Annotated in this window: 50 protein-coding genes and 1 pseudogene (1 of these 51 running past the window's edge); 22 read left to right on the plus strand and 29 right to left on the minus strand. The window is 39.6% G+C overall.

The features are described 5' to 3' along the window. Positions 1-37 precede the first annotated feature (37 nt). Entirely contained in the window at positions 38-1,987 is a 1,950-nt protein-coding gene (recD, locus tag HSP_RS0109175; protein WP_007526380.1) for an exodeoxyribonuclease V subunit alpha, read from the minus strand. 119 nt (positions 1,988-2,106) lie between these two features. On the opposite strand from recD, the gene alr reads away from it, so the two are divergent. Further along, a complete protein-coding gene (gene alr / locus HSP_RS0109180; RefSeq protein WP_007526386.1) occupies positions 2,107-3,231 on the plus strand; it encodes an alanine racemase in 1,125 nt (374 codons plus the stop codon). 42 nt (positions 3,232-3,273) lie between these two features. Here alr and HSP_RS0109185 read toward each other — a convergent pair whose 3' ends face one another. The 5 genes from HSP_RS0109185 to HSP_RS0109205 all read right to left on the minus strand — a co-directional run bounded on the left by HSP_RS0109185 (position 3,274) and on the right by HSP_RS0109205 (position 8,549). Continuing rightward, positions 3,274-4,455, minus strand: coding sequence for an aspartate aminotransferase family protein (locus tag HSP_RS0109185; protein ID WP_007526298.1), 1,182 nt, complete (start codon positions 4,453-4,455; stop codon positions 3,274-3,276). Between the two features lie 24 nt (positions 4,456-4,479). After that, positions 4,480-5,334 carry an acetylglutamate kinase gene (argB, locus tag HSP_RS0109190; protein ID WP_007526287.1) on the minus strand — a complete coding sequence of 285 codons (855 nt, stop codon included), beginning with the start codon at positions 5,332-5,334 and terminating at the stop codon, positions 4,480-4,482. 12 nt (positions 5,335-5,346) lie between these two features. Beyond that, on the minus strand, positions 5,347-6,288 hold the full coding sequence (argC, locus tag HSP_RS0109195) for an N-acetyl-gamma-glutamyl-phosphate reductase (RefSeq protein ID WP_007526346.1): 942 nt from the start codon (positions 6,286-6,288) through the stop codon (positions 5,347-5,349). Positions 6,289-6,443: 155 nt separating this feature from the next. Then, complete coding sequence (gene deoD / locus HSP_RS0109200) at positions 6,444-7,166, minus strand: purine-nucleoside phosphorylase (protein ID WP_007526416.1); 723 nt, start codon at positions 7,164-7,166, stop codon at positions 6,444-6,446. 120 nt (positions 7,167-7,286) lie between these two features. Continuing rightward, positions 7,287-8,549, minus strand: coding sequence for a NupC/NupG family nucleoside CNT transporter (locus HSP_RS0109205; protein WP_007526343.1), 1,263 nt, complete (start codon positions 8,547-8,549; stop codon positions 7,287-7,289). 219 nt (positions 8,550-8,768) lie between these two features. Here HSP_RS0109205 and yczE point away from each other — a divergent pair, with 219 nt between their 5' ends. Then, complete coding sequence (yczE, locus tag HSP_RS0109210; protein ID WP_007526289.1) at positions 8,769-9,425, plus strand: membrane protein YczE; 657 nt, start codon at positions 8,769-8,771, stop codon at positions 9,423-9,425. Positions 9,426-9,462: 37 nt separating this feature from the next. Here the strand turns inward: yczE and priA are convergent, their stop codons facing one another. The 5 genes from priA to HSP_RS0109235 form a co-directional block, all read right to left on the minus strand. Next, entirely contained in the window at positions 9,463-11,676 is a 2,214-nt protein-coding gene (priA, locus tag HSP_RS0109215) for a primosomal protein N' (protein WP_010129944.1), read from the minus strand. 8 nt (positions 11,677-11,684) lie between these two features. After that, positions 11,685-12,305, minus strand: a complete 621-nt coding sequence (locus HSP_RS0109220; RefSeq protein ID WP_010129945.1) for a LysE family translocator — start codon at positions 12,303-12,305, stop codon at positions 11,685-11,687. A 13-nt stretch (positions 12,306-12,318) separates the two neighbouring features. Next, the gene (gene rarD, locus HSP_RS0109225) at positions 12,319-13,179 is read right to left on the minus strand and encodes an EamA family transporter RarD (protein WP_081466979.1); all 861 of its coding nucleotides are present in this window, start codon (positions 13,177-13,179) and stop codon (positions 12,319-12,321) included. 6 nt (positions 13,180-13,185) lie between these two features. After that, a complete protein-coding gene (gene rarD / locus HSP_RS0109230) occupies positions 13,186-14,076 on the minus strand; it encodes an EamA family transporter RarD (protein ID WP_010129947.1) in 891 nt (296 codons plus the stop codon). Positions 14,077-14,210: 134 nt separating this feature from the next. Continuing rightward, positions 14,211-15,428, minus strand: coding sequence for a pyridoxal phosphate-dependent aminotransferase (locus HSP_RS0109235; RefSeq protein ID WP_007526357.1), 1,218 nt, complete (start codon positions 15,426-15,428; stop codon positions 14,211-14,213). Positions 15,429-15,577: 149 nt separating this feature from the next. On the opposite strand from HSP_RS0109235, the gene HSP_RS0109240 reads away from it, so the two are divergent. From HSP_RS0109240 to HSP_RS0109275, 8 genes are all read left to right on the plus strand, one after another. Further along, a complete protein-coding gene (locus tag HSP_RS0109240; RefSeq protein ID WP_007526360.1) occupies positions 15,578-16,858 on the plus strand; it encodes an isochorismate synthase in 1,281 nt (426 codons plus the stop codon). Positions 16,859-16,957: 99 nt separating this feature from the next. Further along, entirely contained in the window at positions 16,958-17,299 is a 342-nt protein-coding gene (locus HSP_RS0109245; protein WP_007526399.1) for a YggL family protein, read from the plus strand. 82 nt (positions 17,300-17,381) lie between these two features. Beyond that, complete coding sequence (locus HSP_RS0109250; RefSeq protein ID WP_007526362.1) at positions 17,382-17,921, plus strand: YggT family protein; 540 nt, start codon at positions 17,382-17,384, stop codon at positions 17,919-17,921. Further along, positions 17,921-18,229 carry a DUF167 family protein YggU gene (yggU, locus tag HSP_RS0109255; RefSeq protein WP_007526421.1) on the plus strand — a complete coding sequence of 103 codons (309 nt, stop codon included), beginning with the start codon at positions 17,921-17,923 and terminating at the stop codon, positions 18,227-18,229. The genes HSP_RS0109250 and yggU overlap by 1 nt, the downstream gene beginning before the upstream one ends. Before the next feature lie 47 nt (positions 18,230-18,276). Then, the gene (glmM, locus tag HSP_RS0109260) at positions 18,277-19,608 is read left to right on the plus strand and encodes a phosphoglucosamine mutase (RefSeq protein ID WP_007526317.1); all 1,332 of its coding nucleotides are present in this window, start codon (positions 18,277-18,279) and stop codon (positions 19,606-19,608) included. A 74-nt stretch (positions 19,609-19,682) separates the two neighbouring features. Beyond that, positions 19,683-20,342 (plus strand): ribose-5-phosphate isomerase RpiA, encoded by a 660-nt coding sequence (gene rpiA / locus HSP_RS0109265; RefSeq protein WP_007526411.1) that lies wholly within the window; start codon positions 19,683-19,685, stop codon positions 20,340-20,342. 165 nt (positions 20,343-20,507) lie between these two features. Next, positions 20,508-21,740, plus strand: coding sequence for a phosphoglycerate dehydrogenase (serA, locus tag HSP_RS0109270; RefSeq protein WP_007526285.1), 1,233 nt, complete (start codon positions 20,508-20,510; stop codon positions 21,738-21,740). A gap of 319 nt (positions 21,741-22,059) precedes the next feature. Beyond that, positions 22,060-23,376, plus strand: a complete 1,317-nt coding sequence (locus tag HSP_RS0109275; protein ID WP_007526325.1) for an MFS transporter — start codon at positions 22,060-22,062, stop codon at positions 23,374-23,376. A 40-nt stretch (positions 23,377-23,416) separates the two neighbouring features. On the opposite strand, the gene HSP_RS0109280 is transcribed toward HSP_RS0109275, so the two are convergent. Continuing rightward, positions 23,417-25,903 carry a class I adenylate cyclase gene (locus HSP_RS0109280; protein WP_007526302.1) on the minus strand — a complete coding sequence of 829 codons (2,487 nt, stop codon included), beginning with the start codon at positions 25,901-25,903 and terminating at the stop codon, positions 23,417-23,419. 251 nt (positions 25,904-26,154) lie between these two features. On the opposite strand from HSP_RS0109280, the gene fabB reads away from it, so the two are divergent. Beyond that, positions 26,155-27,372, plus strand: coding sequence for a beta-ketoacyl-ACP synthase I (gene fabB / locus HSP_RS0109285; RefSeq protein ID WP_007526292.1), 1,218 nt, complete (start codon positions 26,155-26,157; stop codon positions 27,370-27,372). A gap of 113 nt (positions 27,373-27,485) precedes the next feature. Here the strand turns inward: fabB and aldA are convergent, their stop codons facing one another. Both aldA and HSP_RS0109295 read right to left on the minus strand, forming a co-directional pair. After that, complete coding sequence (gene aldA, locus HSP_RS0109290) at positions 27,486-28,931, minus strand: aldehyde dehydrogenase (RefSeq protein ID WP_007526342.1); 1,446 nt, start codon at positions 28,929-28,931, stop codon at positions 27,486-27,488. Between the two features lie 88 nt (positions 28,932-29,019). Beyond that, positions 29,020-29,898: a cupin domain-containing protein gene (locus HSP_RS0109295; RefSeq protein ID WP_007526336.1), complete on the minus strand. Its 879-nt coding sequence runs from the start codon at positions 29,896-29,898 to the stop codon at positions 29,020-29,022. Positions 29,899-30,000: 102 nt separating this feature from the next. Between HSP_RS0109295 and HSP_RS0109300 the strand changes: the two genes are divergently transcribed. Next, positions 30,001-30,342, plus strand: a complete 342-nt coding sequence (locus HSP_RS0109300; RefSeq protein ID WP_007526339.1) for a carboxymuconolactone decarboxylase family protein — start codon at positions 30,001-30,003, stop codon at positions 30,340-30,342. 36 nt (positions 30,343-30,378) lie between these two features. Here the strand turns inward: HSP_RS0109300 and HSP_RS0109305 are convergent, their stop codons facing one another. Continuing rightward, positions 30,379-31,290, minus strand: a complete 912-nt coding sequence (locus HSP_RS0109305) for a LysO family transporter (protein WP_007526419.1) — start codon at positions 31,288-31,290, stop codon at positions 30,379-30,381. A 93-nt stretch (positions 31,291-31,383) separates the two neighbouring features. Here HSP_RS0109305 and dinB point away from each other — a divergent pair, with 93 nt between their 5' ends. Continuing rightward, on the plus strand, positions 31,384-32,466 hold the full coding sequence (gene dinB, locus HSP_RS0109310; RefSeq protein WP_007526409.1) for a DNA polymerase IV: 1,083 nt from the start codon (positions 31,384-31,386) through the stop codon (positions 32,464-32,466). Positions 32,467-32,550: 84 nt separating this feature from the next. Next, positions 32,551-33,420, plus strand: coding sequence for a protease HtpX (gene htpX, locus HSP_RS0109315; protein ID WP_007526321.1), 870 nt, complete (start codon positions 32,551-32,553; stop codon positions 33,418-33,420). A 63-nt stretch (positions 33,421-33,483) separates the two neighbouring features. Here the strand turns inward: htpX and HSP_RS0109320 are convergent, their stop codons facing one another. Continuing rightward, positions 33,484-33,981, minus strand: coding sequence for a YqaA family protein (locus HSP_RS0109320; protein WP_007526304.1), 498 nt, complete (start codon positions 33,979-33,981; stop codon positions 33,484-33,486). A gap of 204 nt (positions 33,982-34,185) precedes the next feature. On the opposite strand from HSP_RS0109320, the gene focA reads away from it, so the two are divergent. The 3 genes from focA (at position 34,186) to pflB (ending at position 37,886) form a co-directional block, all read left to right on the plus strand. Beyond that, a complete protein-coding gene (focA, locus tag HSP_RS0109325; protein WP_007526377.1) occupies positions 34,186-35,010 on the plus strand; it encodes a formate transporter FocA in 825 nt (274 codons plus the stop codon). Positions 35,011-35,012: 2 nt separating this feature from the next. Further along, the gene (locus HSP_RS0109330; protein WP_007526382.1) at positions 35,013-35,468 is read left to right on the plus strand and encodes a hypothetical protein; all 456 of its coding nucleotides are present in this window, start codon (positions 35,013-35,015) and stop codon (positions 35,466-35,468) included. A 93-nt stretch (positions 35,469-35,561) separates the two neighbouring features. Then, on the plus strand, positions 35,562-37,886 hold the full coding sequence (pflB, locus tag HSP_RS0109335; protein WP_007526284.1) for a formate C-acetyltransferase: 2,325 nt from the start codon (positions 35,562-35,564) through the stop codon (positions 37,884-37,886). A 67-nt stretch (positions 37,887-37,953) separates the two neighbouring features. Here pflB and HSP_RS0109340 read toward each other — a convergent pair whose 3' ends face one another. The 5 genes from HSP_RS0109340 to HSP_RS0109360 form a co-directional block, all read right to left on the minus strand. Beyond that, entirely contained in the window at positions 37,954-40,008 is a 2,055-nt protein-coding gene (locus HSP_RS0109340) for an ATP-binding protein (protein WP_010129952.1), read from the minus strand. A gap of 63 nt (positions 40,009-40,071) precedes the next feature. Beyond that, complete coding sequence (locus HSP_RS0109345) at positions 40,072-41,313, minus strand: PD-(D/E)XK nuclease family protein (protein WP_007526341.1); 1,242 nt, start codon at positions 41,311-41,313, stop codon at positions 40,072-40,074. Between the two features lie 18 nt (positions 41,314-41,331). Then, the gene (locus HSP_RS0109350; RefSeq protein ID WP_007526300.1) at positions 41,332-42,084 is read right to left on the minus strand and encodes a PP2C family protein-serine/threonine phosphatase; all 753 of its coding nucleotides are present in this window, start codon (positions 42,082-42,084) and stop codon (positions 41,332-41,334) included. Further along, positions 42,084-42,929, minus strand: a complete 846-nt coding sequence (locus tag HSP_RS0109355; protein ID WP_007526327.1) for an SIR2 family NAD-dependent protein deacylase — start codon at positions 42,927-42,929, stop codon at positions 42,084-42,086. The genes HSP_RS0109350 and HSP_RS0109355 overlap by 1 nt, the downstream gene beginning before the upstream one ends. Next, a complete protein-coding gene (locus HSP_RS0109360) occupies positions 42,926-43,126 on the minus strand; it encodes a DNA translocase FtsK (RefSeq protein ID WP_007526313.1) in 201 nt (66 codons plus the stop codon). Before HSP_RS0109360 ends, HSP_RS0109355 begins: the two co-directional genes overlap by 4 nt. 231 nt (positions 43,127-43,357) lie before the next feature. Between HSP_RS0109360 and HSP_RS11030 the strand changes: the two are divergent. After that, a pseudogene (locus HSP_RS11030) lies at positions 43,358-44,359 on the plus strand (virulence RhuM family protein/type II toxin-antitoxin system death-on-curing family toxin). 51 nt (positions 44,360-44,410) lie between these two features. Here the strand turns inward: HSP_RS11030 and HSP_RS0109370 are convergent. Genes HSP_RS0109370 through HSP_RS0109380 form a run of 3 tightly spaced genes read right to left on the minus strand, consistent with a single transcriptional unit; the run spans position 44,411 to position 47,024 of the window. Continuing rightward, a complete protein-coding gene (locus HSP_RS0109370; RefSeq protein ID WP_007526311.1) occupies positions 44,411-45,121 on the minus strand; it encodes an SIR2 family NAD-dependent protein deacylase in 711 nt (236 codons plus the stop codon). Positions 45,122-45,124: 3 nt separating this feature from the next. Continuing rightward, positions 45,125-46,015: a 5' nucleotidase, NT5C type gene (locus tag HSP_RS0109375; RefSeq protein WP_007526395.1), complete on the minus strand. Its 891-nt coding sequence runs from the start codon at positions 46,013-46,015 to the stop codon at positions 45,125-45,127. A gap of 58 nt (positions 46,016-46,073) precedes the next feature. After that, entirely contained in the window at positions 46,074-47,024 is a 951-nt protein-coding gene (locus HSP_RS0109380; RefSeq protein ID WP_007526390.1) for a helix-turn-helix transcriptional regulator, read from the minus strand. A gap of 162 nt (positions 47,025-47,186) precedes the next feature. On the opposite strand from HSP_RS0109380, the gene pflA reads away from it, so the two are divergent. The 4 genes from pflA to HSP_RS0109400 all read left to right on the plus strand — a co-directional run bounded on the left by pflA (position 47,187) and on the right by HSP_RS0109400 (position 51,987). Beyond that, the gene (gene pflA / locus HSP_RS0109385) at positions 47,187-47,927 is read left to right on the plus strand and encodes a pyruvate formate lyase 1-activating protein (protein ID WP_010129957.1); all 741 of its coding nucleotides are present in this window, start codon (positions 47,187-47,189) and stop codon (positions 47,925-47,927) included. 146 nt (positions 47,928-48,073) lie between these two features. Then, positions 48,074-50,101 (plus strand): oligopeptidase A, encoded by a 2,028-nt coding sequence (prlC, locus tag HSP_RS0109390; protein ID WP_010129958.1) that lies wholly within the window; start codon positions 48,074-48,076, stop codon positions 50,099-50,101. Positions 50,102-50,215: 114 nt separating this feature from the next. Continuing rightward, entirely contained in the window at positions 50,216-51,373 is a 1,158-nt protein-coding gene (pheA, locus tag HSP_RS0109395; protein ID WP_010129960.1) for a prephenate dehydratase, read from the plus strand. Between the two features lie 44 nt (positions 51,374-51,417). Next, the gene (locus HSP_RS0109400) at positions 51,418-51,987 is read left to right on the plus strand and encodes an anthranilate synthase component II (RefSeq protein WP_007526344.1); all 570 of its coding nucleotides are present in this window, start codon (positions 51,418-51,420) and stop codon (positions 51,985-51,987) included. Positions 51,988-52,025: 38 nt separating this feature from the next. On the opposite strand, the gene HSP_RS0109405 is transcribed toward HSP_RS0109400, so the two are convergent. From HSP_RS0109405 to proQ, 5 genes are all read right to left on the minus strand, one after another. Next, entirely contained in the window at positions 52,026-52,655 is a 630-nt protein-coding gene (locus HSP_RS0109405) for an MBL fold metallo-hydrolase (RefSeq protein WP_007526337.1), read from the minus strand. Between the two features lie 13 nt (positions 52,656-52,668). After that, positions 52,669-53,226, minus strand: coding sequence for a peptidoglycan L,D-endopeptidase MepK (gene mepK, locus HSP_RS0109410; RefSeq protein WP_007526340.1), 558 nt, complete (start codon positions 53,224-53,226; stop codon positions 52,669-52,671). Between the two features lie 140 nt (positions 53,227-53,366). Beyond that, complete coding sequence (locus HSP_RS0109415) at positions 53,367-54,920, minus strand: L,D-transpeptidase family protein (RefSeq protein WP_007526367.1); 1,554 nt, start codon at positions 54,918-54,920, stop codon at positions 53,367-53,369. A gap of 90 nt (positions 54,921-55,010) precedes the next feature. Then, positions 55,011-57,026: a carboxy terminal-processing peptidase gene (prc, locus tag HSP_RS0109420; protein ID WP_007526401.1), complete on the minus strand. Its 2,016-nt coding sequence runs from the start codon at positions 57,024-57,026 to the stop codon at positions 55,011-55,013. 139 nt (positions 57,027-57,165) lie between these two features. Continuing rightward, on the minus strand, positions 57,166-57,671 hold the 3' portion of the coding sequence (gene proQ / locus HSP_RS0109425) for an RNA chaperone ProQ (RefSeq protein ID WP_007526350.1). It continues 64 nt past the right edge of the window; the window shows 506 of its 570 coding nt (coding positions 65-570); its start codon lies beyond the right edge, outside the window — the gene reads right to left on this strand; it ends in the stop codon at positions 57,166-57,168.

Below are 57,671 nucleotides of genomic sequence, written 5' to 3' on the forward strand. Positions count from 1 at the left end.
ACTGATTGTTTACATTTAAACCGATCAGAACAATTTCTTATCCGATCATGCGGTTTAATTGTGCACCTAGTCCGCTTTGTCGTTCGATGGCACTTTTAACACCTTGAATCCAAGTTTTTTGTGCACTGAACAAGGTAAAATGCGATTTTGCTCGGGTAATCGCAGTATAGATCAATTCTTTTGTCACTACCGGTGAAAAATTCAATGGCATTATAAAGTAGACATCTTCGAATTCTGATCCTTGAGATTTATGCACTGTCATCACGTAAGCTGGTTCAAAATCAGGTACGCGGCTAAGCGACAAACTATAATGCTCGCCATTTTCTTGCAATGTATCAAAATAAACGCGCAAATTTTTCTCTTCATCATAAAGGATCAACCCAATATCCCCACTATAAACCTGATTCATTGGAGAATTTTGGGTAATTAAAATTGGTTTTCCATGATAACGATCCCGACTATGATTAAACTGAATCAATCTTGCCTGACGTAACGCTTCCGCAATCCCCTGATTCAGGCTCTCTACGCCAAATTCACTCACTCGTAATGCTGATAAAAATCTCACGCGTTGAAATGCAGCAAAGATCTCACTAATTGAAACACTTTTGGGATCTCTTTCTCGCTTGGCTGCAAGCATTAAATATGCGCGATAAGATTCAACTGCTTTTTTTATAATTAACTGACGACAGTATGCTTGCCATTGCCCTTTGTCTGGAAAGTCGGTTACTGATGGATACTCCACACAGGCTAAATCTTCAAAATCTGAATTTGCAAAAATCTCCCAAGATTTGCCCGCTTGCTGAGCATTGACTAATGCAGCCAAATGCCCAATACCTGATTGCTCGTGGAATCGATAACTTTTTCGCAAGTGACAAAGTGAATCACTAATTGCCGAAGCTTGTCCGCTTGATTGTAATTTCTCACCCGTTACTGCATTCAAATAGTCACAATGTGCTTGGCTGTATCCTTGAGTAATAAAATCACCGAGTTCCCCCATAATTGCGCCAGCTTCAACCGAAGCTAATTGATCTTTATCTCCCAATAAAATTAGTCTTGCCTGCGGTTTTAGAGCATTCATCAATTTTTCCATCAACGTTAAATCGATCATTGAAGCTTCATCAACCACTAACAGCCCTATCGGAAGTGGGTTTTGTTGATGATAAGTTGGTAAATCACTTTGCGGACGAATACCAAGTAAGCGATGAATCGTTGATGCTGATGTTTCAATCGCGATATCAGTTTCAATTTGTTGTAAACTTTGATGCAACGACTCTTTTAATCTTGCTGCCGCTTTACCCGTGGGCGCAACTAAAGCAATGTTAAATAATGGTTGTTGTTGATGCTGTTGTTTTTCTTGAAGCGCAACTAAAAGCTTCGCTACTGTTGTGGTTTTCCCAGTTCCTGGCCCGCCAGAAATTACACTAAAGCGATTTTTTAAGGCTGTTGCAACTGCCACTTTTTGCCAATTAATATCGGGGTGTTTTTCTGGAAAAAGCTTTTCTAAAACCGCCCGCTCAAACGCCCAATCACTTGAGCTGCTCTCTTGTGGCAAACTCACCGCATGCTGTAAATAGGTTGCGACGCAATTTTCAGATTGCCAATAGCGGTAAAAATAAACAAGCTCGCCTTGAAACAACATCGGCGCAACTGTTTCTGGTGAATCACTAAAGGCAATATGATCTTTTAAATATTTCGGCCATTCAAGCGGTGGAATTTGATCAATTTTTTGCAAAATTTCTGCCAAGAAATCTCGTTCACTCTTATTTGCCAATAAACCAAACGGATTTTTCAACGCCGTTTCTAAATGCATCGCTGTATGACCTTGCATCATGTGGTAAGAAAGCAACGCAGCAAGTAATATTGCTAAATTTTGCTGAGTTTGCGTGTAATGATAAGGCTGCTGTTTTCGATCAATAAATTTGGCAAATTGGAAATTTAATTCAGAGAGCCATTTTTCAGCTTTGAGATCTTCAAGTAACGCTAGCATAGGCGATAAATCAATAATGATAAAATAGCCAAATTATCCAATTTTCATTCTAGATTGTCCATTTATTCCGAGCAGGCGTATAATAACCACCACATTAATTTTCAACTTAAACAAAACTCATGAAACCTGCAATTGCAACAATCAACCAACAAGCCCTTCGTCATAATATTGAACTCATTAAATCTTTTGCGCCTCAACAAAAATTACTCGCCATGATTAAAGCCAATGCTTACGGGCAAGGTTTATTACCCGCAGCACATGCATTATGTGATTTAGTTGATGGTTTCGGTGTAGCTCGTTTGCGTGAAGCACTAGAAATTCAAGAAACTGGCTACCAAGGCAAAATTTTATTGGTTGAAGGTTTTTTTGATCGGGAAGAATTGTTAAAAACGCTCTCTCGCCGTTTTGATACCGTTATTCACTGCATGGAGCAACTTGAGTTATTAGAACAAGTAGCAAAAGAATGGAATGAAGAACAACAAAAAGGATTTTGGAAACGCAAAGCAAAAATTTATTTTCCCATTCATGTTTGGTTAAAAATCGATACGGGTATGCACCGTCTTGGCGTCCACCCTGAACAAGTCGATCAATTCTATCAACGTTTAAAAGCCTGTTCATTAGTTGAAAGCATTAGTTTCGTTAGCCATTTTAGCCGTGCAGATGAACTAGACTGCGGTTATACCGAAAAACAAATTGCTACCTTTGAAGCGGCAACTGCGCCTTACCCTGAACATCAACGCAGTATTTCTGCCTCAAGTGGTATTCTTTACTGGCCAAGCGCGCATTACGAATGGGTTCGTCCTGGCATTATTATGCATGGCATTTCGCCTCACTATACCCCAATAACGAATTTAGGCTTTAAACCTGTTATGACGCTTTCCTCTTCGCTTATTGCCGTTCGTACTCACAAAGCTGGCGAACCTGTTGGTTATGGTGGCGCTTGGGTTAGCCCGAAAGACACCAAGCTTGGTGTGGTTGCAATGGGCTATGGTGATGGTTATCCTCGTAACGCACCTGAAGGCACACCCGTTTTAGTAAATGGACGAATTGTACCGATTGTTGGTCGTGTTTCCATGGATATGCTGACGGTTGATCTCGGTGCAGACAGCCAAGATAAAGTCGGGGACGAAGTTATTTTCTGGGGGGAAGATCTCTTAATTGAAGACGTCGCTAAACATATTGGCGTGATTAGCTATGAGCTCATTACTAAGCTTACGCCAAGAGTAATTTTTGAATACAAATAGTCAATTTTAAGGTGGGGTTCTCCCACCTTATTTATTGTATAACTACATTTCCGCTAGCACACTTTTTAACACCTTTATCCCTTCAGCTATTTGCTCTTCATTAATGATTAACGGTGGAAGCAAGCGTAACTTCATTTTTGCAGTCAGGAAAAGCACACCTTTTTCGATACATTTTGCTACCACATCAGCGGCTTTAACCTTTTCATCAAATTCTACACCTAGCATCAATCCCATGCCTGAAACTGATTTAACATGCGGAAGTACTTCAAGTGCCTGACGTAATATTTCGCCCTTGTATTGGACTTGTTGCAAAAATGCCGAATCAATGCTCTCAAGTACAGCATTCGCTGCGGCACAACTTACTGGATTTGCTCCAAATGTTGAACCATGATCGCTTTTGCCTAGCGTATTCTCTACTTTTTCGCCTAATAAGAAAGCCCCAATAGGTAAACCACCACCAAGTCCTTTAGCAAGAGTCACAATATCAGGGACTAAACCAAATTGTTGATAAGCAAACAATGAACCAGTTCGCCCGATCCCTGTTTGCACTTCATCAATAATCAGCAATACATCTTTCGCTTGGCATAATGCTTGTACGCCTTTTAAAAATTCAGCACTTAATGCGCAAACACCGCCTTCACCCTGTACAATTTCTAGGATTAACGCACAAACATCCGCTTGTGCTAAACGGGATTCTAAGGCTTCCAAATCATTTGCAGGCAAATGCTCAAACCCTTGCGTGAACGGGAAAAAGTGCTGATGAAAAACAGCTTGTCCAGTCGCTGATAACGTTGAAATAGTACGTCCATGGAATGAGTTTACCAAACTTAATACTGTGGCTCGTCCATCGCCATATTTATCATGGCTATATTTACGCGCCGTCTTAATTGCCCCTTCATTTGCTTCAGCGCCTGAATTGCAAAAAAAGCTCCGTTTTAGACCGCTTGCGTTCACTAATTTCTTAGCTAACTGTGCTGAAGGTGCGGTATAAAATAAGTTAGAGGTATGCGCTAATTGACTGGCTTGTTCAATCACCGCTTTCAACCACTGCTCATTGCCCCAACCTAGGCTATTCACACCAATGCCACTGGTAAAATCTAGATAACGTTTGCCATCAAAATCCCACACTTCACAGCCTTTGCCATGTGAGAGCGCAACATCAAATCTACCGTAAGTTTGTGCAATATAATCTTGATCTAATTGTTTAATTTGTGTGTTTGTCATATTTTTCTCTTTTATAATGAAAGACTAAGGAATAAACCGCGTACCATGTGCAACGCTACCAAGCAATTCAATCAGAATAGCATGATCGACTCGACCATCAATGATGCTCGCCTCTTCTCCTCCCGCTTGTAAAAATTCGGTGCAGCAAGCAATTTTAGGAATCATTCCTCCCGCAATGACGCCCGCTTGGGTTAATGCCTCTACTTCTTTTCGCGTCACTTGTGAAATTAACGTACTTTCATCAAAACGATCGCGTAACAAGCCTGCAATATCAGTCATCGATACCAATTTTTCAGCCTTTAATGCAATCGCAATTTCGCTTGCTGCAGTATCTGCATTAATGTTGTAAGCTTGTCCCTCTTGATCCACCCCAACAGTAGAAATAACTGGAATAAAGCCAGAATCTAATGCCAATTGAATCAGCTGCGGATTTACTTTAGTAATCTCGCCAACAAAGCCATAATCAACTTCAGCTTGTAATTTTTTGCATTGCAACATTGCACCATCAATGCCACACAGTCCAATTCCTTTTCCATGCAACATAGCAACCAAGCTCTTATTCACTTTGCCTGCTAACATTTGCAAAACTACATTGATAGTATCTGCATCGGTCACTCGCAAACCATTGATAAATGTTGGTTCTTTGCCTAGTAATTTCACACCTTGCGAAATTTCTGGCCCACCACCATGGACTAAAACAATCCGAATACCTAAAGCATTGAGTTGATAAATATCTTGCATCACTGATTGCTTCAATGCTTCATTCAGCATTGCATTCCCGCCGTATTTCACAACGACGGTTTTTCCTTGCCATTTTGCTAAACAAGCGGTCGATTTTTCAAAAAGATTTGCAAGTTGATAGATTTCTTGTGTTTGCATCATTTTTCCTTGTTATAACGCCAATCCAGCAGTTTCTTCACGACCCAGCATAATATTCATACATTGAATCGCAGCGCCTGAAGCCCCTTTGCCTAAGTTATCAAAACGAGCCACTAAAAGTAGCTGAGTTGCATTACCATAAACAAAAATTTCTAGATTATCTTTGCCACTTAATGCATTGGCATTGAGCATGCCATCTTCAGGTAATTGTGCAAAAGGATGCACCTGAATCAATGGCGCACCTTGATAATAATCGGCTAACATTTTTGCAATTTGCTTACCAGATTTGACTGCTTGTAACGCAGAAAGTGGAATCGGCACAGTTACAAGCATTCCACTATAATAATCAGCCACAACAGGGGTAAAAATTGGAGGTTGTTGTGCACCAGTTAACGCTTGCATTTCTGGCAAATGTTTATGGGTAAGGCTTAGCCCATAAGCACGTGGTGCATCATATTTTTCAGCCCGAATATCTGCTTCATATTCTGCAATCATCGCTTTTCCCCCACCAGAATAGCCTGTTAAGGAGTGACAAGAAAGTGGGTAATCCGCAGCTAAAAGGCCTTTTTCGATTAACGGACGAACCAAAGCAATATACCCTGTGGCATGACAACCTGGTACTGCTAGGCGGTTAGCCGTTTTAATTTTTTCATGTTGCCCAGTTAATTCTGCAAACCCATAAACCCAATTTGGGTTCACACGATGAGCCGTAGAAGTATCACAAATTTTTGCCGTTTCAGGCGCTTGAGCCACTAATTCTTTTGCAGCCTCATCAGGTAAGCAAAGAAAAGTTAAATCTGCTTCAGCGACTTTTGCTAAACGTGCAGAGAGATCTTTACGTTCTGATTCAGGCAAACTCAGTAATTCAATATCTTCTGCTGCCCCTAAACGTTCAAAAATACGTAACCCTGTGGTGCCAACTGCGCCATCAACAAAAATTTTATATTTGCTCATTATTCCCCTCCACATCATTGAATGTATTCAGTGTAGGCTTATTTTCATAAAAATTCAACAAAAATGAATAATTATGCTTAGTTTATGCATGTATATTCTTTACCCCATAAAAAAATCCCTTAACTAAAAAGTTAAGGGATGTTATCCATTCTAAATTAGTCTTGTTTATCGCCGATTAACACAGACTCTAATGCAATCTCAATCATGTTATTGAATTTTAATTGGCGCTCTTCTGCTGTTGTCACTTCGTGAGTACGGATGTGATCTGAAATCGTACAAATTGCAAGGGCTTTTGCACCATATTCCGCAGCAACACCGTAAACACCAGCCGCTTCCATTTCTACACCAACGATGCCATATTTTTCCATATAGTCAAACATTTCCGGATCTGGTGTATAGAATAAATCAGCACTGAATAAGTTACCTACTTTTACATCAACACCTTTAGCTTTAGCTACTTCAACTGCTGCTGCTACCATGTTGAAATCTGCGATTGCTGCAAAGTCATGGTTTTTAAAACGAATACGGTTTACATTTGAATCAGTACACGCACCTAGGCCGATAACAACATCGTAAACATGGATGTCATGACGAACTGAACCACAAGTCCCAACGCGAATAATTTTTTTCACGCCATATTCGGTAATTAATTCCTTCGTATAGATAGAAGCAGATGGAATACCCATACCGTGTCCCATTACAGAAATACGACGACCTTTATAGGTACCAGTAAAACCGAACATATTACGCACGTCGGTAACTAGTTTTGCATCTTCTAAGAAAGTTTCTGCAATATATTTTGCACGAAGTGGATCGCCTGGCATGATTACTACGTCAGCAAATGCGCCTTCAGGAGCGTTAATATGTGGAGTTGGCATAATTTAATCCTCTATAAAAATGACTATACAGTCGGGTTAAAAAAATTTTTCAAATAACGCAAACGTTTTCGCTTGCCATATAGCACAACACCACGAACAAGTCGTGGTGTTGATTTTAAATTATAAGACTGCGCCGCCTAAGCCGATGAATAAACCAGCAATGGTTGCACTCATCAAGTTCGCAAGGGAACCTGCAAGTACTGCTTTAATCCCTAATCGCGCAATATCTCCGCGTCTGTTTGGTGCCATTGCACCTAAACCACCGATTAAGATTGCAATCGAGCTAAAGTTTGCAAAGCCGCATAATGCGAAAGTAATAATGGCTTTAGTTTTTTCACTTAATACCATTGGTGCTTCAGGTGTTAAGTATTTCGAAAAGTCTAAATAAGCTACGAATTCGTTAATTGCTAATTTAGTACCAATCATTTGACCCGCAACTGTTGCCTCTTCCCAAGGTACACCAATTACCCAAGCTAGTGGTCTGAAAATCCACCCAAATAGCATACCAAGTGATAATTCTGGCATACCGAACTTCGCACCTACGCCACCTAAAATACCATTTAATAAAGCAATCAATGCAACGAATGCAATTAACATTGCGCCTACGTTTAAGGCTAATTGCATACCTGAACTTGCACCACCTGCTGCTGCATCAAGAATATTTGATGGTTTTTCAAGTTCTACTTTAGACATGTCATCATTAAATTGTTCAGTTTGCGGTACTAAAATTTTCGCAAATAATAAACCTGCTGGTGCAGCCATAAATGAAGCGGCAATTAAGTAGGTTAATGGCACGCCCATACCTGCATAACCTGCCATTACAGAACCGGCAATTGAAGCTAAACCACCACTCATAATTGCGAAAAGTTCAGATTCAGTCATGTTGCTAATATAAGGTTTAACAATTAATGGAGCTTCAGTTTGACCAACGAAAATATTCGCTGCTGCTGACATAGATTCTGCTTTTGAAGTGCCTAATAATTTTTGCAAGCCACCACCAATGATTTTGATGATCCATTGCATTACACCAATATAGTAAAGAAGAGAAATTAATGCGGAGAAGAACACAATTGAAGGGAGAACACGGACTGCGAAAATGAAACCATCACCGCCCATTACTTCGAAGATTTTATCGCTGGCTAAACCACCAAAGACGAATTTAATCCCTTCAAAGCCGTACCCGATAACGTTATTGACGCCATCTGCTAACGCTAGTAAAAACGCACGACCTTGTTCTACATAAAGAACTAATGCGCCCAAGCCGATTTGTAATCCTAATGCGCCGAAGACTGTACGATAATTGATTGCTTTTTTATTGTTTGAAAATAAAAAAGCAATAAAAAGCAACACAAAAATTCCTAGAAGGCTATTTAGTGCACCCATAAACACCTCAAAACTAAATAATCTTTACTAATTTTTAAATAAAAAATCAGCACCCAAACATAAAGTTACACTACTATACCTATTTTCTGTTAAAAAATCTCCTTTTTTTTCAAGATTTTAAGCAAAAAAAAGTATTTCTCCATTTGATATGCCAAATTGATCTAACAATTTCAATGCTTTATGTTATAGTTGAATTGCTCTTTTCTTTAGGTGAAATGTATGTCTAAAAAATCTCCAATTCCACTTATGCCATGGGCTGCACCACATCAATGGTCATTAAAATGGCAAACGCTACTGATTATTTCTGTAGCAATGGCATTTATGGGCGTTGGAGAGGGATTTTTAGTGCAATCAAAACTAGGCAATGCCCCTTGGACAGTGCTTTCACAAGGCTTATCTCTTCAAACAGGCATGTCGCTAGGCATGGCAATTGGGCTGATTAGCGTGATAGTTTTACTGGCATGGATTCCATTTAAACTACGCTTTGGTTTAGGCACCATTTTGAATATTTTGATTATTGCCTTTTTTGCGGATCTTACAACCAAAACTATCTCAACACCGCCAAGCATAGCAGGGCAATTTACACTGATGTTAGCTGGATTATTCATTTTTGGCATCGGCACTGCATTTTATCTCTCGTGTAAATTAGGTGCTGGCCCGCGTGATGGACTAATGGTCGGTATTTGTCAACATTATGGCTGGCAAGTAGGGCGTGTACGTACAGCTATCGAAGTGGGCGTCTGCGTTTTTGGGATTTGGCTTGGTGGCACTTTCGGTATCAGCACGATTTTATTCGCACTTTCTGTCGGTTGGATTATTCAAGGCTGTTATTTATTATTAGAACGAATCTTTCCTGAATCCGCCCTCTCTTCTTAATCTCTCAGGCAGCACATAGCTGCCTGTTTAAACTGATTTAATTCCACTCTAGCGGATCAACATCTAAGCTCAATCGAATTGAGCTTGGTATCGCAAGGTTTGCCTTATCTTGCTCAAATTGCGCTAAAAGCTGCTGCAATAGACGGCGAGAAGGATGTTGAATCAACAACAACCAACGGTAAGCACCTGCTTTTTTTGGCATTGGCGCCGAAAAAGGTGGCAAAATTTGCATTCCTTGAAACCCTAATTCAACCGTCTTTTGCTGAAAGTAAGCGGTCAGATTTTGCAGAAAATTTGCAATTTGCTCGTTATGTTTACCTGTTGCGCGAAATAACGCTTGAGCACAAAACGGCGGCAGCTGCATGGTTTGACGAAGCTGCAATGCACTTTGTGCAAAAGCCTCATAGCCTTCATTGAGCAATACTTTTAGCAAAGGATAATCAGGATAATGCGTTTGTAATACCACTTCTCCCGGTTTTTCAGCTCTTCCTGCTCTGCCTGCCACTTGCAAATAAAGCTGCGCCAAGCGCTCTTCTGAACGGAAATCGGTAGAAAACAGAGCCGAATCCACATTCACAATTGCGACCAAAGTCACATTCGGGAAATGATGCCCTTTCGCCAACATTTGCGTGCCAATTAAAATTTGGCTTTTACCCTGACGAATGGCTTGCAACTCTGCCTCTAACGCCCCTTTTCTTGCCGTAGAATCTCGGTCAATTCGACTAATTTGGTAATCAGGGAATTTCTCAGCTAATACTTGTTCCAGCTGTTCTGTTCCCACCCCAGTGGTCACTAAATTGGTTGAGCCACAATGCCCGCACTGGCGAGGAACAACTTTTTGCGCAGCGCAATGATGGCAACGTAAAACCCGCTGTTTTTGGTGGTAGGTATAAGGTTTCTCACACGCTTCACACTCACACATCCAACCGCATTCATGACATAGCAACACAGGTGCAAAACCACGGCGATTGAGAAACAACATGACTTGATTGCCTTGTGAAAGGTGCTTTTGCATCATTGCCAATAGGCTATCAGATAATCCCGCATTAACCCGTTGAGTTTTTAAATCAATCACTTGATGTTTTACATTTTGTGATCCACCCGCCCGAGCGGAAAGGGTAAGCTCAACATATTTGCCACTTTTCGCATTTTGAATGCTTTCTAAACTTGGCGTTGCCGATCCTAAAACAATGGGAATTTGTAAATTTTTCGCCCGTAGAATGGCTAAATCGCGGGCATGATAACGCCATCCTTCTTGTTGTTTAAATGAGCTATCATGTTCTTCATCAATAATAATCATGCCTAAATCGGCAAATTGAGTAAATAGCGCCGAACGCGTGCCAATCACAATCGCACTTTCGCCATTTTTTGCGCGCAACCACGCATTCAACCGTTCGGTTTCATTTAAATTCGAATGTAACACATCGATTTCAACATGAAATCTCGCCTTAAAACGTTGTACTGTTTGAGGTGTTAAACCAATTTCAGGCACAAGCACGAGCACTTGCTTACCTTGATTGAGCACACTCTCAATCGCTTGTAGGTAAACTTCTGTTTTGCCAGAACCTGTAACACCATTAAGCAAAAAGGCTTCAAACCCTTGTGTATAAGAAAGGCGACTAACTACTAACGTTTGCTGTTTGTTTAGAACAAGACGATTTTGACTGTTGACAAGCGGTCGATTTTCTAATTTTTTTTGCCAACTTTCCGCTACATAAGGCTGCTCAAATTGAGCAATGTAGCCTTTTTCTATTAACCCTTTCCAAGCCGATGCTGAAAACGCTGCAGATTTTACAAACGGCGCATTGAAACCCGCCAATATTTTTAGCAAATTTTCCTGCTTTTTCGCCCGCTTGTTTTCGCCTGTGGTTAAGGCAATTTTGCCTTTTTCAGTTACTATAAAATGATCTAGCTGTTTACGCTCAGCCACTTCACCGTTACGCAATTTAACTGGCAATGCGTTAAACAATACTTCGCCGATTGCACCGTGATAATAATTTGCCGCCCAGTGCAAAAGTTTTTCTATCTCTGTATCAAAGAGCGAATCTTTATCTAACACTGCTTGAATAGGTTTGAGTTTTTCAATGGGCAAATCACTTTCTTGAGGGAAATCCACCACAATGCCAATTTGTGTTTGGCGACCAAAAGGCACAACGACACGGCAACCTTTTTCAACGCTTAACGTCTCAGGCAGCAGATAATCAAAATAGCGGTTTAATGGCACAGGAAGTGCGATACGAACAATTTTCATCGATTTCTTTAACGATCTAGCCCGATTTTAACAGCCAAGCCAATAAAAATCGTGCCACAGATTTTATTCATGAAATTTCCGACCGTTGGGCTGGAACGTAAAAAATGACCTAACGGACTAGCCGCCATAACCAGTACAATAACCCAAACAGTACTGGTACCAAGTAAGGTCAGCCCAAGTAATAAGAACGGCAGAAAGGTATTTTCTAAATTAGCACTAACAAATTGAGGCAAAAATGCTAAGAAAAATAGCACAACTTTTGGGTTTAAGACATTTGTGAGCACACCTTGGCGATAAATTTTAGCCAGTGGCAATTTATCCAGCATAACTGAATCTACATTAAGCGGCTCTTTCCACATTTTAAAACCAAGATAAAGTAAATAAAGCACGCCCGCATATTTTAAGCCCATAAATAACATTGGTGAATGAGCAACGATGCCAGCTAGACCAAATGAAACAGCAAGAACATGAATGAGCATGCCAGTTTGGATCCCGAGAGATGAGACAATACCTGATTTTTTTCCCTCTGCAATCGTGCGGGTAATAATATAAATAGTATCCGAACCCGGAGTAAGATTCAGCAAAATACAAGCGGTCAGAAATCCCCAATAATTAACAATATCTTGCATCATGATTCTCCGATTATTTTCGTCTAAAGCTGTCGAGTGTTAATAAACCAATTGCGAAAGCAAGGCAAATCATTAAAAGGTAAGATTTTGCCTCTAAGACTTCCCCAATAGCGAAGGAAATAAATAACATCACAAGCGGTTCAACATAGCCTAACATGCCTAACACATTGACAGGGAGCATATTACTTGAAGCAATATAAAGAATAAATGCAGCACCATTTACAATGCCAAACAACGCGAGAAAATAAAACAGAAACGGATTTTGCGCGACCATTTCGTCTACATTCGTTTGCATAGCAAAATAAGCTGCAAAAGGCATAATAAAAAGCAATTCTACAAAAAAAGTCGCAAGATTGTTGATTTGGAAATAACGACGCAAAGTAATATAAATAGGGTAACCAACCCCTGCCGCTAAAGTTGCCCATGAAAAAGTGCCCGTTAACCAAATATTTGAGCACACGCCCAATGCTGCAAAACTGATCGCAAGCCATTTTAGTGTGGTGAATCGTTCTTTAAAGACCATTTTCCCTAACGCCACAGCCACAATCGGCAATAATAAATAACCGATAGAAACTTCAATCGCTTGTCCATTATTTGGTGCCCATAAAAAGAGCCATAACTGAAAGCCTTGAATAAAAGCTAAAAGCGCAATGAGCAATACAAGCGGTGGATTTTGGCGAATTTTTTGCAAAAGTTCTGAAAATTTACCCGCTTGTTTAAACAAAATAATCGCTAATAAAATAAAAGGGGCTAACACAAAAATACGATAGCCAAACATACTCTCGCCACTTAATGGTCGCAGCAAAATAGCAAAATAGTAGCCCAACCCAAATAGAAAATTGGCGCTCATGCAACAAAGTATGCCTTTTAACATAAAGTTCTAACCGCGTTTAAAATGTTTGCGTTGTCGGCGTAAAACAGAAAGCCCGTCTAACGTGAGTAATAAAATTGCCACTAACAATGAACTCATTAACAAATAAGACTCTTGCGCCAGTCTTTCGCCAATTAAAAAAGAGATAATTAGCATAAAGCAAGGTTCAACGTAACCTAAAAGTCCAAGCACGTTAAACGGTAAGATCGTGCTTGCTATCGTATAGGAAATGAGCGCCGATCCGCTAATTAAGCCTAATAATGCAATGAAAACATAAATATGGCTATTTTCACTTTCAATATATGCCATATCCACTTGCTGCATAAAATAAAGTGAAATAGGAATTAGGAAAACAATTTCTAGCACAAAGCTATGTAAATGACTGATGCCGAATTTACGGCGCAAGTGGAAATAAATCGGGTAACCTGTGCAAACAAACAAACTTTCCCAAGAAAGTTTCCCTGTCAATAGAATATTGCTCAACACCCCAACAAGCGCAAAGCCAATCGCCCATTTTTTTAGACGAGAAAGAGGCTCTTTATACATAAAACGCCCAAACGCCACCATCACAATCGGCATGAGCAAATAGCCCATTGAGACTTCAATGGCTTTTCCACTATTCGGTGCCCATAAAAAAAGCCACATTTGCGAACCGACTATGGAAGAGGTCAACAACATCACTAGCAATAAACTAGGCTGTTGCTTGATTCGTGCTAAGAAGGCTAAAAAAGCATCTGTTTGTTTAAATAAAAAAAGTGATAAAAATAGAAAAGGTAAGGTAACGACCATTCGAATGCCAAAAACCCCTTCCCCAGATAAAGGGCGCAAATGAATTGCGAGGTAATACATTAACCCGAAAAGTAAGGAAGCAAAAAGGGAAAACGAAACACCTTTTAACATAAATTATCCAATAATATTCTTGTTTAATCTTTCCTCAATAAATATTTTATAGGGTGTTTTTAATGTTAAAAGGGCGTGCACCACACGCCCTTCTAAGTGAGAAAAGATCGTTTGATAAGATTAATACAGGAGAACTAATCCTGTTTATAGGTTTTTAAGAATCTTGCTAAACGTCCGATAGCTTCTTCTAATTGGTGAACATAAGGTAAGGTTACAACACGGAAGTGATCCGGTTTATGCCAGTTAAAACCTGAACCTTGTACCAATAACACTTTTTCAGTTTGAAGCAAATCGTAAATAAATTTTGCATCATCTTTAATGCCAAACATTTCAGTGTCAATTTTCGGGAACATATACATTGCTCCTTTCGGTTTCACACAAGAAATCCCTGGAATTTGGGTAAGTAGTTCCCACGCTTTGTTACGTTGTTCTAATAAACGCCCACCAGGTAAAATAAACTCGTTAATACTTTGGTAACCACCTAATGCAGTTTGAATAGCATGTTGCATTGGTGTGTTTGCACATAAACGCATCGAAGCCAACATATCTAAGCCTTCAATAAAGCCTTTTGCATGGTTTTTCGGGCCATTTAACACCATCCAACCTTGACGGAAACCCGCCACGCGATACGCTTTAGACAAACCGTTATAAGTTACGGTTAACACATCTGGCGCAAGAGCCGCAATATGATGATGAACCGCACCATCATAAAGAATCTTTTCATAAATCTCGTCTGCAAAAATAATTAAATTATGCTGACGAGCAATTTCAGCAATCTCTAACAACACGGCACGACTATACACCGCACCCGTTGGATTGTTTGGGTTGATGATTAAAATCCCTTTAGTATTTGGCGTGATTTTAGCTTTAATATCAGCAATATCAGGGAACCACTCGTTTTCTTCATCACATAAATAATGCACCGCTTTACCGCCAGCTAATGTCGCTGCTGCCGTCCAAAGTGGATAGTCTGGCATTGGAATAAGGATTTCATCACCTTCATTAAGCAATGCTTGCATAGACATCGTAATCAATTCTGATACACCGTTACCGATATAAACATCGTTTACATCCATGTTGCGCATGCCTTTAGATTGGTAATATTGCACAATCGCTTTACGCGCAGAATAAAGCCCTTTGGAATCACAATAGCCTTGGGCGGTTGGAAGGTTACGAATTACATCAACTAAAATCTCATCCGGTGCTTCAAAACCGAATGGCGCAGGGTTGCCGATGTTAAGTTTTAAAATTTTATTGCCTTCTTCTTCTAAACGTAGTGCTTCTTTGTGAATCGGGCCGCGGATGTCATAGCGCACTTGAGCGAGTTTGTTTGATTTTGGAAAACGTTCCATATCTCTTCCTATATAAACTATATAAAAATGGTGCTGTGTAAAATGCTGCAACTCTACTCCGATTTTAGAGGAATTTAAAGAGAAAATACGTTAAAATATAGCCTTTTTAATATTCCCATAAAAAGCGGTGGATTTTCACCTTTTTACGCATGTCGATTTTAACCCAATTAAAGCAACAACTTTGTGAGCAAATGGCACAACTTCACGCTAATCAAGGCGTTGTTGCGCTGACGGCTGAATGGCAATTAACGGATGCTGATTTTTCTTTACTCGGTTGGTTAAAAGCTCAGTCACACAGTTTTCCGCATTACTTTTTGCAACACCGAGATGCCCCTCAAACGCTTATCGGTATGGGGCAAATGATCTATTTTGATGATAAAGCTCTGGCTCAACAGTTTGTTTCACAAACTGGCTTTACGCTACTTGGGCGAGTAGCGTTTGAAGGTAAAGCTTGCTTTATTCTGCCGCGCTTAATGGGAGAGCTACAGGCAGCAAAATTACGCTTTACGCTTTATATCGATAGCGATCAATTAGCCTCTGAACAACGACAACTTGCGCTATTTTTTGCAAATTTTGAAAAAATTGAACCGCTTGTATTTGCGCCCAACACGCTATTAAATCGTCAAGAAGCCATCAGTGAAGACGCTTGGCAAGCGCATGTTGAGCAAGCCACTCATGCTATTAATGCGCACCAATTTAGTAAAGTCGTCTTGGCAAATGCTTATACGTTATCATTTGCGCACCCGATTTCGCCTTATGATTTGCTCCAAGAAAGTCTTAAAACCAATCTTGGTTGTTACCAATTTTTATGGGCAGAAAACAGCGAACAAGCATTCCTTGGCGCTACGCCTGAACGGCTTTATGCCCGTGAAGGTAACCAACTCTTTACTGAGGCGCTGGCGGGAACCGTTGCTGCTTCAAGCGAAAATACACAAACTGAAGCCAATGCAGCATGGTTATTAAACGACACCAAAAATCAAATTGAAAACCAGCTAGTTGTGGAAGATATTGCCATTCACTTAGCTGATGAAGTGGACGATTTTCAAGTTGGGCAGGCAGAAATCAAACGTCTTAACCATGTCCAGCATTTACGCCGCCCGATTCGTACCACACTTAAAACTGGGGTAAGTGATATGCGCTGTTTAAGTCGCCTTCACCCCACCGCAGCGATTGCAGGTTTACCACGCTTAGCCGCAAAACAATTTATTGCCCAAACTGAGCCATTTAAACGTAATTGGTATGCTGGTGCACTAGGTTTCGTTAGCCCTGAGCGAAGTGAATTTTGTGTGACCTTGCGTTCAGCCCAAGTTCACGGCAATAAACTGATTGTTTATGCGGGCGCAGGTATTGTTGCGGGTTCAGAACCACAAGCGGAATGGCAAGAAATTGCGCGTAAATCACAAGCAATGATTAAATTATTTCACACTTAAACCACAGATTCAGGGGTTTTGTTTTACATCATAGGCAGACTCCGCTAAGATAATAGCTTGCACACCATTTAGGTGTAATGATGAGATAGGAGAATCAACATGGCAATTCAACGTAATGCACGTCAACGTAAAAAAATGCACTTAGCCGAGTTCCAAGAACTAGGTTTTTTAGTGAAATTCCAATTTGCAGATAATACTGGCATCGACCAAATCGATACTGTCGTAGATCGCTTCATTAACGAAGTAATCAAACCAAACGGCTTAGCTTATGAAGGCAGCGGCTATTTACATTGGGAAGGTTTAGTTTGCTTAGAAAAATTAGGCAAATGTGATGCTTCTCACCAAGCTTTAGTAAAAACTTGGTTAGAAAACAATGGTTTAACCCAAATCGAAATCAGCGAATTATTCGATATTTGGTGGGATTACCCAACAGCGTCTTAATTGCTGATCTAGCAAGCGGTCAATTTTTTGCAAAAGTTTGCTAAGAATTGACCGCTTGTTTATCTACCCTCAAGAGAAAATTATGGATACCTTTTTCATTCAAATTTTAACAATTATTACTGGCTTTATTAGCTTTATTTTAGTGTTGCGCAGTTGGTTCCAATTCTGCCGTGTTCCTGTTCATCTTCCCATTTCTCAAACACTATTACGGATGACCGCGCCTGTGGTAGATCCACTAACACGCATTATTCCAACCGTGAAAGGCATTAACTTTGCCGCGATTTTATTAACGGTTATCGTATTAGTCATTGAAAAATTAGTGGCTTACTCTGCCCCAATCACACTTGGTGTGTTTATGGCTTTATTAGGTGTGTTAAAAATTTTCGGGCAAATTCTCTTTTTTACCACGCTAATTCGTGCGCTCATGAGTTGGGTGACTCAAGGAAATCATCCGCTAGATTATGTGGTAGCTCAAATTACTGAACCCGTTTTAGGCCTGATTCGCCGTATTTTACCAAGAACTGGTATGTTAGACTTTTCTGTGATGGTACTTGGGTTTATTCTGATTTTTGTAAATCAGCTTTTCTACTCACTATTTGGTGCAGTTTGGGCGCTAGCTTAATGAAGCCCGTCGAAAAGCTAGATGCGCCTGATGGTTTACGGCTACGCATTTTTCTGCAACCCAAAGCGAGCCGAGATCAAATTGTTGGGTTACACGATAATGAATTAAAAATTGCTATCACGGCACCACCCGTAGAAGGTGCCGCCAATGCGCATTTATTGAAATTTTTAAGTAAGCTGTTTAAAGTCCCTAAAAGTACGATTTTGCTTGAAAAAGGCGAATTACAACGACACAAGCAGCTTTTTATTCCGAATCCAAAGCAAATTCCTGCAGAAATTCAGGAATTATTAGCAAAAAATGACGTCTAAACTCGTTATTAGAACTTTTTAACTCTCATTTATTCAAGAAGGTTTTTATGGCAAGAAAATATTTTGGCACCGACGGTGTACGTGGCGAAGTAGGAAAATTTCCAATTACTCCTGAGTTTGCCCTCAAATTAGGTTGGGCTGCAGGTAAAGTACTCGCAACCGAAGGCACTAAAAAAGTGCTAATTGGTAAAGATACCCGTATTTCTGGCTATATGTTGGAATCTGCACTTGAAGCAGGTTTAGCCGCTGCCGGCCTTTCAGCTGCATTCGTCGGCCCAATGCCAACGCCAGCAATTGCTTATTTAACTCGCACCTTCCGTGCAGAAGCAGGTATTGTTATTTCAGCTTCACACAACCCTTACTACGATAACGGTATCAAATTCTTCTCATCTATCGGTGAAAAATTACCAGATGAAGTTGAAGAAGCGATTGAAGCTTTACTTGAAGAGCCGATGGACTGTGTTGCTTCAGCAGAACTCGGCAAAGCGACCCGAATTAACGATGCCGCTGGTCGTTATATTGAATTCTGTAAAGGTACATTCCCATCTCACCTGAATTTAAAAGGTTATAAAATTGTGGTCGACTGCGCAAATGGTGCAACCTACCATATTGCCCCAAATGTAATGCGCGAATTAGGTGCAGAAGTTATTGAGATTGGTACACATCCAAACGGTTTAAACATCAATGAAAAATGTGGTGCAACTGATGTTTCAGCATTACAACGTGTTGTGGTTGAAGCTGAAGCCGATGTTGGTTTAGCTTACGATGGAGATGGCGACCGTTTAATCATGGTTGATCACTTAGGAAACAAAGTCGATGGCGACCAAATTCTCTTTATTATTGCACGTGAAGCATTACGTGCCGGTAAATTAAAAGGCGGTGTAGTTGGCACTTTAATGAGTAACATGAGCCTTGAAATTGCCCTAAAAGAATTAGCGATTCCATTTACCCGCGCAAACGTAGGTGACCGTTATGTGTTAGAACAACTTAAAGCACGTGGTTGGAAATTAGGGGGGGAAAACTCTGGTCATATTATTGTGTTAGACAAAAACACCACAGGTGATGGCATTATTGCCTCTCTTGAAGTATTAGCGGCCATGGCACAACACAAATTAACGCTGAACGAATTAGCCAAAGCGGTTCCACTCTTCCCACAAGTGTTGTTAAACGTACGCTTTGCCGGTGGTGCAAATCCATTAGAAAGCGAAGAAGTTAAAGCAGTCGCTGCAGAAGTTGAAAAACGTTTAAGTGGCAAAGGTCGCATCTTATTGCGTAAATCAGGAACTGAACCTCTGATTCGCGTAATGGTGGAATGTGAAGATGGTGAATTAGCGCAAAGCTGTGCTGAAGAAATCGTTGAAGCAGTAAAACGTAATTAGCATTTGACAAGCGGTTATTTTTGCAAAAAAATGAGCAAAAATGACCGCTTGTTTTTTTACTCAAGGAATAAAAAATGACTCAACAAGAAATGAAAAAAATTGCGGCAAAAGCTGCGCTTGCATTTGTCACTCCTGATACCATTGTTGGTGTTGGCAGCGGTTCGACAGTCAATTGCTTTATTGATGAACTAGCTTCAATGAAAGATAAAATTAAAGGTGCAGTAGCGGCTTCTAAGGCTTCTGAAGAACGTTTACGCTCACACGGGATTGAAGTATTTAACGCCAATGAAGTAACTGAGCTCGATGTTTATATTGATGGGGCAGATGAAATCACCCCACAAGGTGCGATGATTAAAGGCGGTGGTGCTGCATTAACTCGTGAAAAAATCGTAAGTGCTTTAGCGAAAAAATTCGTTTGTATTGTTGATGGTTCTAAACAGGTCAATGTGTTAGGCTCGACTTTCCCGCTTCCAGTAGAAGTGATTCCAATGGCGCGCTCTTACGTTGCTCGTGAACTCGTTAAATTAGGCGGTTCTCCAGAATACCGCGAAGGTGTAGTAACCGATAACGGCAATGTCATTTTAGATGTACATCATTTCGAAATTCTTGAGCCACTCAAAATGGAACACACCATCAATAATATTGCTGGGGTCGTCACAAATGGTATTTTTGCACAACGTTTTGCCAATGTGACCATTGTTGGCACGCCTAAAGGGGCAAAAATTATTGAATAATGACAAGCGGTGGATTTTAGTCAAAGTTTTGCAAAATCGCACCGCTTTCTTATTTCAGTACATTTGGTCATAACGCATTACATTTTATCTGTGAATTTTCTCACACTTAATGGTAAAAAAGAGGTATCCTCCCATTACCAATAATCCATTACATAAGGAATCACCATGCTCGAAAAAGTTTCTTTAGATAAATCTAAAATTAAATTCGTTCTCTTTGAAGGCGTGCACCAAAATGCATTAGACGTGCTTCATGCTGCTGGCTACACCAACATTGATTATTATAAAAAAGCCTTAGACGGTGAAGCGTTAATCGAAGCAATCAAAGATGCACACTTTATTGGTTTACGTTCGCGCACTCACTTAACTAAAGAAGTGTTAGAAAAAGCGCCTAAATTAGTTGCTATCGGCTGTTTCTGTATTGGAACAAACCAAGTTGATTTAGCAGCCGCAAAACAACGCGGGATTCCGGTTTTTAATGCGCCGTTCTCAAATACTCGCTCTGTAGCAGAATTAGTGCTTGGCGAAATTATTTTACTCATGCGTCAAGTGGCAAAAGCGAATATGGAAGTTCATCGCGGTGTGTGGAATAAATCTGCTAGCGGCGCAAACGAAGTGCGTAACAAAAAATTAGGCATTATCGGCTACGGTCATATCGGTTCTCAATTAAGCGTGATTGCAGAATCACTAGGGATGAATGTTTACTTCTACGATATTGAAAACAAACTTCCGCTAGGTAATGCACAGCAAGTTGCAAGCCTTGAAGAGTTGCTTTCTAGTTGCGATGTGATCTCTTTACACGTGCCTGAAAATGATTCAACGAAAAATTTAATGAACAAAGAACGCATTGGCCAATTAAAAGAAGGGGCTGTTTTAATCAATGCCGCACGTGGTACGGTCGTTGATATTGATGCACTGGCAGCACGTTTAGCTGATGGCAGCTTACGTGGTGCAGCTATTGACGTTTTCCCTGAAGAACCGGCTTCAATTAACGATCCGTTTGAATCTCCATTACGTCAATTCGATAACGTGATTTTAACCCCGCACATTGGTGGCTCAACAGCAGAAGCGCAAGCTAACATTGGGACTGAAGTCGCAAATAAATTTGTGAAATACTCTGATAACGGTTCAACCTTATCAGCCGTTAACTTCCCAGAAGTTTCTCTGCCTGTACACACCAAAGCGAAACGTTTATTACACATTCACGAAAACCGCCCAGGTATCTTAAACAAAATCAACCAAGTGTTTGTGGACTTAAACGTAAACATTGCATCACAATTCTTACAAACCGATCCGAAAATCGGTTATGTGGTCATTGATGTAGAATTAGATGATGCACACGCAGCGCTTGAACAGCTAAAAGCAATTGATGGCACCATCAAAGCGCGCGTATTGTACTAATTGCTTTTCCTAAACGGTTGCTGCGATAATTTCTTGTTTTTCTTAAACTGAACAAAAAATTGTCAAAGCAACCGAATTTCTCTTTCTTTCAGAAAAAATCTTCACTTCTCTTCAAAAAAAATTATTTTGTTTCACAATCTCATTCGGCAAGATACGCCCATCAATCTTTCTCATAAAATCAGCACAACAAACTAAAAACAATTAAATTTGCAAGATTTTATAAAAATCCCACCGCTTGTAAGAGCAATCCTCGCGTTGCTCTTAGCATTTTAACATGTTAGGATTTTGCTACTTTTATTTATTTTACAAGAGAAATTAAATGACAACTCAACTTCGTAACGATCCCAAGAAGGTTGCGCTTGCCTCAATGGTAGGAACAGCAATCGAATTCTTTGACTATTATATTTATGCCGCAGCTGCAGTATTAGTATTCAATACCCAATTTTTTAAAAGTGGCGACCCTGTTTCTGATGAGCTCCTTTCGCTTTCAACACTTGCGCTTGCATTTTTTGCGCGTCCAATTGGTTCTGCATTATTCGGTCACTTCGGTGATAAAATCGGTCGTAAAAAAACCTTAGTAGCTTCCTTATTATTGATGGGTGGCTCAACCGTAATGATCGGTTTATTGCCTAACTATGAAACAATTGGTATTTGGGCGCCAGTCCTACTTTGCTTATGCCGTATCGGTCAAGGCTTAGGTTTAGGCGGTGAATGGGGTGGTGCGGCATTAGTTGCCACAGAAAACGCACCAGAAGGAAAACGCGCATGGTACGGTACTTTCCCACAATTAGGTGCGCCAATCGGCTTATTTGTGGCAAATGGCGCCTTCTTCTTAGTCAGTTACAGCTTTGGTCATGAAGCCTTAGTACAATGGGCGTGGCGTATTCCATTTATCTCTTCGATCATATTGGTTATGGTTGGTTTATGGGTACGTTTAACCTTACATGAAAGCCATGTTTTCCGTGAAGCAGAACAACAAGGTAAAACACAAAAAGCACCAGTAAGTGCCGTATTCCGTCATCACTTAAAACCATTGATTTTAGGTACATTCATCATGACAGCAACTTATGTGTTGTTCTATATCATGACTGCTTTTGCACAGGTTTACTCTCGCACACCTGCCACACTTTCTGAAGCAGGCCACCCAATGGGATTAGGTATTGCACCTAACACCTTTACTGGCTTATTACTCTTAAGTGCAATTGTATTTGCTATTTTCACCAGCATTTCTGGTTTATACGCAGATAAAATTGGTCGCCGTAAATTCTTATTATGGGTTACCTTTGCGATGGGAATCTTCGGTTTAGCAATGCCATTATTCTTATCAAACGGCACGCCAACTTCTATGTTCTTATTCTTAATTATTGGTATGGCGTTAATGGGCTTCACTTTCGGACCAATGGCGGCATTATTACCGGAGCTTTTCCCAACAGAAGTACGTTATTCAGGCGCCTCTCTTGCTTATAACTTTGCATCTATTGTTGGAGCAACCGTGGCGGCAACCTTCGCAATTAAAATCAATGCCAACTACGGTGTTTTAGGAGTAGGTATTTATTTAGCAATCAACGCTGTCATCACATTCTTAGCGCTTTGGGCATCAAAAGAGACTAAAGATGTCGATTTAACTAACGCTTAATCCTAAATGCAAAAAGCGTGATTTTGCTAAATCACGCTTTTTATTGTTGTTTACGTTGTTGATATTCCCGATGCTGTTTGCTTTGAAAAGGCACAATCTGAACATTATCGCTTAATTCAATAAGCTGATAATACTGCGGAAAATTAAACCGCTCTCCCCATTCCCGCTCCTCTTTTTTGGCATAGAAACGATTGATTTCTTTGACTTTTTCTTCTTTGCTTCCCAAGCAATTGAAATAACTTTCTAGCTTATTTTGTTCATCAAGAATATAAACATTAAACAGTCCGTTAGCATTATCTTCAAAGAAGAACTGCAAAAAGCCTTCGCTGGCAAAATCGTTAATCACTTTGGGATAACGGGTTTTATATACGGCATTTTCATCGCGTTCACTTTTTGCAAAATCTTCGCCTAAATCGACCGCTTGTGGCAAACAAAACAGAGCAAATGGCGCTTCTTCAAAAATAAATCCCCAATGTTTTTCTTGCTCAACTTGCACTTCGATAATCGTTTTATCGTAAATAGTTCCCGTGTGAATACTAATACAACGATCCACCAGTTCCGCAATAGATTCTCGTAATTCCAAACGCAATTTTTTGCTATAACAGAACACATTAACTGATTGCGGTGGCGCTGAACCACGGTAGATTTTATTCGACAGGAATTTTAACGCCTTAAGTAAGGCTTCTTTACCTTCTACGTGCTGCGTGCGGATTTCATTCCACATATTACGATAAATAATATCCACACTGCCAATCAACTGCGCTTCCCCACCCGCAAAATTGAATAAATCCGCTTGGGTAATTTTGCGAATACGTTCTGTCTTAATATGTTCGGTCGGATCAACCGTCAAATTCACCGCAAAGATTAAATGACGAATCTCATTCGGGTGCAATAGTTCTTCATTACCGACAATAGGCCCTTTGGTTGGAAAAGAAATGCGTAAATCTGTAATGAATTGACGGAAATTCAGCAAACTTACATGGCGGCTGACAACATGCAAACGACTTTCTGCCGTCAAAATGCCATTAAAATATGCCCATGCAACTAATTTTGTGAGATCTTTTTGATACTCGACAAAGCGATCGGGATTCTCATACTCTGAGCTAGGTGCTTGATTCAGCAAATACCAACCCGGCCTCATCATTGAGCCTTCCCGACCTTCAATAAAGGTAAGATTTTTCTCCGCCAAATTCTGAGAAATTCTCGGATTTAGCAAAGTCACTTTACCCGGCAATACTTCAAACACTGAGTAAAGTTTGCGCATTAAAATATCAATATCGTTTGCCATAATACTTGGATCAATATGAAATTTACGCGCAAATTGAATTAAGTTCCGATAACTTTGTAGCAATAAATCCACCAGCATTTGATGGTGTACTTTCACTTGCTTCGTTTTCCAACTGGCTCGCTGATTAAGGATTTCAAGCTCTTCTTCATCCCACTCCCAACTTTTTGCTAATTGTTGCAGTTGATAAGTACGCCAGTTCTCTTCATTTTCACCTTCCATTGCTTTTAAATAAAAGCATTGACGAATTCGATTTAAACGTACGAACTCTTTACGCTCAATTAAATATTCACTGACCTGATCTAACATAGCCAAATATGGGTCAAAGTGATAACGCACTTCCGTTTTACTTAACCATTTTTGCTTGAATGATTTAGAAATCAGTACAGTTTGTGGATAGTTATGCGCATAGCTTTCTAACAAGACAATTTTAATGGCGGATTTATATGGATTATCAATTCCCTTATAAAGCTGCCATAAACTGGCACCAAAAAATTCAGCGGTGGAAAGCGCAGAAAAATCACCAAAATCTACCCACGCCTGCATATCAATTTCTGACAAATGATGGCGTTGTTGGTATTGTTCATCGGTTAAATGTAACCAAAGTAAACGCTTACCAGCAAGGCGAATGGCGGAGCGATAAAACTCATCTAATAAGAAAAAATGCTGTGCTGAACCACTATGCTCTTCACTGACACTATGCTGATCTAAATGGGCACTAAAGCGCGCAGGATTCATTAAATAGATAGTTACATCAACATCAAAACCTTTTGCCCAAGCGCAAAGACGTGCAATTTTTTGCTCCATCAGCTGAAGCTGTTCTGCACTTAAATGTTCAGGATAACAAAGCCATAAATCCAAATCGGAATATTGTGTTTGTGTAATCGACCCCGTACTGCCCATTGAATAGAGAGCATCGAAAGCGGTAGTTTTTTCTAAATGTTTTGCTAATTTGGCTTGTGGCAATAACGCAGTAATAAACCGCTGTTGATAGTGATTAGGAGAAAAGTGCGCAATCCCAGCTGGGGCATTTTCCACATACCCCGGTAACTCTGGTTCATTAAGATGAATCAGAATCGGGATCAGTTGGAAAACATGACGATAATAAGGTTGGTTCGCGGCAAAAGCGCGTTTGATTCGATATTGATTTAACGCTTCGACTCGTTCTATAGCAAAGGCTAATTGGGCTGAAAATGGCGAAACCGCACTTTTATAAGGCAATAAGAGATCGCGAGTTTTCATGCACCTTCCTTAAACGAATCAAAATGCGCCCAATTTAAGCATTTTCACTCCAAAAGTAAAGCCTTCATTTCGGTAAGCACTTGTTCCATTATGTAAAAAAACAGCTCGGATCAGCGCGCTTGTTTTTGCTACACTGTTCAGACCACTAATAAAATAGTGTATTATATTTAAGTTTCTCTAGCTTATATCAGCGAACAAGTGTAAGCTGAACGCAATTTAAATCGTTTTCACATTAAAAAGGAAAAATCAGAATGAAACGTGTTGTAATCACTGGTTTAGGTGTTATCTCAAGTATTGGTAACAACAAAGAAGAAGTTTTAGCGTCATTAAAAGCGGGTAAATCAGGTATTGAATTCGTACCAGAATTTGCTGAAGTCGGTATGCGTAGCCAAGTTGCCGGCACCATTAAATTAAACCCAGCTGAACTTATCGACCGTAAAGTTTATCGCTTCATGGGTGATGCAGCCGCTTATGCTTACCTTTCAATGAAAGAAGCGATTGAAGATTCAGGCTTAACTGAAGATCAAGTTTCAAACGATCGTACCGGCTTAGTCATTGGTGCAGGTACAGGTTCAGCACATAGCCAATTAGTGGCGTGTGATGCAGTGCGTGGCCCACGTGGCGTGAAAGCGATTGGCCCTTATGCAGTAACCAAAACCATGGCATCAAGTGTTTCTGCTTGTTTAGCTACACCTTACAAAATTCGTGGTGTGAACTATTCTATCAGCTCAGCTTGTGCAACCTCTGCACACTGTATCGGTCATGCGATGGAACTTATCCAATTAGGTAAGCAAGATATCGTCTTTGCAGGCGGCGCAGAAGAACTTTCTTGGGAATGTGCTACCGAATTTGATGCAATGGGCGCGGTATCAACTAAATATAATGACACACCAACCAAAGCAAGCCGTGCTTATGATGCGAACCGTGACGGTTTCGTTATCGCTGGTGGTGGTGCTGTAGTCGTGGTTGAAGAATTAGAACACGCTTTAGCCCGTGGTGCGAAAATCTATGCAGAAATCGTAGGCTATGGCGCAACTTCAGACGGTTATGACATGGTAGCACCAAGCGGTGAAGGTGCAGAGCGTTGCATGAAACAAGCGTTAGCAACCGTAAACGGCGAAGTGGAATACATCAACGTACACGGTACATCAACACCAGTAGGCGATGTAAAAGAGCTTGGCGCAATTAAAAATGTATTTGGTGACAAATCTCCTGCGATTTCATCAACCAAATCAATGACAGGTCACTCTTTAGGTGCAGCAGGCGCGCACGAAGCAATCTACTCATTGTTAATGTTAGATAACGATTTCATCGCACCAAGCATCAACATTGAAGAATTAGATGAACAAGCAAAAGGCTTAAATATCGTGACTGAACGTCAAGACAAAGCATTAACTACTGTTATGTCAAACAGCTTCGGTTTCGGCGGTACTAACGCGACCTTAATTTTCCAAAAATATAAAGGCTAATTAACAAGCCTGTGCTAAAAACATTTGCCCCGTGATGAAAACCATCACGGGGCAATTTTTTACAAGCGATCAGATTTTGCAAAACCTTTACGAAATCTGACCGCTTGTCACTATTAGTTAATCTCTTGATCGTATTGGAGATAAACCACGTGAGTTTGGAGGTACTCTTCTAAACCATGTTTACCGTCTGCGCCACCAATACCTGATTTGCGCCAACCAGCGTGGAAGCCTTGCATTGCTTCAAAGTTTTCACGGTTAACATAGGTTTCACCAAATTTTAAGCGAGAAATTACTTTCATTGCTTTATTGATGTTTTGCGTATAAACCGAAGAAGTTAAGCCATATTCACAATCATTCGCTAATTGAATTACCTCATCAACTGTATCAAAGGTAGCCACTGGAATCACTGGTGCGAAAATTTCTTCACGTAAAATCGCCATATCGTTGCTCACATCAGCAATGACCGTTGGCTCAAAATAATGCCCTTTACCTTGAACAGCTTTACCACCAAGCAAGAGCTTACCACCCGCTTTAATGGCTTCATCTACCATTTTTTGAGCATGTTGTTGACCTTGCAGATTCACCATTGGTCCCATGTCTAAACTCTCATCTGCTAATGGATCACCAAAGCGAACTTTTTTCATCAGCTCCACTAATTTTTCAGTAAAGGCTTCTTTTACTTCACGTTGAACATAAATACGTTCTGCACAGTTACACACCTGCCCGCTGTTAATCACACGAGAGGCAACAATCGCTTTCGCGGCTAAATCTAAATCAGCATCTGCAAATACAATCGCAGGCGCTTTTCCGCCTAATTCAAGGTTGACTTTAGTAATGTTTTGGCTTGCCGCTTCCATGACTTTACGACCAGCTGGCTCACTTCCTGTTAATGAAACCAAGCCAACTTTTGGATTGGCTGAAAGCTCATAACCAATTTCGCCACCAGAGCCATGAACAACGTTGAACACACCTTTTGGTAAACCCACTTGATGAACAATTTCAGAAAATAAAACTGCGTTAATTGGTGAATCCACACTTGGTTTTACCACAATAGTATTCCCCGTAACCAACGCTGGCGCCATTTTGCGAGCAATTAAAAAGAACGGGAAGTTCCACGGTAAAATACCGGTTGTTACACCAATAGGTTTTTTGTAGATAAAAATATGCTCATTTGGGCGGTCACTTTGGACGATTTCGCCTTCATAACGGCGCGCCCATTCTGCCATATAATCCATATAGTCTGCAGTAAAGTTAACTTCAACGCGGGCAAGCGGTAAAACTTTACCCATTTCAGCTGAAATGGTACGTGCAATTTCTTCTGATCTTTCGCGAATGCCTGAAGCAATTTTACGTAAATAGCCTGCACGTTCAATTGCAGGTAATTTTTCCCAAGCCAGTTGTGCCTGTTCAGCATAATCAATTGCCGCTCTTGCATCTTCTGCTGTTCCTTTAGTCACTACAGCAATGACTTCTTCAGTGGCTGGGTTAAATACTTCAAAAGTATTACCGCTTCTAGATTCTACAAATTCACCATTGATATACATTTTGAGTGTGCTCATTCTTTTCTCCTTTTGTGTGAATGATGCCGTTATTCTAATGTTATATTTGTGAAAAGAATGTGAAATAGATCACAGAAATCAACATTCGTTATTTACGATATTGGCTCGGTGAAAGCTGATAAGCACTTTTAAACGCTTTAGAAAAATGCGCTTCCGTTTGATAACCAACGGCTAATGCAATTTCCAATACACTTTTTTGCGTGCTCTTCAGTAAATAAGCAGCTTGTTGCAACCGAATTTTTGTTAAAAATTTTGCTGGTGGTAAACCCAGTTGCTGCTGAAATACACGACAAAAATTAGCGCGCGACATATTCGATAGCTCGGCTAACTCTTCCACTCGCCAAGCTGATTCAGGTGTTTGTAAAATAGCCATTAACGCTTGATTAAGCCGTTTATTCTTTAAAGCAAACAAAATCCCTTGGTTTAATTCGCCTTGCCCAGCAACATAACGCAAAATATAAATAAAAAGAATGTTTGAAAGTGCATCAATGACCGATTTTGAGCCCATATTTGCATGATTAGCTTCTTGTAAAAACAGTTCGATTAACGGAAAAATTGGCGTATCTTTTAACCGAATGTGCAAATAATCTGGCAAGGCACTAATAAGCAACGCTTCTTTTTGATAATAAAATCGTCCGCAAAACATTTTAAAATCGGGCGAACTCTGGCCAATTTGATGCACGGTAAAATGCCCTGCTTTTGCCGTTTTGACCAAGCTTAATTCAGTATCTTGTGTTCCTAACGCATGTTGCTGATGTTGAGGTAAGAAAAAAAGATCGCCCGCTTCTAATTCAAAACATTGATTCCCAATACTTAACCAACAACTCCCCTGTTCGATTAAATGGAATAGCCCTTGAGTTTCATAAACCTCACTATGCTGAATCTGCCAGTCGCCTTGAAACAAGCAACGAATATTAATCTCACCTTGAATTTGAGCCAGTTGTATCAATTTATCTAAATAGTCCATTTTGAGCGTTCCATAATAAAAAATGAGTGAATTTGGCAATTATTATAGCCAAATTTACTTAAAATAAACGCATAAATTACGCATACAATGGAGAAAAATATTATGTTTGCAGATTGGAAAAACGATGTTGCCCATGTTAAAAAATCTTTTGGCGCACTCGGTAAAAAACACCCTAAAATGTTACAAGCTTACCAAGCACTAGGCGCAGCAGCAGCTGAAGGCAATGTATTAGATGCAAAAACGCGCGAGCTTATCGCGCTTGCGGTTGCAGTTACAACGCGTTGTGAAAGCTGTATCGGCGTACATGCAGAAGAAGCGGTAAAAGCTGGCGCAACGGAAGAAGAAGTGGCAGCAGCATTAGCAATGTCAATCGCGTTAAATGCAGGGGCAGCTTATACCTATTCTTTAAGAGCGTTAGAAGCCTATAACGCACAAAAAGAATAAGATAAAAACAGGGCGCTATCAGAAGCGCCCTTTTGTTTAACTCGCTAAATGGATAAATAAACTCAATAAAATCGGCGGAAGTAAATTCGTGATAAACCCAAAACTAATTGAAAGTGGTACCATTTGCGTTCCACCTGATTTTTGAATAACAGGTAGCATACAATCTAATGAAGTTGCGCCACCTAGCCCGATAGCCGTTGAAGGCAAACGCGGCATCAATAATGGAATTAAAAATAGACAAACGATCTCGCGGGAAATGTCATTGAAAAAAGCGATACTACCATCAACCGCGCCCCAAGCATCATAAACCAACACGCTAGAAAGCGAATACCAACCAAAAGCTGAAGCAAATGCCATGCCCTTCATCACAGGTAAGTCTAAATAACATGCCGCTAATGCCCCACCAAGCAAGCTAGTTACCATAAAAATGAGCGCCGTATAAATGCCTCGCTGATTGAAAAAGACCTGTCTAAGTGGAATACCACTATTACGCAGCTGAATACCAACCCCAAACACCATCAGCATTACCGCATAAGTGCTAGTGCCCATTGGAAAAGCAAGCCATCCTTTCGTCCAATATCCAACTAAAGCACCCAATGCAGTCGTTCCAATTAAACGAAACGAATCCCATAACATTCGCCAGTGAGAAGGTTTTTCACCGTTTTGATTTTCTGTCCTCACCATCGGGAAAAACTTATCATAAAGCCCAATACCGATAATATTGCAACTTAGAATAGTGATACTCAATCCAAATGCCGTATGCCCAATCAATGGTAATTTGCTACCAAGATCATCTAACTGCCCCAGTGAAATCCCAATCACTAATAAAATAATATACAAACAAGCGCTCACAACGCGATCCACCCAACGCATGATGCGGGGTTGTGAAACTTTAAAAAAATATCCCAATACAAGCGGGATAAAAACCATCGCTAATCCAAATAACATACGCCCTCCAATAACACTTGACCTTTCCTATTCCGTGATTAAAATAACACTGTTTTTTCATACATTTTTTCATATTACAAGCGGTCTTATTTTATGGCAAATTTGCAAAATTATCAGCGTAAAATTATCCACATTGATATGGATTGCTTTTATGCCGCCATTGAAATGCGTGATGATCCTTCGCTCGTTGGCAAACCTGTGGCAGTAGGTAGCGATGTTTATCAACACGGCGTGCTGACCACTTGTAATTATGAGGCAAGAAAATTTGGCTTACACAGCGCCATGCCAACTGCACAAGCCCTTAAACGCTGCCCAAACTTAATTTTACGCCCTGTTAATATGGCTTATTACAAAAGCGTTTCAGCACAAATTCATCAAATTTTTCGCCACTATACCGACATTATTGAACCGCTTTCACTTGATGAAGCTTTTTTAGATGTAACGGATAGCGCACACTGCTCAGGCTCTGCCACCTGGATTGCAGAAGCGATCCGGCAAGCGATTGCGCAAGAATTACAACTGACTGCCTCTGCTGGCGTAGCGCCTTTAAAATTTTTAGCCAAAATTGCATCTGACCAAAACAAACCAAACGGTATTTTTGTTATTCCCCCTGAAAAAGTGGCTGACTTTATTCATCAATTACCGCTGAAAAAGATTCCTGGCGTCGGCAAAGTCACACAAGAAAAATTAACACAGCTCGGATTACAGACTTGTGCAGATATTCAACAATCTGACCAAGCGTTAATTTACAAAACCTTTGGTAAATTCGGGCAACGGTTATGGGCATTTAGCCACGGCATTGACAACCGTTCAATTGAGCCCAATCGCCCAAGAAAATCTGTTGCAGTTGAAAATACATTAATCACGCCAATAGATAATCTAGATGAGGCAAAAAACATTGTTAGCCAACAATTTGAGACCCTTAAACAACGATTAAATAGAAATTGTAAAGATATTCCTCTTAGCGAATTTAAGAAATTAGGCATTAAACTCAAATTTGATGATTTCAGCCAAACCACTTTAGAAAGAACCATGAATGGGCTTACATTAGCGCGTTTTCTTACCTTGCTAGAACAAATATGGGAGCGGCGCGCCAAACGTAAAATTCGTTTAATTGGCTTAAACGTGCATTTACCAAATAAAAAAATTACTCATCAATTAAATTTATGGGAATAATCGGCGTCTAACGCTTGAAATTACGCAAATTTGCCTCATTATAAGGCAAGTTTTTTTACTTTTCTTTTTTTGGAGAATTCAATAATGGCAAAACGTGTCATTTTATTTTTGTTGATGAACTTAGCAGTGATGTTTGTATTGAACATCGTGCTACAAATTATTTTTAAAGTCACTGGCATTCAAGGTGGAAGCACCGCAGGTATTTTAGTGATGTCTGCTGTCTTTGGTTTCGCAGGCTCCTTGATTTCACTATTTTTGTCAAAAACTATGGCATTACGCTCTGTGGGTGCAGAAATTATTACTACACCACGCACACAAACAGAACAATGGTTATTTAACACCGTGCAACGCCAAGCACAGCAAGCTAATATTCCAATACCAGATATTGCGATTTATCACTCAGCGGATGTTAATGCTTTTGCAACCGGTGCAACGAAAAGCAATTCTTTAGTGGCAGTCAGCACAGGCTTATTAAATAACATGACAGAAGCGGAAGCAGAAGCGGTTATTGCGCATGAAATCTCTCATATTGCCAACGGCGATATGGTTACCATGACCTTATTACAAGGCGTGCTTAACACCTTTGTGCTTTTCTTATCGCGCATTATTTCTACCGCAGCTTCTAGCTCTCGTGATGAAAACGGTAACTCAAGCCAAAACGCTTTAGTTTTCTGGGTGGTTGATATTGTGTTACAAATGGTCTTTGGCGTGATTGCGACCATGATCGCAATGTGGTTCTCACGTTATCGTGAATTCCGTGCTGATGCCGGTTCTGCACAATTAGTCGGAAAAGAAAAAATGATTGCGGCACTAGAACGCTTACAACGCATTCATGAGCCGCAACAACTTGAAGGTTCTTTAGCTGCATTTATGATCAATGCACCAAAAACAAAAGAACTTTTTATGAGCCATCCGCCGTTAGAAAAACGTATCGCAGCGTTACGTAGCTTATAATATTATAATCTAACAAGCGGTCATATTCTGCAAAATTTTTGCGAAATATGACCGCTTGCATATTTAACCGACCACATATTTTAAAAGTGGGTACAGGCTAACTAATAAAATTAAATAACGGCAAAATTTGCCAATAGTAATAAAAATGACACTAGCCACAGCGGGAAAACGTAACCAGCCTGCAATAGCACATAAAATATCACCTACAAATGGCAACCAGCTCAGTAGCAGGACATATACGCCATATTTTTCACTCTTCTCTAACGCCCACTTAACCAATCTCTTTTGACTATTTATTGGCTTTGGCGCAAGCATTCCCATCGCATAAGTCACAATACTACCTAAACTATTTCCAACTGTTGCCACTAACACTAATAACCACAACTCAGCATGCCAAAAAGATTCATGGGCATAGATCGATTTTGAAGCTAATGCACTAAATACAATTTCAGAATTGCCAGGCAAAACTGTCGCACTTAAAAAAGCACTTAAAAACAAGAACAACCACTGATTTTCATTTGAAGAAAAAAAGCCAAAAAAAGCGAGAAGGTAATCAGTCATACGGAGATCTTTGTGATAAATTTGTTAAATTACTGTATCAATTCTTTAATGTAATTTTGCTATTTTGTTTAATTTTGATGTGAATCAATCTTTTTTTCCAATTTAACCAAAATTGAGTAAGAAATAAGTTTGCTCCACCTCTTAAGAGGTCTATAATTCTGACAAACTTTAATTATTATTTAAATCTAAAATTAAGGAATGCCTATGTTTTCTCCTGCTGAAATGGCAAAAATTACAGAAGATGGCGCAGTGTATAAAGCCACTAAACATCAGCTCTATTCTTTTATTTCAGCCATTGTTGCCGGAGGATTTATTGCGCTTGCCTTTGTTTTCTATACAACCACTCAAACGGGCAGTGCAGATATACCATGGGGCGTTGCCAAACTGATTGGCGGCACCGTCTTTTCACTCGGCGTAACGATGTGTGTCGTTTTTGGCGCTGAACTTTTTACTTCTTCTACCCTAACAGCCGTTGCTAAAGCAACTCACCGCATTACATGGGGTCAAATGTTTAAAAACTGGCTTGTTGTTTATGGCGGCAATTTTATTGGCGGATTAAGCGTGGTTGCACTCATTTGGTTTGCTGGACAAATTATGGCTGCCAATGGGCAATGGGGACTCACTATCTTAAAAACTGCCCAACATAAAATCCATCATACATGGATGGAAGCTTTCACGCTTGGTATTCTTTGTAACATCATGGTTTGTGTCGCAGTATGGATGGCAAATGCTGGTAAGTCATTAACTGATAAAGCCTTTATCATGATTTTACCCATTGCTTTATTCGTTTCTTCAGGCTTTGAGCACTGTGTTGCCAATATGTTTATGATTCCAATGGGTATTGCGATTGCACAAGGTGCCGAACCTTCATTTTGGGCTGCAATTGGCGTTGACCCTGCAACTTATGCTGACTTAGATTTATCTCATTTTATCGTGAAAAACCTTATTCCAGTTACCCTTGGTAACATTGTCGGTGGAGTATTCTTTATTGGCTTAGTCCAATGGTTTTTACATATTAGGGAGCATTAAAAATGAAATTACTTCGAATGATTTTTCTGGCATTGATTGTCAGTGCATGTAGTAGCCCTAAAGCTGATAGCTCTGCTACAGCAAAACAAGAATTTGCCCAATTTGCAAAAATGGCAGAAACTTTAGATAACGAATTCATTGATGAATCACGTAATTTCCTTACTGAAAATGGACATCTAACTGGCGATAAAGCAAAAAAAAGCGCACTTAAATGGCTTAAGGAAATTGATAGCAAGCAAATTCAAAAGATGAATAGCTTACAGATAAAAGATCCCCAAGTTAACAGATTGAGAACGCTCTTTATCCAAAATAAACTAGATATTGAAAAAGCGGTTGAGAATAATGGATTTGTAAAAAAACCAAGCGTAAAAGCGATGAAAATAAATCAAAAATTAAAACGTGATAACACCGAATACGACCAGTTATTTGATACTTTGAAGAAAAAATATCCGCTTTAAATAAACATAAGCGGTCAAAAAAGAATAAGATTTTACAAACTCCGATGCTTAGCATCACCCATTTTGGAAATAACATACAGAGGACTTTATAAAATGACTCAACTCACAGATGCCCAACAAAAAGCCTGGGCCGGTTTTGTCGGTGGCGACTGGCAAACTGAAGTAAACGTTCGAGATTTTATCCAAAAAAACTATACCCCATATGAAGGCGATGAGTCTTTCTTAGCTGGTGCAACTCCTGCTACCACTAAATTATGGGAAGAAGTAATGGAAAAAATCAAAGTTGAGAATAAAACGCACGAACCGTATGACATCGATTGCGATATTCCATCTACCATTACCTCACACAAACCGGGCTATATCGACCAAGCGCTTGAAAAAATCGTTGGTCTTCAAACTGATGCACCATTAAAACGTGCAATTATGCCATTTGGTGGGATCAACATGGTAAAAGGCTCTTGCCAAGTTTACCGTCGCGAATTAAACCCTGAAGTAGAAAAAATCTTCACTGAATACCGTAAAACCCACAACCAAGGTGTGTTTGATGTTTATACACCAGACATTCTTCGTTGCCGTCGTTCAGGCGTAATTACTGGTTTACCAGATGCTTACGGTCGTGGTCGTATTATCGGTGACTATCGTCGTTTAGCGATTTATGGTGCAGATTTCTTAATGAAAGACAAACAACGTCAGTTTGCTTCATTACAACCACGCTTAGAAGCGGGCGAAGATATTCAAGCAACCATTCAATTACGTGAAGAAATTGCTGAACAACACCGAGCTTTAGGTCAAATTAAAGAGATGGCGGCAAGCTATGGCTTTGACGTTTCTCGTCCAGCTGAAACTGCACAAGAAGCAGTACAATGGGTATATTTTGCTTACCTTGCTGCGGTGAAATCACAAAATGGTGCAGCAATGTCATTCGGTCGTGTTTCTTCATTCTTAGATATTTATATCGAGCGTGATTTAAAAGCAGGCAAAATTACCGAAACTGAAGCTCAAGAGTTAATCGACCACTTAGTAATGAAATTACGTATGGTACGTTTCTTACGTACACCTGAATACGATCAACTCTTCTCTGGCGACCCAATGTGGGCAACTGAAACCTTAGCAGGTATGGGTTTAGACGGCCGTACTTTGGTAACCAAAACCAGCTTCCGTATTCTAAACACCCTATACACCATGGGTCCATCGCCTGAGCCTAACTTAACCATTCTTTGGTCTGAACAGCTTCCAGCAGGCTTTAAACACTATGCGGCTAAAGTTTCTATTGATACCTCATCAGTTCAATACGAAAACGATGACTTAATGCGTCCAGACTTCAACAACGATGACTATGCAATCGCATGTTGCGTATCGCCAATGGTGGTAGGTAAACAAATGCAATTCTTTGGTGCGCGTGCAAACTTAGCGAAAACCTTGTTATACGCGATCAATGGTGGTGTAGATGAAAAATCAGGCGACCAAGTTGGTCCAAAAACTGATCCAATTTCAAGCGAATACTTAGATTACGATGAAGTAATGGAAAAAATGGATCACTTCATGGATTGGTTAGCAACCCAATATGTGACTGCATTGAATATTATCCACTTCATGCATGATAAATATGCATATGAAGCTGCGTTAATGGCATTCCATGACCGTGACGTATTCCGCACTATGGCTTGTGGTATCGCGGGACTTTCTGTGGCAGCAGACTCACTTTCAGCAATTAAATATGCGAAAGTAAAACCAATTCGTAGCGATATTGAAATCAAAAACAAAAAAGGCGAAGTGCTTGGTGTAGCGAAAAATGTGGCAACCGACTTCGAAATTGAAGGCGAATACCCACAATTCGGTAACAATGATAACCGTGTAGACGATATTGCGGTTGATTTAGTTGAGCGTTTCATGAAAAAAATCCAAACGCACAAAACATATCGCAACGCAACCCCAACACAATCTGTGCTTACCATTACCTCTAACGTGGTTTATGGTAAAAAAACTGGTAACACCCCAGATGGACGCCGTGCAGGTGCACCATTTGGTCCTGGTGCAAACCCAATGCACGGACGTGACCAAAAAGGTGCTGTGGCTTCATTAACTTCTGTTGCTAAATTGCCATTTGCTTACGCGAAAGATGGTATCTCTTATACCTTCTCTATCGTACCAAATGCATTAGGTAAAGATTATGAAGCACAAAAACGTAACCTTGCAGGTTTAATGGACGGTTACTTCCACCACGAAGCCGTGGTTGAAGGTGGTCAGCACTTAAATGTGAACGTGTTAAACCGTGAAACCTTGTTAGATGCAGTAGAACACCCTGAAAAATACCCACAATTAACTATTCGTGTTTCAGGCTATGCTGTGCGTTTCAACTCTTTAACTAAAGAGCAACAACAAGACGTTATTACACGTACTTTCACAGAATCGTTCTAAGCAACAAAACACAATAGAATGAGCTAAAAAAACCTCCACAAATTGCTTGTGGAGGTTTTATTTTAGGTTAACAGAACCCTATCCGCCTTGTCGTTGCAGAAAACGCTGGTTTCACTTCACATTCACCTTGTAATGCGCTCAGCCAATCTTGCACCTTTTGAAAAGGAGAAAACTGGTGACGACGAGCCACCGCAGCAAAATCACCAGGCGTCAGCAGATTAAGCGATTCAATCTGACTTAAATCCTCTTCCGATAACAACGGCAACCCTAAAATTTCCGCTTGTTGTTTAGCAAAATCTAAACGTTGTGGCAGCGTTAAATAATCAAACTTCAATTTCAAGTCAAAACGGCGTAATGCTGCAGGATCAAGCACTTCAATCAGGTTTGTTGAAACCACCATCAATCCCTCAAAACGTTCAATTTGCGTTAGCATTTCATTTACTTGTGAACGCTCCCAGCTTCGATTTGCGCCTTCTCGAGAAAATAAGAATGTATCCACTTCATCTAGCACCAATAATGCATTATCAGCTTTCGCTTGCTCAAAAGCTTGTGCGATATTCCGTTCTGTCCCGCCCACATAAGGATCGAGCAAATCAGACCCTTTGCAAAGCAACAACGGCATATCTAACTGCTCGGCAAGCCAACCTGCCCAAGCGGTTTTCCCTGTTCCAGGTGGACCATAGCAACAAATTCGCCCTTTTTTCGAGCGTTTTAGCCCTTCACTTATACGATGAATATTGTCATTACAAGCCACATAATCCAAGTTATAGTCAGCTTTACCTAAAACAAGCGGTTCGATTTTCGGTTTATTTTGCGATTTTAACGTTTGATTAAACATCATGAGCAAAGTCTCAGCAAAATTTGACGTATTGAGTTCCTTTGCCACCCGAATTGTGCGGCTTAAAATCGCAGGCGTTAATGACCGCACTTTAGCAAAATGCTGGACATAAGCCGGACTTAATTTTCCCTCGGCCAACTGCGTAATGAGTGCCGATTTATTTCTCAACGGCAAATCAGGCATTTCTAAAATAAAATCAAAGCGACGTAAAAAAGCAGGATCTATGCCAAAAACAGAATTAGATAGCCAAATCATCGGCACGTTATTATTCTCCAGTAACTGATTTGTCCATGCTTTATTTTTTTGTGCAACAGAACGCTCCATGAGCGAGCCGTTAAACACATCTTCAATTTCATCAAAAATTAAAAGCGCTTGCTTGCCGTTTAATAACGTTTGAGCAAGGCGACTGTAGTTCAGGCGTTGCTCTGCCTTCACAACATCTCCGTCAGAATCCATATAAGTAATGTTATACGCCGAAATCCCTAATGCTTGTGCAAGCAATCCGGCAAATTCGGTTTTACCGGTGCCGGGCTCGCCATAAATTAAAAGATTCACGCCTTTCTGATGATGTTTTAGTGCTTGTTGCAAATAGGTCAACATCATATCTTTCATGCTAGCAATATGTACAAAATCATCCAGTTGCAGACTTGGCACTTGAGGTATTTCTGTACAAGATTTCAACAGAGCATATTCATTTAGAGGCTGTGTTACAAATTCATCAAAATCTAAGGTTTCGCCCCACGCTAAATAATCTTGCACACCATCTAGGCGATAATTCCGCTCAATTAGCCCATAAGCATCAAGTTTACTGCCTTTCTTTAAGGCGGACAGAATCTCATTTTTCGGCTGTTTCAGTAAATCTGCCATGATCGTAGCCGTTCTTTGTAAATCCGATTTCGGCAAGCACTCAAACAAATCCTGCATAGCTCCTTCACTACGTAAATGCATGGCAAAGCGGAGAAGTTCCTGCTCAACGGGATTCAGCTGCAAAAATTCCGCCAAACTTGCTAAATTTTCATAAGCTTGTTTCCATAACTCCGATAAAAGTGCGGTAGATTTTTGAAGTGTTTTATAACGCTCTTTTAAAAGCTGACGAGCAACCGTGCGTAGATTTTTATCATTCTCTAATTCTTCAGGCAGCCCAAACGCACTGGCAATTTCATCACTTCGCCAACTACTCTCTCGAAACACTTCGGAAAAACCTTTATGCTCAAATAAAATTTTGAGCATCATATTTTCAGTATAAGAAGACACTGTCGGTGGGTTTAATTTATATTCGGACATAAAAAATACTCCTTACTGGGTTAGTAAGGAGTATTTTAGTGAGAGGTGCGACAAAAGGTGTCGTTAGAATTTTTTAATATCCAGCTTTTTTATTTTATCTAGATTATCTGTAATGATATCTAATAAAGGTTTACATAAATCAAAAATTTGTTCAGCTAATTCTCCATTAGGAATTTTTCTCAGAATTTCTGCATCCCAATTTCTTAGACTTCCATCAAAATACTTTCGAATAACCCAAGATTTTTTTTTATTAAAGTGAGCTTTAATATCTGGATTATCAAAAATTTCATTCAGTAAATCATATAGTTTTGGGTATTTATCCTTATGACAATATACCCCATAATGTCCGCCTCTAAGATTAGCGTAATCAAATTCAGCCCCAACCCCCCAATAAATATCTTCAGCATCAAAGTAAATTCCAAAACCTTTACCTGTTACTTCTCCATTAAGATCACATTTCCAGCCGTAATTCTTTAACTTTTTATAATCATAAGCAAAACGTTCTTGTAATTGTTCAACTAACCTCTCTATCAAATTTTCATATAGCTGTTCTTTTGAATCGATAACACTCAAGGCAGAATGTAATGCATCATTATTTTCATTTTTCATTAAATATTTAACTAAATCATCATTAGTTTCAGTATTTCCCATAAGTTCCTCACTTAAAAATTTTTTAAAATCCTGACTAAATTGTTTAACCGCCGGTGCTATGATCAATGTGTTATCTAGCCAATCAACCAAATCTTTCGCTGACAGTAAGATAGCTTTTTTAGCGCCGATTAGCTCTTCCCATTTATCTTTTTCAATGGAGTTTTCGGAAGGAGGTTCCTTAAAAACAGGAAGATAAATAAGACAGTATTCAACTTCTCTATATCCCTCTAAATCATCTCGATAATCTTTTAGCTGCTCTTCTTGGTCAGAGGCAAATCTCAATTTATTTTCAATTGAAACTATCCAGCGACGTTTATTATTTAAAAATCCCTCAATAAAAATATCATGCCGACGATTTTCACTTGTTGCTTTTTCAACACACACCTGAATTTTGTCGTATGCTAGAAAGTTATGTTTTTCGATATATTTCAGAAAACTATTTAAAAACAAATCTCCTTGTCCATGAGTTTCTTTCGGATCTAGTAAAAATGCAAGAATTTTTGATAATCCCATCTCATCCGTTCGTAAAAATTGAAACGGATTAAAACGATTTGAGTCGTATAGTTCAGTTTTTTCACGTTGTAATCTAAAATTTTCAATCACTTGATTGATAGAAATTAAAGAATCAACTATCTGGTTAATATTATTTGCCATAGCGGCTCCTTAGGTTAATTAAAACACACAGATTATAACCGACAAATCATCATAAAACCCTTGTTTCGCAATTAATTTACGACACACCGTCAATCGAGATTTATCATTATCATATTGTTTCCAAATCTTTTCTCTCACTTCTTCTGTAAGACCATCTGTTAATCCGTCAGAACACAGTAATAAACTTTCTCCTTGTTTAATTTCAATTTCCTGATAAAAGATTTTATCTTGAAATTCAGAATAATCGGCGACTAAACAAGAAGAAACGCCGCCATAGATCGTGGCGAAATCTTCCTCTTTTTTATTGGGGAAATCAGCTAACAATTCAGAAAGAATAGAATGATCTTGGGTGATTTGTTGCCATTTACCTTGTGCATCAATTAAATAAGCACGACTGTCGCCTACGCTGAGAATTTTCGCTTTACGGGTTATTTGATCAATCTCTGCTGCTACAAAAGTGGTTGCTGAGCCAAAATAATCCTCCGCTAATTCTGCTGATAAACTGGATTGCAAATCGTAGATCGTTTGACGACTTATGCTTTCTATTTGGCTTAATAATTGCATAGCCAACTTGCTCGCTTTTTCAGGTCGGTTGCTATTGGAAATACCATCTGCCACGCCCACAATAAAGTGCGGTCGGTTTTCAAGGCGTTTTTCAGCTGTTTTGAGTTTATATTGAAACACCGCCTCGCCATTAAAAAGGGCATCTTGGTTGTGTCGCTTATTACTGCCAATTTGTTGGCAGAAGGTAATTTCGCAAAAATTTTCCATTATTCAACCGCTTGTTGAGAAGGATTTAGAAGGCGATCAATCGCTTTTAGCGCATCTAACGCTTTCATTTCTAGACTTAAAAAGTGCATTTTCGGCACGCCTGCATCTTGAGGGTTAATACGGATAAATCCGCCCTTTTTTGCTTTTGCCGTACGTTCAGAAAAGCGACGCACAGTTGGAATTGCTTTCCCTGCCCCCAGTTCGATGACGACGAGATTTTGCACTTCTTTTAACCATAAATCGAGCTTATTTCGTTTTAAATTTTGATAATTACTGCTGTAAAAATAATCGTCAAACATAAGCACATTTTGTCTTGCTAAACGCTGACAATAAGGGCAACGAGGCGGCTCACTCAATAAGCGCAAGTTTTCATTATCCACCACAGGTTGAAATTCTTTTGCAGACCAGCTCAGATCCCGGCAATTATGCACACACTGCAAACGCTCTAGTGTGCCATGTACTTCATAAATGCGCCCTTCTTCAAACCCCGCTTTCTGAAAATGCCCATCCACATTGCTTGTAAAAACAAAATAACCATGTAGTTTGCTTTCTGCCCAACGTTTTAAAATTTGGTAGCCATCATGCGGGATTGTTGCGCGATATTGCGATAAGCGATGCCCGTAAAACCAATAAGCTAACTCTTGATGGGTTTCATAAGCCAATGGCGTCGCAATATCTTGGAAATTGATATTACGGCCTTTAAACATTGGATAAGCATTCCAAAATCCGCCAACGCTGCGGAAATCGGGCAGCCCAGAATCCACGCTCATACCCGCACCAGCTGTAATTAAAATGCCGTCTGCCTTGCGGATAAGTTCCACTGCATAATTTAAGTCATTTTTCATAATACTTTTCTCTGCCCATTTCTCATTGGTGAAATAACGCCTGCTTCCTCTAGTTGATCTAAAATTCTCCCTGCCCGATTAAATCCCAAACTAAACTTTCGCTGAATCCGTGAACAAGATGTAAATTTTTCTTGTTGCACAAATTTTTTTACATCCTCAAAAAGTGGATCGCGCGTATCAGTTACTTTCATTGACATAATTTTTCTCCTCTGTCGTTTTTATAACTCCCTAGAAAAAGGCTTAAGAGTGCTATAAGAAGTAAAACCTTTCTTTTATGGAAAAATTATATGGAAGGGAGCGACAGTTCGTGTCGTTAGTGAATATTACAAGCGGTTATTTTTAGAAGGTTTTTTACAAATAATAGCTTCCGTATTGCAATATGCATATTTATCTGTTTATATATACATATAGCTTATTAAGGAAAAAATATGAATAACCAAAATCCGATTGAAATTTACCAAGCTCAAGATGGCACAACGCAAGTGGAAGTGAGATTTGAAAATGATACCGTTTGGCTTTCCCAGGCGCAGATGGCAAATATTTTTGATACTAGCTCAGATAACATAAGCCTACATTTAAAAAATATTTTTAATGAAGCAGAACTTGATGAAAATTTAACTACCGAGGATTTCTCGGTAGTTCGACAAGAAGGGAAAAGACAAGTTACTCGTAAGGTTAAACATTATAATTTGGATGCTATTATTTCTGTAGGCTATCGAGTGAAGTCTAAATCTGCAACAAATTTTAGAATTTGGGCAACTGCACGTTTAAAAGAATATCTGACTCAAGGCTATACCATTAACCAAAAACGTTTACAGCAAAACGCTCACGAATTAGAACAAGCACTTGCACTTATTCAAAAAACGGCAAATTCATCGGAATTAACGCTAGAAAGCGGTCGTGGATTAGTGGATATTGTCAGCCGTTATACGCATACGTTTTTATGGCTATAACAATATGATGAAGGTTTACTTACCGAACCACAAACACAGCAAGGCGGTACGTTACCAACTTATATTGAGGCCTGTTCTGCACTAGCAGAGTTAAAATCACAGCTGATGACAAAAGGTGAAGCGAGTGATCTGTTTGGACGTGAACGAGATAATGGCTTATCTGCGATCCTAGGTAATTTAGATCAAAGTGTATTTGGTGAACCCGCTTATCCAAGCATTGAAGCAAAAGCAGCACATTTACTTTATTTTGTCGTCAAGAATCATCCTTTTTCAGATGGTAATAAACGTAGTGGCGCATTTTTATTTGTAGATTTCTTACATAGAAATGGGCGTTTGTTGGATCATAATGGATACCCAGTTATCAATGATACTGGGCTTGCAGCACTCACTTTATTAGTTGCAGAATCTGATCCGAAACAAAAAGAAACGCTTATTAGGCTTATTATGCATATGCTTAAATATAAGCAAGATAAGTAATGAAAAATAGCGACCGAAGTCGCTATTTGTTTAAAAAGTGCGGTCGATTTTCTATGATTTTTTAATTTTCTCCAATAACTCAGCGACCACTTTCGGAACGCCCTCGCCCGCTTTTTCTTTTATTGCAATCACTTGCTTACGAACAAATCCTGTATTTGGGTTAGGATCAATCAAATAAATTGGCGCTTTGCTTGGGGCTTCATTGACCAAGCCATTGGCTGGATACACTTGTAAAGAAGTGCCAATCACTAACACAATATCTGCTTGTTCCACAATATCAACCGCTCGTTCTAGCATCGGCACCATTTCACCAAAAAAGACGATGTAAGGGCGCATTGGGTGTCCATTTGGATCTTTATCTTCTAATTTCTGATCACCAAAACAATCCACAACATAACTTTCATCAAAACTACTGCGAGCTTTATTTAATTCACCGTGTAAATGCAACACTTTCGAGCTGCCTGCACGTTCATGTAAATCATCAACATTTTGCGTGATGATTCTCACATCATAGGCTTTTTCTAGTTCAACCAAGGCGAGATGCGCTGCATTAGGCTTAGCTGCTGCCGCATTTTTACGGCGTTGATTATAGAAATCAAGCACTTTCGCGCGGTTCTTTTGCAAGGCTCCAGGCGTGCAAACTTCTTCTACTTTATGCCCTGCCCACAAGCCATCTTCCGCTCTAAAAGTTGGAATACCACTTTCGGCACTAATTCCTGCTCCTGTTAATACCACGCAAATTGGTTTATTTTTCGCCGTCATTTTTCACGCTCCTTTTTGTTCTAAAATTTCATCAATCTGTCTATCTCTAGCCATCATGCCAAATATATTTCCCGCTTTATAAAGTGGTTGATAAGCATAGTTTTCAATATGTAAGAACGGCTTATCTGAAAGGCGTTGGAAATATTGTTTTAGCTGTGATTTTGAGCGTAATAACACGTCATATTCGGCTTGAATATGAACACTCATTGCTTCAATACGCATTTTAAAGTCATCACTGAGATAAGGGCTGATAATTAAATAGACCGTTTTCTGTTCGGTTGTTGTTTCATTCGCATAAACACATGCCAAATTAAACACTTGCCATTTATAGCGATCTGCAAAAGCACCAATGATTCGACTTTGCTCTTCATTTTCAACTTGCACGAGAGCGGCCGGCTTTTTCAAGCAATCTTGCAAAATATCACTTGGTGTAAAAGACCCACAGTCCAAATAAGATAGTACGCAGTTCCAGTTAGCAAATTGTTCAGTACCAAAATGTAAGTGTTTACCTTCGAATTTATCCGCGCCATTTTTAGTGCGATCATCAATTAAATAATCGCCTTGGTTCAGGTTTTTATGGTGAGATAAAATTAACCGCTTGTATAATGCCGAGCCTTTTTCTTCGCCAAAATAACGCTGAATCCATTTTACTTTATCGCTCCACGCCGATGGATTATGCCAAGGCGCGGTAGAAAGTGCGTAAATATGATATTTCTTCATCAATTTATGAACCGCAGAAATCGCGTTTGGCATGGGTTCCATTAAGCTAAAAATACCCTCGACTTCATCATATCGCCCCTCATACTCTTGCTTGGTTTTCTCATCTAATTTTGCAATACCAGACGGGAAATCAACCATCACATTATCCATATCAATATAAACAATTTTCTTCATTTTAATGCCCTCTCTGTTGATGGCTTAATGATAAAAGATGAAGCGACAATTTATGTCGTTAGGTATTTTTGTCTAAATAAGTGCGGTCAATTTCTTGGTAATCTTCACCAAAATGGGCAATCCACCATTCCAGCATGGCGCTCTCAATCACGGTCGCGGAAATTTCATATTCAGTTCCACAATCTTTTACAGTTTGATCGGCTGAAAGCGGGGTTTCTGTCAAAAAGCCTCCCGTTTGTTTATCAATACGGAACGTTAAACGAATCTTTCTACCAGAGCTAAAGCCAAATTTTTGGCTTTCAACATAAGCTTTTAGATTAAATTTCGGGCGTTCAAATTGCATTGTGCTGACATTTACTTCAAGTAAACGATGCAAGGCTAAATGTAAAATATCGCCATGTTCATATTCTGCCACCACATAACTGCTAGGGCCTTGTTGCACAAGGGCTAGAGGCTTAACTTTTGCCTTATGTTCTTTGCCGTGAATACTACGATAATGCACTTGCAAAAAGCGGTTTTGATAAAGTGCGGTACTAATTTGCTTAAAAATTTCAGGATCAATTTTTGCTGGCAACAATGGTTGGCTAGTTGGTGCAATAGCCACTTTATTGAGCCATTCTGAAGCCCCTTTTTTATGCAGTTCATAAGCAAGATTGTAATCTGCTTGTTTAAAGAACCCCTCCATCGATTGCATAATATTGGCAGGTAAAATGCCAGCTAAATATTGCTTTGCCAACATCAAAACCAACGATTGCTGTTCATTTAAAATTGGCATATCTAAGCCTTTTGCATCGGGTTTCCAACGATAGCTATAAGGCTTATCACTCCGATTACAGTCAATTTCAAATTGTTCACATAACGTATTCAATGCACGCTGAATACTACGCACATCTCGCTCAATGCCTAATGCGAGCAATTTTTCTTGTAATTCTGATGTGCTAATGGAAGTGTTTTTCGGAATTAAACGTAATAATTCAAGATAGAATTTTAGGGAGGATGATTCGGACATATTTTAAAATTAAATAAAAATTAGCATGGTCATTATTCTAGCAAAAATGGAGAAAAAACATACTCAACAAATCTGCAATTATTTTGTGAAATCTGACCGCTTGTAAGGCATTTCTGCTAAAATACACCGTAATAGTTAATTTAATCATTTAAGGAAAGCATCATGTCTGTTTTAGCTCGCTATCACTCCTATGAATCTTGCGGAACCGTTGATGGACCAGGTATTCGCTTTATCCTCTTTTTACAAGGGTGTTTAATGCGTTGTAAGTATTGTCACAACCGCGACACTTGGGATTTAGATGGTGGCAAAGAAATTAGTGTAGAAGATCTGATGAAAGAAGTAATCACTTATAAACACTTCATGAAAGCAACCGGCGGTGGTGTTACTGCTTCTGGTGGTGAAGCCGTATTACAAATGGAGTTCGTGCGCGACTGGTTTAGAGCCTGTAAAGCAGAAGGCATTGATACTTGTTTAGATACCAACGGCTTTGTCCGCCATTACAGCCCTGTGGTTGATGAAATGCTAGAAGTGACCGATTTAGTGATGTTGGATTTAAAACAACTCAACGATGAAATCCATCAAGACTTAGTCGGCGTTTCTAACAAACGTACGCTAGATTTTGCACGTTATTTACAAAAACTCAATAAACGTACTTGGATTCGCTATGTTGTGGTGCCCGGTTATACTGATGATGATGATTCTGCTCATCGATTGGGTAAATTTATTGAAGGTATGCAAAACATCGAGAAAGTCGAGTTGCTTCCTTATCACCGTTTAGGCGCACATAAATGGAAAACGCTTGGCTACGACTATGAGTTAGAAGGCGTGTTACCACCGCCAAAAGAAACCTTAGAACGAATTAAAGGCATTATTGAAAGCTACGGACACGTAGTAAAATATTAAGAAAACAAGCGGTCGGATTCAGTTCTTTTTTTGCAAAAAGAAGAAAAAATCTGACCGCTTGCGTTTTTTTCTTGAACTCCCTGCCATTTAGCCTCATATTGTGAAAGTTTTACAACCTTATCGCATGATAAAAGGATGAATTTTATATGTCTAATCCACTTTTAAATTACACTGGCTTACCTGCCTTTTCAAAAATCAAACCTGAACATATCAAACCAGCCGTAGAAGCCGTCATTAAAACTTGCCGCGAAACGATTGAAGAGGTTTCACAAATTGAAAATCCAACTTGGGAAAATTTCTACTTACCGCAAGCCGCCGCTGGTGATCAATTTAGTCGCGCATGGTCGCCTGTTGGCCATTTAAATGCGGTGAAAAACTCGCCTGAATTGCGTGAAGCTTATCAAACTTGCTTACCGTTATTATCAGAATACAGCACTTGGGCAGGACAACATAAAGGGCTATATGAAGGCTATTTAAAACTTAAAAACAGCCCAGCTTTTGAAAGTTACTCTTTAGCTCAAAAAAAAGCGATTGAAAACAGCCTGCGTGATTTCGAGCTTTCTGGGATTTCTCTGCCTGAAGATAAACAAAAACGCTACGGCGAAATTTCTGCCCGCCTTTCGGAATTAAGTTCTGATTTTAGCAATAACGTCTTAGACGCAACAATGGGTTGGGATATTGTGATTACAGATGAATCACAATTAAAAGGTTTACCAGAATCGGCACTTGAAGCCGCAAAACTTTCTGCTGAAAGCAAAGGGAAAAAAGGCTATCGCTTTACCTTAGAATTCCCAAGTTATTACCCTGTTTTAACCTATTGCGAAAACCGCGAATTGCGTGAAATGATGTATAAAGAATATGCGACTCGCGCATCAGATCAAGGCAGCAATGCGGGCAAATGGGATAACTCAGCCAACATTGATGAAAAACTAAAACTTCGCCGTGAATTAGCACAATTACTCGGTTTTGCCACCTATGCGGATTATTCTCTAGCAACCAAAATGGCTGAAAATCCACAGCAAGTGGTCGAATTTTTAGAAGATCTTGCAAATCGCGCGAAAAAACAGGCTAAAGAAGAACTTTGTGCCTTAAAAGCCTTTGCAAATCACGCTTGTTCAGAACAGCTAGAGCCTTGGGATATTGCTTATTACAGCGAAAAACAAAAACAAGCGCTTTATGCGATTAACGATGAAGAACTTCGCCCATATTTCCCTGAAGATCGCGTACTTTCTGGCTTATTTGAGCTAATGAAACGCATTTTTGGTTTACGCATTGAAGAAAAATTTGGTATCGATACATGGCATAAAGACGTACGCTTTTTCCAAATCTACGATGAACAAGGTGAAGAACGCGGTGCATTCTATTTAGATTTATATGCACGCGAAAATAAACGTGGTGGTGCGTGGATGGATGATTGCATCAACCAAAAACGCTTTGCTGATGGCAGCTTACAAAAACCTGTTGCTTACTTAACCTGTAATTTCAACAAACCTATTGGCAATAAACCTGCGCTATTTACGCATGATGAAGTTACTACCCTTTTCCACGAATTTGGACATGGCATCCACCATATGCTGACTCAAATTGAAGTGGGCGATGTCGCAGGCATTAACGGCGTGCCGTGGGATGCAGTAGAATTACCAAGCCAATTCTTAGAAAACTGGTGTTGGGAAGAAGAAGCGCTGGCATTCATTTCAGGTCATTATGAAACAGGCGAACCTCTACCAAAAGAGAAATTAACTCAACTGCTCAAAGCGAAAAACTTCCAAGCAGCCATGTTTGTGGTGCGTCAATTAGAATTTGGATTGTTTGATTTCCGCTTACATTTAGCTGAACCACGTGAAGGCTTAGTGCTAGACACACTAAAAGCGGTCAAAGCTGAAGTTGCTATTGTGAAAACGCCTGAATGGGTACGCACACCGCATAGCTTTAGCCATATTTTTGCAGGCGGTTATGCTGCAGGCTATTACAGCTATTTATGGGCAGAGGTGTTATCAGCAGATGCCTTCTCAAAATTTGAAGAAGACGGTATTTTCAACCGCGAAACTGGGCAAAGTTTCCTCGATAACATTCTTACTCGTGGTGGTAGCGAAGAGCCTATGGTGTTATTTGAACGCTTCCGTGGGCGTAAGCCAACGTTAGATGCACTATTGCGCCATAAAGGCATCGCTTAAGCATCCTTCAAGCGGTCATTTTTGCAAAAAAATTTGCAAATTCGACCGCTTGTCTTTTCTTTGATAAACAAATCGCTATAATCTTTCCCATTCCATTTGCAACGAGAAATAGACATGTCTTTAGATTTATCGGATATTCGCACGCAGATCAGCCAGCTTGATCGCAATCTTCTAAAATTGCTTGCTGAACGCCATCGCCTTGCTTTTGATGTGGTGCGCAGTAAAGAAATCACACAAAAACCGCTACGTGATATTGAGCGAGAAAAAGAGCTACTCCAAGCGTTAGTCAACCATGCAGAATCAGAAAACTATCAACTTGATCCACAATATGTGACGCAAATTTTCCAACGTATTATTGAAGATTCCGTGCTGACGCAACAAAACTATTTGCAAGATAAGCTCAATGCGCAATCTGATGAAAATGTCTCTATTGCTTTTTTAGGCATGCGTGGCTCTTATTCAAACATGGCTTCACGTCAATTTGCGAAAAAATTCCAAGCTAACCTTGTCGAATCAAGTTGCAATACCTTCGCTGAAGTGTTTGAAAAAGTCTCACAAGGCGAAGCAAAATTTGGTGTGCTGCCGTTAGAAAATACTACCTCAGGTTCCATCAATAAAGTTTATGATTTATTACAGCACACAGATTTGGCTGTAGTTGGTGAATTAGCCTATCCCATCAAGCATTGCTTATTAACCAATGGGAATGTTGATCTCAATGAAATTGACACTATCTACACCCATTCTCAACCAGCACAACAATGCAGCCAATTCTTAGCACAGCTGAATCGCGTACATATCAAGTACTATGAAAGCAGCTCACATGCTATGCAAATGGTAGCCAGAATGAATAAACCCAACGTGGCAGCGATTGGGAATGAAGATGGTGGCAAACTCTATGGCTTAACCAATATTCAATCAGATATTGCCAACCAACCCAATAACCTGACCCGTTTTATTGTGGTCGCAAAAGAGGCGGTAAAAGTATCTCCTCAGGTACAAACTAAAACACTACTGTTAATGACTACCACGCAACAAGCTGGGGCATTAGTGGATGCGTTGATGGTATTCAAAACGCATGATATTCGAATGATGAAGCTAGAATCTCGCCCTATTTATGGTAAACCTTGGGAAGAGATGTTTTATGTGGAATTAGAAGCGAATATCCATACAGACAATATGCAACAAGCACTTAAAGAACTTGCAAGCGTAACCAGTTATTTCAAAATTCTAGGTTGTTATCCAAGCGAAATTATTCAACCAGTTAAACTCTAATTTTCAAGCGAGCTTTAGGCTCGCTTTTTTCATAGGACATCCCTTTGCTACTTATTATTGATAATCACGATTCATTTACGTTTAACTTAGTCGATCTGCTTCGAAAACTTGAAGTAGAAATGGAAATCGTCTCATCTGATGCACTTGATTTAGATGAAGTGGAGCAATTCAGCCATATCCTTATTTCGCCGGGCCCTGATGTCCCACGTGCCTATCCGAAAACATTTGAAATGCTTGAACGATATGCCAACCATAAACCGATTCTTGGGATTTGCCTAGGACACCAAACACTTTGCGAATTTTTTGGAGGCACACTTTACAATTTGGCTCAAGTTCGACACGGCGAACAACGCCCTGTGCAACAAATTCTTGATAACCCATTATTTGAAGGACTACCTGAGCATTTCTTAGTTGGGCTTTATCACTCTTGGGCAATTTCGCAAGACTCCTTAAAAAATACACCGCTTGTTACGACTACATTATGCGATCAAAACGTCCTCATGGCATTTAAACATCAATCTCTGCCTATCTACGGCGTACAATTCCATCCCGAATCTTTTTTAACAGAATATGGTGAGCAAATGTTACGAAATTGGTTAGCCATGAAAAACTAACTAAAAAAATAAAAACCTTGCATCAAGCAAGGTTTTATTTATTTAAAGAAAGGATTGTGTACTTTTTCACGACCAATAGTCGTATGTGGGCCATGACCGGGAACGATAATAAAATCATCAGGCAAATCAAATAACTTGGTTCGAACGGTAGCTAAAAGTTGCTCTAAGTTACCCATATATAAATCCGTACGCCCAATGCTATCTTTGAATAACACATCACCAGTAAAAGCAATTTTATTTTCCATATCAAAAAAGCCAATATGCCCTGGTGCATGCCCAGGCAAATGACGAATTTGATAAGTTAAATTCCCAACCTGAACACTTTGCCCTTCTTCTAACCAATGATCTGGCAAAAAGGCAGGAACAGGAGGAATTCCAAACATTTCGCACATTTGAGGCAATTGCTCAAATAAAGGCTTATCCGCCAGATGTGAGCCATAGACTTCTACACCGAAATGTTGATGCAAGGCCTCAACTGCCATAATGTGATCAAGATGAGCATGGGTAATCAGTAATTTTTCTACCTTAAGCCCTTCTTGTTCTACAAAGTGAATGATTTTTTCTGCCTCATCCCCTGCATCAATAATAGCGGCATTTTTATTTTCATCCCAAATCACCGTACAATTTTGCTGAAATGGGCTAACAGGAATAATTTGTAAATTAAACATAAATTTTGACCGCTTACACGCCAACCCAAGTTCTTACAGGGCCAGTGTCCACGTGAACGAAATTGCTTCTTGGATAATACCCAACGCCACCGTTATTCAGACTAAGTGCTGCATCTCTCACTTTCGCTAATGGCACGCCTGAAACTTGGAAATCGACTGCTTGACCACGAATATGGAAGCTATTGCTCGCTACACCGCGATGGTTACGACGCATTGCTGCATTGGTTTTCGCTGAGCGGTATCCGCTTAACACTAAAATTTCTGCATTACGAAAACCTAAACGACCTTGAAGTTGGTTTAATTTAACAAAAAGATTTGGGTCAATGGTTTTCACTTGATTGGTATGTCGATCACGCATTAAATAATTCAAAGCATTTAGATCTTTCGGCCCTAAACGTCCACCGAAAAAATTGACAGCGTGTTGTTCGCCAGTATTGATATTATGAAAACGTAATGCTAAAGGGGTTGATGTAGATAAACTTGCCATCACTTTACTAGGCAAAATTGTAGCGCCTAATACTAACCCGCCTAGTGATAACCATTTACGGCGTTGTAAATTAATTTGATTCATTTTAATTTCCTCAATGTAACTTGAGTGTATAGCGTTTATTACGCTAGAGATTTAATCAATCTATACTAAAATAGGTCGATTATAAAAATAAAATATCTGAGAAACGAGCCCGTTTCTCAGATTTTTCTCAAAAATGCGACTTAAATCACATTTTTCACTTGTTCCCAACTAATTGCTGTTTTCGGAATGTTGGTATCTAATTTATAAATATCCGGTAAGCTGTACACGGTTCCGTTTTCCACCCATGAGGTCACATAATAAAGATAAACTGGGTTATCTGAACGAATTTGTGCCGAAGTGGTTTTTTGGCTTGCTAACACCTGACCTTTCTTATCAACTGACCAACCAGCTTCTTTTAATAAGATTGTCGCTAAAGCATCAGCTTGTTCTACACGGACACAGCCAGAACTTAATGCACGATCTGTACGACCGAATAGCCCACGATTTGGCGTATCATGCAGATAAATCGCATTTGAACTAGGCATATTGAACTTATAACGACCTAATGCACTATCATCACCTGCTTTTTGGCGGATACGATAAGGTACGCTTTTCGCATTAATATACTGAGACCAATTCACGCTGCGTGGGTTCACTTTATTTCCAGCACCATCGAAAATTTCATAGTTTAAGCTATCCGCAAGTGCAGGATTACGCGCTAACTTTGGTACAATGTCTTTGGTTAAAATAGTTGTTGGTACGTTCCAAGGTGGGTTAACAACCACATTACTCAATTTACTATACATTACCGGTGTACGGCGATCATCGCGTCCAACAATTACTTTAGATTGCAGCGCTAAATTACCATCACGGAAATAGAAAAGCTGATAGCTTGGAATGTTCACAAAAATTCCGTTATTAAAACTTGGAATAATGCGTAAACGTTGAGCATTTAATGCTAACTTATAAAATGAGCTAGATGTTACAGAGTTACTTGCGCCAGCACTTGCAGTCTGTCCTTTACCTTTTTTAGCTTTAGCCGATTTCGTTGCTACACTACCGTTTGGAGACATAGCAAATAAACGCTGAACAGTTTCTTGATAGATGTGATTTTTCGGTACTAAATTAGCCACAAATTGCGCTGAGTTACCTTTTTTTACTGCGCTCATCCAAGCTGCAATGTGTTCAGCACTTGGTGCTTTTGTATTATATGAACCTAAATTGTATAACCAGCTGTTTGCATTTTGATATACATTTTTGTTGTAATAAAGATAATCTAAGAAACTATCTGTTAACAACATATCACGCGCTAAACCTTCTGGTTGACTTAAAATTTGTTGCAATGCTTTTGCTGATTTTGCAGAAACACCACTTGCAGCAAATGCAGCATACTCTTTTAAGAACTGGCGAGTTGCTGTTTTATCTTCCCACATTGGTTGGAAATCGTTATCTAGATAAACTTTCGCAGTTGCATTCGTTAACAACAAGCTATTAGCACCTACTGTTTCTCTGACTTTGGTTTCTGCTTCAGCTAATTTTCTTGCTTGTTCTTGGCGTAATTGTTCTTGCTCATAGGCATAATCAGCACGCTTTGAAAGTTCTGCCGCGCGGGCTTGTTGTGCTTCAAAACTTAATTGAGGTAAAACAGTATCTCCGGCACTTACCGCCGTTACCGCAGGGGTTGCCACATTAGCTGTTTCAGCCACTGCGATGGTAGAAAACATCATCAGCGGTAATAGTTTAAATTTCTTCATAAATAATCAATTTTGCAAATCTTTCATAAAAATATGACCGCTTAGCTAAGCCATCGCTAAGCGGCAAGTTCGGATATTATAACAATTTTGTTATTTTGTATCAATTTCCAACCAATCGACCATCATTTGCTCAGCTTCTTTCAAGAAGAAATCTGGTGCTTCATAGTCTTTCGGTAAGTCATCAATATGTTTTAACAATTTTTTGCCTTCACGTTTAAAACGTTCATTGATATTTTTCAAGCGACGAGCATCATCTTCCGCTTCCTCTTTTTGGCGTTCAGCTAAATTTAAAGAGGTAAACTTACGATTATCTCGCTCTCTAGCAATCTCAATTTCTTTATTTAATACGATAAATTCTGGAGATTGCTCAATTCGTGCTTCATGTTTGTCAGTCAATTGTGAAACAACATCACGAGCATGACCCGCTTCAGCATATTTTGCCGCTGGAATTTTATCCCAAGGTAACGCATTATCTTCGAAACTTTCGCCTGTTTTTTCAGCATTAATCACTTCTGGGAATTTAATATCTGCATCCACCCCTTTTAACTGGGTACTTCCACCGTTAATTCGGTAGAATTTTTGGATCGTGTATTGAATATAACCCAATGGCTCTTTATCTAAATCATAAATAAAGTTTAATGAGCGACTTTGCTGTACGGTACCTTTACCAAAGGTTGTCTGTCCAACGATAATCGCACGATTATAATCTTGTAATGCTGCCGCAAAGATTTCTGAAGCTGAGGCACTATGGCGGTTAATCATTACCATCATTTTGCCGTCATATAACGATGTATCTGCATCAGGATCTTCATGCACTTTAATCCGGTCGAAAGCATCACGGACTTGTACCACTGGGCCTTCTTTAATGAATAATCCAGTAAGTTCAATAACTTCAGTTAATGAACCACCGCCATTTTCACGTAAATCAATAATCAAGCCTTCTGCTTTTTTTCCCTTCATTTCGCTTAACAATTTACGCACATCTTCTGTTAAACCAATGTAGAAAGTAGGAATTTTAATTACCGCAATATTTTTACCGTCGATTTTATCTACCGTCAGTTTGGCAGCACTATCTTCAATACGCACTTTATCGCGGACTAAAGTAATAATTTTGGTTTTTCCACCTTTTTCTGGTTCAATTTCTAGGCGAACTTTTGAACCTTTTTTCCCTTTAATTTTATCGACCACATCATCTAAACGCCAACCGATAACATCCTCGATTGGTCCACTTTCACCTTGTCCAACACCAACGATTTTATCATTTACCGCAATACGTTTGCTTCGTGCTGCAGGCGCACCAGGTACGAGTGATTTAATTGTCGTGACATCATCTTCCATTGAAAGCGTTGCCCCAATTCCTTCTAAAGAAAGGTTCATACTTTCTTGGAAAGCCTTCGCTGAACGAGGCGATAAGAAGTTAGTATGTGGATCAATCTCTAGCGCAAATGAATTTAAATAAGTTTGTAAAATATCGTCTGCTTTCGTTTGAGTTAATCGTTTGATTGCTAGGTTATAACGTTTGGCTAAAGTCTTTTTAATTTCCGGCCATTTTTTATCTTTAAGATGTAAATTGATAATTTCATATTTCACGCGCGCTTCCCATAATTTATCCGCTTCTTCTACGGTTTTTGGGAATGGCGATTTTTCACGATCATTTTCAATTTCATCATTACCTTTTAAATCAGGCTCATTATCTAATAGAGACAAAGCAAATTTATAACGCTCATAACGGCGTTTTAAAAGTAAATCATAAATTGCAAATGCAGCATCTAACTGACCTTCATACAGTTGGTCATCTAAAACCGAAGCATATTTCTCTCGCAATTCGTCTATATCTGACTGTAAAAACGTCATATGCATACTATCAAGCATATTGATATAGCGATCAAAAATCTTACCCGCAAATTCATCATCTAATTTAAATTTGTGGTAATGCGATTGTGTTAGGCGAGCTGTAACACGTTTAGTCGAAATTTTGTGTTGTTCGCTCGGTTTAGGTAAAACAATTTCATTTTGTTGAATTTGCGGTTCAATCGCAAATACTTGACTGGTAAATAATCCAATCAACCATACTGTCATGAATCGGCTAAATTTATTCACTTTCATTAGCATTTCTCTTCACAATTAAAATCTACTTTTTAAAAGCAGTTAGGAGGCTCGGCCTCAAATATTCTTTGCAGAAAAAAGAACAACTACAAGCGGTCAGTTTTGCAAAAACCTTTACAAAATCGACCGCTTGATTGCATTAACGACCAAATTTGGTGGCTAATGCTGCAAGGCTTTCTGCAGAAGCTTTTCCATTATTTTGTGCGTTTTGTGGTTTTTTCACTTTATTGAATGGGCGTTTTTTAGCTTGTTCACTCGCTTTCTTTTTAAATGATTCTTTACGCTGTGCTTTACGTTGTTCTGCTTTACGTGCGTTAAAAGCTTCTTTCGCTTGCGCTAAACTTTGTGCTGCGTGTTCTGCTTGTTGAGCATCGACTACACCAGCTTCTTCACCTTGTAAGCCAACACGTACTGCATTTTCTTGACAGCAAGCCAAATAGCGCCAGCTCATCGTATAAGCACGTAATACTTGACGAAGTTGTGTTTTACTTACCGTTTCATCATCAGCAAGTGCTTCGGCTAAATCTTGGAATAAACCTACTTTTAATGGCTTAGCTTTACCTTCTAAACTAAAGCAAAGTGGGAATTTTTGTGCTAAATAGGCAATAACTTCTTTGGTTGGAGGGTTAACTTTATTGGTTGCAC

The organism is Haemophilus sputorum CCUG 13788 (genome assembly GCF_000238795.1).
GTDB lineage: Bacteria > Pseudomonadota > Gammaproteobacteria > Enterobacterales > Pasteurellaceae > Haemophilus_A > Haemophilus_A sputorum.

What these genes read in the sequence shown, in the direction of transcription:
- HSP_RS0109405 (WP_007526337.1), bottom strand. Translation starts at nt 52,655, where the DNA reads ATGTTTAATTTACAAATTATTCCTGTTAGCCCATTTCAGCAAAATTGT.
- deoD (WP_007526416.1), bottom strand. Translation starts at nt 7,166, where the DNA reads ATGCCAACTCCACATATTAACGCTCCTGAAGGCGCATTTGCTGACGTA.
- HSP_RS0109370 (WP_007526311.1), bottom strand. Translation starts at nt 45,121, where the DNA reads ATGACGGCGAAAAATAAACCAATTTGCGTGGTATTAACAGGAGCAGGA.
- prlC (WP_010129958.1), top strand. Translation starts at nt 48,074, where the DNA reads ATGTCTAATCCACTTTTAAATTACACTGGCTTACCTGCCTTTTCAAAA.
- HSP_RS0109235 (WP_007526357.1), bottom strand. Translation starts at nt 15,428, where the DNA reads ATGGAACGTTTTCCAAAATCAAACAAACTCGCTCAAGTGCGCTATGAC.
- HSP_RS0109280 (WP_007526302.1), bottom strand. Translation starts at nt 25,903, where the DNA reads ATGAAAACTCGCGATCTCTTATTGCCTTATAAAAGTGCGGTTTCGCCA.
- rpiA (WP_007526411.1), top strand. Translation starts at nt 19,683, where the DNA reads ATGACTCAACAAGAAATGAAAAAAATTGCGGCAAAAGCTGCGCTTGCA.
- HSP_RS0109380 (WP_007526390.1), bottom strand. Translation starts at nt 47,024, where the DNA reads ATGTCCGAATCATCCTCCCTAAAATTCTATCTTGAATTATTACGTTTA.
- HSP_RS0109320 (WP_007526304.1), bottom strand. Translation starts at nt 33,981, where the DNA reads ATGACTGATTACCTTCTCGCTTTTTTTGGCTTTTTTTCTTCAAATGAA.
- HSP_RS0109360 (WP_007526313.1), bottom strand. Translation starts at nt 43,126, where the DNA reads ATGTCAATGAAAGTAACTGATACGCGCGATCCACTTTTTGAGGATGTA.
- HSP_RS0109350 (WP_007526300.1), bottom strand. Translation starts at nt 42,084, where the DNA reads ATGGAAAATTTTTGCGAAATTACCTTCTGCCAACAAATTGGCAGTAAT.
- serA (WP_007526285.1), top strand. Translation starts at nt 20,508, where the DNA reads ATGCTCGAAAAAGTTTCTTTAGATAAATCTAAAATTAAATTCGTTCTC.
- pflB (WP_007526284.1), top strand. Translation starts at nt 35,562, where the DNA reads ATGACTCAACTCACAGATGCCCAACAAAAAGCCTGGGCCGGTTTTGTC.
- argB (WP_007526287.1), bottom strand. Translation starts at nt 5,334, where the DNA reads ATGCAAACACAAGAAATCTATCAACTTGCAAATCTTTTTGAAAAATCG.
- aldA (WP_007526342.1), bottom strand. Translation starts at nt 28,931, where the DNA reads ATGAGCACACTCAAAATGTATATCAATGGTGAATTTGTAGAATCTAGA.
- HSP_RS0109275 (WP_007526325.1), top strand. Translation starts at nt 22,060, where the DNA reads ATGACAACTCAACTTCGTAACGATCCCAAGAAGGTTGCGCTTGCCTCA.
- HSP_RS0109355 (WP_007526327.1), bottom strand. Translation starts at nt 42,929, where the DNA reads ATGAAAAATGACTTAAATTATGCAGTGGAACTTATCCGCAAGGCAGAC.
- HSP_RS0109340 (WP_010129952.1), bottom strand. Translation starts at nt 40,008, where the DNA reads ATGTCCGAATATAAATTAAACCCACCGACAGTGTCTTCTTATACTGAA.
- mepK (WP_007526340.1), bottom strand. Translation starts at nt 53,226, where the DNA reads ATGAATCAAATTAATTTACAACGCCGTAAATGGTTATCACTAGGCGGG.
- recD (WP_007526380.1), bottom strand. Translation starts at nt 1,987, where the DNA reads ATGCTAGCGTTACTTGAAGATCTCAAAGCTGAAAAATGGCTCTCTGAA.
- HSP_RS0109330 (WP_007526382.1), top strand. Translation starts at nt 35,013, where the DNA reads ATGAAATTACTTCGAATGATTTTTCTGGCATTGATTGTCAGTGCATGT.
- pflA (WP_010129957.1), top strand. Translation starts at nt 47,187, where the DNA reads ATGTCTGTTTTAGCTCGCTATCACTCCTATGAATCTTGCGGAACCGTT.
- glmM (WP_007526317.1), top strand. Translation starts at nt 18,277, where the DNA reads ATGGCAAGAAAATATTTTGGCACCGACGGTGTACGTGGCGAAGTAGGA.
- HSP_RS0109205 (WP_007526343.1), bottom strand. Translation starts at nt 8,549, where the DNA reads ATGGGTGCACTAAATAGCCTTCTAGGAATTTTTGTGTTGCTTTTTATT.
- rarD (WP_081466979.1), bottom strand. Translation starts at nt 13,179, where the DNA reads ATGTTAAAAGGCATACTTTGTTGCATGAGCGCCAATTTTCTATTTGGG.
- prc (WP_007526401.1), bottom strand. Translation starts at nt 57,026, where the DNA reads ATGAAAGTGAATAAATTTAGCCGATTCATGACAGTATGGTTGATTGGA.
- HSP_RS0109240 (WP_007526360.1), top strand. Translation starts at nt 15,578, where the DNA reads ATGTCGATTTTAACCCAATTAAAGCAACAACTTTGTGAGCAAATGGCA.
- HSP_RS0109250 (WP_007526362.1), top strand. Translation starts at nt 17,382, where the DNA reads ATGGATACCTTTTTCATTCAAATTTTAACAATTATTACTGGCTTTATT.
- yczE (WP_007526289.1), top strand. Translation starts at nt 8,769, where the DNA reads ATGTCTAAAAAATCTCCAATTCCACTTATGCCATGGGCTGCACCACAT.
- HSP_RS0109185 (WP_007526298.1), bottom strand. Translation starts at nt 4,455, where the DNA reads ATGACAAACACACAAATTAAACAATTAGATCAAGATTATATTGCACAA.
- yggU (WP_007526421.1), top strand. Translation starts at nt 17,921, where the DNA reads ATGAAGCCCGTCGAAAAGCTAGATGCGCCTGATGGTTTACGGCTACGC.
- htpX (WP_007526321.1), top strand. Translation starts at nt 32,551, where the DNA reads ATGGCAAAACGTGTCATTTTATTTTTGTTGATGAACTTAGCAGTGATG.
- dinB (WP_007526409.1), top strand. Translation starts at nt 31,384, where the DNA reads ATGGCAAATTTGCAAAATTATCAGCGTAAAATTATCCACATTGATATG.
- pheA (WP_010129960.1), top strand. Translation starts at nt 50,216, where the DNA reads ATGTCTTTAGATTTATCGGATATTCGCACGCAGATCAGCCAGCTTGAT.
- focA (WP_007526377.1), top strand. Translation starts at nt 34,186, where the DNA reads ATGTTTTCTCCTGCTGAAATGGCAAAAATTACAGAAGATGGCGCAGTG.
- argC (WP_007526346.1), bottom strand. Translation starts at nt 6,288, where the DNA reads ATGAGCAAATATAAAATTTTTGTTGATGGCGCAGTTGGCACCACAGGG.
- priA (WP_010129944.1), bottom strand. Translation starts at nt 11,676, where the DNA reads ATGAAAATTGTTCGTATCGCACTTCCTGTGCCATTAAACCGCTATTTT.
- HSP_RS0109245 (WP_007526399.1), top strand. Translation starts at nt 16,958, where the DNA reads ATGGCAATTCAACGTAATGCACGTCAACGTAAAAAAATGCACTTAGCC.
- HSP_RS0109220 (WP_010129945.1), bottom strand. Translation starts at nt 12,305, where the DNA reads ATGCAAGATATTGTTAATTATTGGGGATTTCTGACCGCTTGTATTTTG.
- fabB (WP_007526292.1), top strand. Translation starts at nt 26,155, where the DNA reads ATGAAACGTGTTGTAATCACTGGTTTAGGTGTTATCTCAAGTATTGGT.
- HSP_RS0109345 (WP_007526341.1), bottom strand. Translation starts at nt 41,313, where the DNA reads ATGGCAAATAATATTAACCAGATAGTTGATTCTTTAATTTCTATCAAT.
- HSP_RS0109305 (WP_007526419.1), bottom strand. Translation starts at nt 31,290, where the DNA reads ATGTTATTTGGATTAGCGATGGTTTTTATCCCGCTTGTATTGGGATAT.
- HSP_RS0109295 (WP_007526336.1), bottom strand. Translation starts at nt 29,898, where the DNA reads ATGGACTATTTAGATAAATTGATACAACTGGCTCAAATTCAAGGTGAG.
- HSP_RS0109415 (WP_007526367.1), bottom strand. Translation starts at nt 54,920, where the DNA reads ATGAAGAAATTTAAACTATTACCGCTGATGATGTTTTCTACCATCGCA.
- rarD (WP_010129947.1), bottom strand. Translation starts at nt 14,076, where the DNA reads ATGTTAAAAGGTGTTTCGTTTTCCCTTTTTGCTTCCTTACTTTTCGGG.
- HSP_RS0109300 (WP_007526339.1), top strand. Translation starts at nt 30,001, where the DNA reads ATGTTTGCAGATTGGAAAAACGATGTTGCCCATGTTAAAAAATCTTTT.
- HSP_RS0109375 (WP_007526395.1), bottom strand. Translation starts at nt 46,015, where the DNA reads ATGAAGAAAATTGTTTATATTGATATGGATAATGTGATGGTTGATTTC.
- alr (WP_007526386.1), top strand. Translation starts at nt 2,107, where the DNA reads ATGAAACCTGCAATTGCAACAATCAACCAACAAGCCCTTCGTCATAAT.